The organism is Kribbella sp. NPDC050281 (assembly GCF_040655855.1).
GTDB lineage: Bacteria > Actinomycetota > Actinomycetes > Propionibacteriales > Kribbellaceae > Kribbella.
The window spans coordinates 54,982-112,652 of sequence record NZ_JBFAKS010000007.1 but is presented as its reverse complement, the minus strand read 5'-3'; the positions used below and the strand labels follow the sequence as shown (position 1 = coordinate 112,652).

At 68.9% G+C, this 57,671-nt stretch carries 49 protein-coding genes (2 of these 49 only partly in view); 29 read left to right on the top strand and 20 right to left on the bottom strand.

Annotated features, from left to right (window positions below; all coding sequences use genetic code 11):
* Positions 1–548 carry the beginning of a DEAD/DEAH box helicase gene (locus AB0I34_RS10105; RefSeq protein WP_360442501.1) on the bottom strand. 1,762 nt of this gene lie to the left of the window's left edge, so 548 of the gene's 2,310 nt are visible here — the first part of the coding sequence; its start codon is at positions 546–548; its stop codon lies off the left edge, out of view.
* Positions 549–739: 191 nt separating this feature from the next.
* Between AB0I34_RS10105 and AB0I34_RS10100 the strand changes: the two genes are divergently transcribed.
* From AB0I34_RS10100 to AB0I34_RS10065, 8 genes are all read left to right on the top strand, one after another.
* The gene (locus tag AB0I34_RS10100; protein WP_360442807.1) at positions 740–1,069 is read left to right on the top strand and encodes an STAS domain-containing protein; all 330 of its coding nucleotides are present in this window, start codon (positions 740–742) and stop codon (positions 1,067–1,069) included.
* 227 nt (positions 1,070–1,296) lie between these two features.
* Positions 1,297–3,597, top strand: a complete 2,301-nt coding sequence (locus tag AB0I34_RS10095; protein ID WP_360442498.1) for a sodium-translocating pyrophosphatase — start codon at positions 1,297–1,299, stop codon at positions 3,595–3,597.
* A 131-nt stretch (positions 3,598–3,728) separates the two neighbouring features.
* On the top strand, positions 3,729–4,973 hold the full coding sequence (locus tag AB0I34_RS10090) for a DUF4142 domain-containing protein (RefSeq protein ID WP_360442495.1): 1,245 nt from the start codon (positions 3,729–3,731) through the stop codon (positions 4,971–4,973).
* Positions 4,974–5,266: 293 nt separating this feature from the next.
* On the top strand, positions 5,267–6,259 hold the full coding sequence (locus AB0I34_RS10085) for an ABC transporter ATP-binding protein (RefSeq protein WP_360442492.1): 993 nt from the start codon (positions 5,267–5,269) through the stop codon (positions 6,257–6,259).
* Between the two features lies 1 nt (position 6,260).
* Positions 6,261–7,025: an ABC transporter permease gene (locus tag AB0I34_RS10080; RefSeq protein ID WP_360442489.1), complete on the top strand. Its 765-nt coding sequence runs from the start codon at positions 6,261–6,263 to the stop codon at positions 7,023–7,025.
* A 194-nt stretch (positions 7,026–7,219) separates the two neighbouring features.
* Positions 7,220–8,014 (top strand): DUF2785 domain-containing protein, encoded by a 795-nt coding sequence (locus AB0I34_RS10075; protein ID WP_360442486.1) that lies wholly within the window; start codon positions 7,220–7,222, stop codon positions 8,012–8,014.
* 373 nt (positions 8,015–8,387) lie between these two features.
* Complete coding sequence (locus tag AB0I34_RS10070) at positions 8,388–9,647, top strand: cytochrome P450 (RefSeq protein WP_360442483.1); 1,260 nt, start codon at positions 8,388–8,390, stop codon at positions 9,645–9,647.
* A gap of 1 nt (position 9,648) precedes the next feature.
* Complete coding sequence (locus AB0I34_RS10065) at positions 9,649–10,128, top strand: NUDIX hydrolase (protein ID WP_360442480.1); 480 nt, start codon at positions 9,649–9,651, stop codon at positions 10,126–10,128.
* Positions 10,129–10,132: 4 nt separating this feature from the next.
* Here the strand turns inward: AB0I34_RS10065 and AB0I34_RS10060 are convergent, their stop codons facing one another.
* Positions 10,133–10,972 (bottom strand): TIGR03619 family F420-dependent LLM class oxidoreductase, encoded by an 840-nt coding sequence (locus AB0I34_RS10060; protein ID WP_360442477.1) that lies wholly within the window; start codon positions 10,970–10,972, stop codon positions 10,133–10,135.
* 294 nt (positions 10,973–11,266) lie between these two features.
* Here AB0I34_RS10060 and AB0I34_RS10055 point away from each other — a divergent pair, with 294 nt between their 5' ends.
* The 3 genes from AB0I34_RS10055 to AB0I34_RS10045 all read left to right on the top strand — a co-directional run bounded on the left by AB0I34_RS10055 (position 11,267) and on the right by AB0I34_RS10045 (position 14,412).
* Positions 11,267–12,823 (top strand): GGDEF domain-containing protein, encoded by a 1,557-nt coding sequence (locus tag AB0I34_RS10055; protein ID WP_360442474.1) that lies wholly within the window; start codon positions 11,267–11,269, stop codon positions 12,821–12,823.
* Positions 12,824–12,846: 23 nt separating this feature from the next.
* Positions 12,847–13,098, top strand: coding sequence for a hypothetical protein (locus tag AB0I34_RS10050; RefSeq protein ID WP_360442471.1), 252 nt, complete (start codon positions 12,847–12,849; stop codon positions 13,096–13,098).
* A 63-nt stretch (positions 13,099–13,161) separates the two neighbouring features.
* The gene (locus tag AB0I34_RS10045; protein WP_360442468.1) at positions 13,162–14,412 is read left to right on the top strand and encodes a GGDEF domain-containing protein; all 1,251 of its coding nucleotides are present in this window, start codon (positions 13,162–13,164) and stop codon (positions 14,410–14,412) included.
* On the opposite strand, the gene AB0I34_RS10040 is transcribed toward AB0I34_RS10045, so the two are convergent.
* Both AB0I34_RS10040 and AB0I34_RS10035 read right to left on the bottom strand, forming a co-directional pair.
* Entirely contained in the window at positions 14,409–15,854 is a 1,446-nt protein-coding gene (locus AB0I34_RS10040) for a methyltransferase (protein ID WP_360442465.1), read from the bottom strand. The two genes, AB0I34_RS10045 and AB0I34_RS10040, sit on opposite strands and share 4 nt — an antisense overlap.
* A gap of 7 nt (positions 15,855–15,861) precedes the next feature.
* A complete protein-coding gene (locus tag AB0I34_RS10035) occupies positions 15,862–19,515 on the bottom strand; it encodes an NPCBM/NEW2 domain-containing protein (protein WP_360442462.1) in 3,654 nt (1,217 codons plus the stop codon).
* A gap of 208 nt (positions 19,516–19,723) precedes the next feature.
* Here AB0I34_RS10035 and AB0I34_RS10030 point away from each other — a divergent pair, with 208 nt between their 5' ends.
* The 4 genes from AB0I34_RS10030 to AB0I34_RS10015 all read left to right on the top strand — a co-directional run bounded on the left by AB0I34_RS10030 (position 19,724) and on the right by AB0I34_RS10015 (position 27,834).
* Positions 19,724–21,004: an alpha/beta hydrolase gene (locus AB0I34_RS10030; RefSeq protein WP_360442459.1), complete on the top strand. Its 1,281-nt coding sequence runs from the start codon at positions 19,724–19,726 to the stop codon at positions 21,002–21,004.
* A gap of 247 nt (positions 21,005–21,251) precedes the next feature.
* Positions 21,252–23,993, top strand: coding sequence for a type I DNA topoisomerase (gene topA, locus AB0I34_RS10025; protein ID WP_360442456.1), 2,742 nt, complete (start codon positions 21,252–21,254; stop codon positions 23,991–23,993).
* 33 nt (positions 23,994–24,026) lie between these two features.
* A complete protein-coding gene (locus AB0I34_RS10020; protein ID WP_360442453.1) occupies positions 24,027–24,458 on the top strand; it encodes a transcriptional repressor in 432 nt (143 codons plus the stop codon).
* 580 nt (positions 24,459–25,038) lie between these two features.
* Entirely contained in the window at positions 25,039–27,834 is a 2,796-nt protein-coding gene (locus AB0I34_RS10015) for a glycoside hydrolase family 2 TIM barrel-domain containing protein (protein ID WP_360442450.1), read from the top strand.
* Positions 27,835–27,871: 37 nt separating this feature from the next.
* On the opposite strand, the gene AB0I34_RS10010 is transcribed toward AB0I34_RS10015, so the two are convergent.
* Genes AB0I34_RS10010 through AB0I34_RS10000 form a run of 3 tightly spaced genes read right to left on the bottom strand, consistent with a single transcriptional unit; the run spans position 27,872 to position 30,025 of the window.
* Entirely contained in the window at positions 27,872–28,282 is a 411-nt protein-coding gene (locus AB0I34_RS10010) for a type II toxin-antitoxin system VapC family toxin (protein WP_360442447.1), read from the bottom strand.
* The gene (locus AB0I34_RS10005; protein WP_360442444.1) at positions 28,279–28,557 is read right to left on the bottom strand and encodes a type II toxin-antitoxin system prevent-host-death family antitoxin; all 279 of its coding nucleotides are present in this window, start codon (positions 28,555–28,557) and stop codon (positions 28,279–28,281) included. Before AB0I34_RS10005 ends, AB0I34_RS10010 begins: the two co-directional genes overlap by 4 nt.
* 43 nt (positions 28,558–28,600) lie before the next feature.
* Entirely contained in the window at positions 28,601–30,025 is a 1,425-nt protein-coding gene (locus AB0I34_RS10000; RefSeq protein WP_360442441.1) for a PLP-dependent aminotransferase family protein, read from the bottom strand.
* 63 nt (positions 30,026–30,088) lie between these two features.
* Here AB0I34_RS10000 and AB0I34_RS09995 point away from each other — a divergent pair, with 63 nt between their 5' ends.
* The 7 genes from AB0I34_RS09995 to AB0I34_RS09965 all read left to right on the top strand — a co-directional run bounded on the left by AB0I34_RS09995 (position 30,089) and on the right by AB0I34_RS09965 (position 38,829).
* Entirely contained in the window at positions 30,089–31,201 is a 1,113-nt protein-coding gene (locus AB0I34_RS09995; protein WP_360442438.1) for a pyridoxal phosphate-dependent aminotransferase, read from the top strand.
* A gap of 9 nt (positions 31,202–31,210) precedes the next feature.
* Positions 31,211–33,196: a dTMP kinase gene (gene tmk, locus AB0I34_RS09990; protein WP_360442435.1), complete on the top strand. Its 1,986-nt coding sequence runs from the start codon at positions 31,211–31,213 to the stop codon at positions 33,194–33,196.
* Positions 33,193–34,395, top strand: coding sequence for a DNA polymerase III subunit delta' (locus tag AB0I34_RS09985; RefSeq protein WP_360442432.1), 1,203 nt, complete (start codon positions 33,193–33,195; stop codon positions 34,393–34,395). Before tmk ends, AB0I34_RS09985 begins: the two co-directional genes overlap by 4 nt.
* 118 nt (positions 34,396–34,513) lie before the next feature.
* Entirely contained in the window at positions 34,514–35,182 is a 669-nt protein-coding gene (locus AB0I34_RS09980; RefSeq protein ID WP_360442429.1) for a DUF4190 domain-containing protein, read from the top strand.
* Positions 35,183–35,209: 27 nt separating this feature from the next.
* Positions 35,210–36,202, top strand: a complete 993-nt coding sequence (locus tag AB0I34_RS09975) for a DUF4190 domain-containing protein (RefSeq protein WP_360442426.1) — start codon at positions 35,210–35,212, stop codon at positions 36,200–36,202.
* 39 nt (positions 36,203–36,241) lie between these two features.
* Positions 36,242–37,294: a regulatory iron-sulfur-containing complex subunit RicT gene (gene ricT, locus AB0I34_RS09970; RefSeq protein ID WP_360442804.1), complete on the top strand. Its 1,053-nt coding sequence runs from the start codon at positions 36,242–36,244 to the stop codon at positions 37,292–37,294.
* Between the two features lie 8 nt (positions 37,295–37,302).
* Positions 37,303–38,829, top strand: coding sequence for an alpha/beta hydrolase (locus AB0I34_RS09965; RefSeq protein ID WP_360442423.1), 1,527 nt, complete (start codon positions 37,303–37,305; stop codon positions 38,827–38,829).
* Positions 38,830–38,831: 2 nt separating this feature from the next.
* On the opposite strand, the gene AB0I34_RS09960 is transcribed toward AB0I34_RS09965, so the two are convergent.
* Entirely contained in the window at positions 38,832–39,458 is a 627-nt protein-coding gene (locus tag AB0I34_RS09960) for a hypothetical protein (RefSeq protein WP_360442420.1), read from the bottom strand.
* A gap of 90 nt (positions 39,459–39,548) precedes the next feature.
* Here AB0I34_RS09960 and AB0I34_RS09955 point away from each other — a divergent pair, with 90 nt between their 5' ends.
* The 3 genes from AB0I34_RS09955 to AB0I34_RS09945 all read left to right on the top strand — a co-directional run bounded on the left by AB0I34_RS09955 (position 39,549) and on the right by AB0I34_RS09945 (position 42,263).
* The gene (locus AB0I34_RS09955) at positions 39,549–39,899 is read left to right on the top strand and encodes a sterol carrier family protein (RefSeq protein ID WP_360442801.1); all 351 of its coding nucleotides are present in this window, start codon (positions 39,549–39,551) and stop codon (positions 39,897–39,899) included.
* A gap of 90 nt (positions 39,900–39,989) precedes the next feature.
* Positions 39,990–41,276, top strand: a complete 1,287-nt coding sequence (locus AB0I34_RS09950) for an MFS transporter (protein WP_360442417.1) — start codon at positions 39,990–39,992, stop codon at positions 41,274–41,276.
* 228 nt (positions 41,277–41,504) lie between these two features.
* Positions 41,505–42,263 carry a hypothetical protein gene (locus AB0I34_RS09945; RefSeq protein WP_360442414.1) on the top strand — a complete coding sequence of 253 codons (759 nt, stop codon included), beginning with the start codon at positions 41,505–41,507 and terminating at the stop codon, positions 42,261–42,263.
* 13 nt (positions 42,264–42,276) lie between these two features.
* Here the strand turns inward: AB0I34_RS09945 and AB0I34_RS09940 are convergent, their stop codons facing one another.
* Entirely contained in the window at positions 42,277–43,683 is a 1,407-nt protein-coding gene (locus AB0I34_RS09940) for a PLP-dependent aminotransferase family protein (protein ID WP_360442412.1), read from the bottom strand.
* A 100-nt stretch (positions 43,684–43,783) separates the two neighbouring features.
* Here AB0I34_RS09940 and AB0I34_RS09935 point away from each other — a divergent pair, with 100 nt between their 5' ends.
* Genes AB0I34_RS09935 through AB0I34_RS09925 form a run of 3 tightly spaced genes read left to right on the top strand, consistent with a single transcriptional unit; the run spans position 43,784 to position 46,246 of the window.
* Positions 43,784–44,584, top strand: a complete 801-nt coding sequence (locus tag AB0I34_RS09935; RefSeq protein WP_360442409.1) for a methyltransferase domain-containing protein — start codon at positions 43,784–43,786, stop codon at positions 44,582–44,584.
* A complete protein-coding gene (locus AB0I34_RS09930) occupies positions 44,581–44,724 on the top strand; it encodes a hypothetical protein (protein WP_360442406.1) in 144 nt (47 codons plus the stop codon). Before AB0I34_RS09935 ends, AB0I34_RS09930 begins: the two co-directional genes overlap by 4 nt.
* Before the next feature lie 31 nt (positions 44,725–44,755).
* The gene (locus AB0I34_RS09925; RefSeq protein WP_360442404.1) at positions 44,756–46,246 is read left to right on the top strand and encodes a CYTH and CHAD domain-containing protein; all 1,491 of its coding nucleotides are present in this window, start codon (positions 44,756–44,758) and stop codon (positions 46,244–46,246) included.
* 115 nt (positions 46,247–46,361) lie between these two features.
* On the opposite strand, the gene AB0I34_RS09920 is transcribed toward AB0I34_RS09925, so the two are convergent.
* From AB0I34_RS09920 to AB0I34_RS09870, 11 genes are all read right to left on the bottom strand, one after another.
* On the bottom strand, positions 46,362–47,984 hold the full coding sequence (locus AB0I34_RS09920; protein ID WP_360442401.1) for a cation acetate symporter: 1,623 nt from the start codon (positions 47,982–47,984) through the stop codon (positions 46,362–46,364).
* Positions 47,985–48,004: 20 nt separating this feature from the next.
* A complete protein-coding gene (locus AB0I34_RS09915; protein ID WP_360442398.1) occupies positions 48,005–48,346 on the bottom strand; it encodes a DUF485 domain-containing protein in 342 nt (113 codons plus the stop codon).
* Positions 48,347–48,534: 188 nt separating this feature from the next.
* Positions 48,535–50,070, bottom strand: a complete 1,536-nt coding sequence (locus AB0I34_RS09910) for a cation acetate symporter (RefSeq protein WP_360442395.1) — start codon at positions 50,068–50,070, stop codon at positions 48,535–48,537.
* Between the two features lie 15 nt (positions 50,071–50,085).
* The gene (locus tag AB0I34_RS09905; protein ID WP_360442392.1) at positions 50,086–50,466 is read right to left on the bottom strand and encodes a hypothetical protein; all 381 of its coding nucleotides are present in this window, start codon (positions 50,464–50,466) and stop codon (positions 50,086–50,088) included.
* Between the two features lies 1 nt (position 50,467).
* Complete coding sequence (locus AB0I34_RS09900; protein ID WP_360442389.1) at positions 50,468–51,217, bottom strand: LytTR family DNA-binding domain-containing protein; 750 nt, start codon at positions 51,215–51,217, stop codon at positions 50,468–50,470.
* 73 nt (positions 51,218–51,290) lie between these two features.
* Entirely contained in the window at positions 51,291–51,482 is a 192-nt protein-coding gene (locus AB0I34_RS09895) for a hypothetical protein (protein WP_360442386.1), read from the bottom strand.
* Positions 51,483–51,583: 101 nt separating this feature from the next.
* On the bottom strand, positions 51,584–52,798 hold the full coding sequence (gene fdhA, locus AB0I34_RS09890) for a formaldehyde dehydrogenase, glutathione-independent (RefSeq protein WP_360442383.1): 1,215 nt from the start codon (positions 52,796–52,798) through the stop codon (positions 51,584–51,586).
* A 197-nt stretch (positions 52,799–52,995) separates the two neighbouring features.
* Positions 52,996–54,126: a histidine kinase gene (locus tag AB0I34_RS09885; protein WP_360442380.1), complete on the bottom strand. Its 1,131-nt coding sequence runs from the start codon at positions 54,124–54,126 to the stop codon at positions 52,996–52,998.
* 17 nt (positions 54,127–54,143) lie between these two features.
* Entirely contained in the window at positions 54,144–54,881 is a 738-nt protein-coding gene (locus tag AB0I34_RS09880; protein ID WP_360442378.1) for a metallophosphoesterase family protein, read from the bottom strand.
* Between the two features lie 55 nt (positions 54,882–54,936).
* The gene (locus AB0I34_RS09875) at positions 54,937–56,106 is read right to left on the bottom strand and encodes a hypothetical protein (protein ID WP_360442376.1); all 1,170 of its coding nucleotides are present in this window, start codon (positions 56,104–56,106) and stop codon (positions 54,937–54,939) included.
* A gap of 31 nt (positions 56,107–56,137) precedes the next feature.
* The gene (locus AB0I34_RS09870; protein ID WP_360442373.1) at positions 56,138–57,256 is read right to left on the bottom strand and encodes a hypothetical protein; all 1,119 of its coding nucleotides are present in this window, start codon (positions 57,254–57,256) and stop codon (positions 56,138–56,140) included.
* Between the two features lie 80 nt (positions 57,257–57,336).
* On the opposite strand from AB0I34_RS09870, the gene AB0I34_RS09865 reads away from it, so the two are divergent.
* On the top strand, positions 57,337–57,671 hold the 5' end (the start) of the coding sequence (locus AB0I34_RS09865; protein ID WP_360442370.1) for a serine/threonine-protein kinase. It continues 1,078 nt past the right edge of the window; only the first 335 of its 1,413 coding nucleotides appear in the window; it begins with the start codon at positions 57,337–57,339; its stop codon lies off the right edge, out of view.

Sequence of the window (57,671 nt, the reverse complement as noted above, 5' to 3'; positions counted from 1 at the left end):
AGGAAGCGGGCCCAGCGCTGATGGTTCGGCAGGACCGACCGGTGCAGCATGTCCGGATTGCTGAGCACGTACGTCGCGTGGTCGCGAGCCCAGTCGCGTTCGGAGCGTTCGGAGTCGCCGTCCAGCGTTGTTGGCCGCAGACCGGGCACCGTGTACGACGACACCGCGCGAAGCTGGTCGTGCGCCAATGCCTTGGTCGGGGACAGGTAGAGAACAGACGCCACCCGTCGATGCGGTGACGCAGCCTGGGCGATGCTCAAGGTGGCAAAGGCAGGCAGCAAATAGCCGAGCGATTTGCCCGAGGCGGTCCCGGTCGCGACCACGACATGCCGGCCCGAGTACGCCGCTTCGGCGGTCGCGACCTGATGAGTCCAAGGCGCTGTGATGCCGGCGTCCGCGAGTTGCGCGAGCACCTCGGCCGGTGCCCAGCGCGGCCAGTCACACGTCTGCCCCAGTCGCGGCGGCACGGTCTCGACATGCGTGAGCCGGTCGTCCCGGCCTGCTGCCAGACGCTTCAGTACGGCCGCCGCCTCACCACCTCCGCGCATACCGCGAGCGTAGTGCCGGCCACGGACAGCACGCGGCCGAGTGCACGGGGCGTGTGCACGCGCCGGATGCACGCCTCATTTTGCGGACGAAGATCGACTTCGGTGGGACGAGATGAAAGAGTTTTCGGCAACGGTCCTACTCACGGTCCGTACATGGTTGAATGCAGCAGTTCACGGGATCGGAGGCCGAAGTGGATCTGTCGCTGACCGCGCGCGCCGAGGGCGGGCGCACCGTCATCGAGGTGGCGGGGGAGATCGACGTCTACACCGCACCGAAGCTCCGCGAGAAGATCGCAGCGCTCGTCGACGAAGGCGACTACCACCTGGTGGTCGACCTGGAACATGTGGACTTCCTGGACTCCACCGGTCTCGGCGTCCTCGTCGGTGGACTGAAACGGGTGCGCACCCACGACGGATCCCTGTCCCTGGTCTGTACCCAGGAACGGCTGCTGAAGATCTTCCGGATCACCGGCCTGACCAAGGTGTTCGACATCCATCCGGACGTCGCCTCGGCGATCTGACGACGTGACGACGAAGTGAAAACGTGTCCCCTTCAACACGAAGAGTGAGGTACCTGCTCGCACACTCGGGTATGGCGTAGACCACCCTGTCGTCAGGTCTGGTCGGATACCCGTTAGAGTGACCCACCGCGCCAAGTCTCTTTGGTGCTGTGCCGTATTTTCCCAACCCTTCGGTTGCGGCAGACGGGGGCCGTCAAGCCCTGAGGGGTTGCCTACAAGGAGGACGGATGTCCGCGCTGCTTGCACAAGCGGTGGATCTTTCGTCGAGCAACACCACACTGGTGATCGTCGTCGGAGTGATCGCGATCCTCGCGGTCGCCATTGCGATGGTCTTCCGGGGCCAGGTGCTTGCCGCGAACGATGGCACCGAGAACATGAAGACGATCGCCGCGGCGGTCCAGGAAGGCGCATCCGCCTACCTGAACCGGCAGTTCCGAACGCTGGGCGTCTTCGCCATCGTCGCGTTCCTGCTGCTGTTCCTGCTGCCCGCGCACAGTGACGGCGACAACGAGACCACGCTGAAGATCTTCCGCTCCGTCTTCTTCCTGATCGGTGCGGGCTTCTCCGCGCTGATCGGCTACCTGGGCATGTGGCTCGCGACGCGCGCCAACGTCCGGGTCGCCGCCGCGGCCCGCGACGAAGGCCGCGACCCCGCGATGCGCGTCGCGTTCCGCACCGGTGGAACCGTCGGCATGGCGACCGTCGGCTTCGGCCTGTTCGGCGCCTCGCTGGTCGTGCTGCTGTTCAAGGGTGACGCCCCGACCGTGCTCGAGGGCTTCGGTTTCGGTGCCGCCATGCTCGCCATGTTCATGCGTGTCGGCGGCGGTATCTTCACCAAGGCCGCCGACGTCGGCGCCGACCTGGTCGGCAAGGTCGAGCAGAACATCCCCGAGGACGACCCCCGCAACGCGGCGACCATCGCCGACAACGTGGGCGACAACGTCGGTGACTGCGCCGGTATGGCGGCCGACCTGTTCGAGTCCTACGCCGTGATGCTGGTGGCCTCGCTGATCCTGGGCAAGGCCGCGTTCGGCGAGCAGGGCCTGATCTTCCCGCTGATCGTGCCGGCCATCGGCGCCCTCACCGCGGTCCTCGGTGTCTTCCTGACCCGTCCGCGCACCGGTGAGAACGGCCTGCGGACGATCAACCGGGCGTTCTACATCTCCGCGATCGTGTCCGGTGTGCTCTGCGCGGTGGCGGCGTTCGTCTACCTGCCGAGCAGCTTCAAGGACCTGACCGGCGCCACCGACGTGATCGCCGCGCACGACGGCGACCCGCGGCTGATCGCCACTGTCTCGGTGATCATCGGCATCGTGCTGGCGGCCGTCATCCTGGCCCTGACCGGTTACTACACCGGCACCGAGGACAAGCCGGTCAAGGACGTCGGCAAGACCTCGCTGACCGGTGCCGCGACCGTGATCCTGTCCGGTATCTCGGTCGGCTTCGAGTCCGCCGTCTACACCGCCGTGGTGATCGCGGCGGCCGTGTACGGCGCGTTCCTGGTCGGCGGCGCCGGTGTGGTCGGGCTGTTCGCGATCGCTCTGGCCGGTTGTGGTCTGCTCACCACCGTCGGCGTCATCGTCGCGATGGACACCTTCGGCCCGGTCTCCGACAACGCGCAGGGCATCGCCGAGATGTCCGGCGAGGTGGACGGCGAGGCGGCCCAGATCCTGACCGAGCTGGACGCCGTCGGCAACACCACCAAGGCCATCACCAAGGGCATCGCGATCGCCACCGCCGTACTGGCCGCGACCGCGCTGTTCGGCTCCTACACCGACTCGATCCGGTCCTCGCTGGGCGAGAACTACGCCAAGTTCGAGGCTGAGGCGCTGGTCTTCAACCCGGGCACCCTGGTCGGCCTGATCCTCGGTGCGGCCGTGGTGTTCATGTTCTCCGGCCTCGCGATCAACGCCGTCGGCCGCGCCGCCGGTGCGGTCGTCTACGAGGTACGTCGGCAGTTCCGCGACATCCCCGGGATCATGGACGGCACGGGCAAGCCGGAGTACGGCAAGGTCGTCGACATCTGCACCCGCGACTCGCTGCGGGAGCTGGCCACTCCGGGTCTGCTCGCGCTGCTCGCGCCGATCGCCGTCGGCTTCGGCCTCGGTGCCGCGTCGCTGGCCGGCTACCTGGCCGGTGCGATCGGTGCCGGCACCCTGATGGCGGTCTTCCTGGCCAACTCCGGTGGTGCCTGGGACAACGCCAAGAAGCTGGTCGAGGACGGAAACCACGGCGGCAAGGGCTCGCCCGCGCACGAGGCCACCGTCATCGGTGACACCGTCGGTGACCCGTTCAAGGACACCGCCGGCCCGGCCATCAACCCGCTGATCAAGGTGATGAACCTGGTCTCCCTGCTGATCGCTCCGGCGGTCGTCGGGCTGTCGGCGATCGGCGACGACACGAACAGGCCGCTGCGGATCGGTATCGCCCTGGCAGCGGTGGTCATCCTGGCGGCCGCCGTGTTCGTCTCCAAGCGCCGTGAGTCGGTCATTTCCGACACCCCGGCCGAGGTGAACGCCGCCGCCTGAACGCGGTAAACGGCAGAAACGGCCCACCGGTTTTCCGGTGGGCCGTTTCGCATGGCTGGACCAAGACCGTCCGTCCCTTTTACTGTCGTTGTAACGACGAACTGCGCTATGCCTAGCGTAGGGAGGTAGCCGTGCCTCGACGACCGGCCACGAGCTCTGCTGCCCCCCGACGGGCGACGCTCGCCCGTGTCTCGGCGCTGCTGCTTCTCGTTGTGGCGGGAGTGCTCGCCACGGCACAGCCGGCGGGCGCGACGGCGCAGCAACCGGATGCCGACTATCTCAACGCCGCCCACCAGCTCGATCTGACGATCATCCAGGCCTCCCACTCGGGGACGATCCATGGCCAGACCTCGTGCCTGAAAAGCGTCGCTGCCCAGGAGGAACGTGATCATCGCAGGCTCGCCGCGCAGCAGCTCGAGGTCGCCAATCAATTCGGCATCGGGCTGGTGACGCTGCCTACGGCGGCACAGCGTGAGCAGCTCGCCGCGCTCGCGGCCAAAGCCGGGACCTCTGGGTACGACGCCGCCTGGGTGGCGTTGCAGCGGCAGCTGCACCAGCAGTACCTGGCACTGGTCGAGGGCGAGCTGCCGAAGAGCGCCTCGCCTGCCGTCGAGTCAGTGGCCAACGGCGCCAAGCCGGTCATCGAGATGCACCTGCGGACGCTGTCGGGTCCCTGCAAGGACGAGACCGGGCCCCCGGTCGTGTCGACTGGTGAGGGCGGCCAGGTCGCCGATGCCGAGCGGACTCGGTCCCGGGCGGCGATCCTGCTGCTCGGCGTCGGCGTACTGCTCCTTCTCGTCGGCAGGCCGGTCCCGGTCCGGCGACGTCTGCTCGGAGTCGTAGCGGTCGGCGCCGCGCTGGTCATGGTGTTCGGAAGGCCAGGTGACAGCGGGCAGGTCCCGGACGCGAGTGCGTCGGCTGTGGACCGCGAGGCTGCCGTTCCGCCGGTGCGACTGAAGCTGCCAGGAGTTCTGGAGGCATCGGTGCTGCCGGTGGCGACCGCCGGCGACGGGCGGCTGCAGATGCCGGCGTCGGCGGCCGACGTGGGCTGGTGGGCGGCGGGTGCGGCGCCGGGCTCGGCCGGCGGGACGGTGCTGCTTGCCGGCCACGTGGACACGGCTCGCGGTCGCGGAGTGTTCGCCGCGCTCTCGGGGGTGCCGGTGGGCGCGAGGGTTGCGGTGACGGCCGGGGGCGGAGATGTGCACTGGTACCGCATCGTGGCGCGCCGGACCTACCGGCAGGAAGCGTTGCCCGCAGACCTGTTCCACGGTGCGGTGAAGCCCCGGCTGGCGCTGGTGACCTGCACCGGCTCGTACAACCACGCAACGCACCGCTACAGCAGCAACCTCGTGCTCTACGGTGTTCCGGTGGACTGAGCCGCCGGCCGTCCTTTTGGTAGTCACTTCCAACTACTCCCAACCGAAGTACGGCCGGTCGTCGACTTTCGGCTGATGCGGGCGGGTGGCCGAGTGGGGGATCGTCGGGGTCGTGGTCAGGGCTTTAACCGATGGTCGCCTGGCCCGGGCGGACGGCAGAATCAACCCACGGGTGGACACACCGGATCCGCCCCGGGTCCGATGTTCTGCACCGGTCCGACCTCGATACTGAACTCAATGCGAGACAACCCGCCCGACCGGGAACACTGGCGCCACCGAACGAGGAGTAGGCGATGATCGAGGCAAAGGGCCTCACCAAGCGATACGGTGCAACTGTTGCCGTTGACAACCTGTCTTTCGAGGTGAAACCCGGCAAGGTGACCGGCTTCCTCGGCCCGAACGGGGCCGGCAAGTCGACCACGATGCGGATGATCCTCGGCCTGGACACCCCGACCTCCGGCGACGTCCGGATCGACGGGCAGCGCTACCGTGACCTGCACCAGCCACTGACCAAGGTCGGCGCGCTGCTGGACGCAAAGTGGGTGCACCCCAACCGGTCGGCCCGGTCGCACCTGGCCTGGATGGCCGCGTCCAACAAGCTGCCGAAGGGCAGCGTCGACAAGGTGCTGGAGATGGTCGGCCTCACCGCGGTCGCGAACAAGCGGGCCGGCGCCTACTCGCTGGGTATGTCGCAGCGGCTCGGCATCGCCGGTGCGCTGCTCGGTGACCCGGAGGTGCTGCTGTTCGACGAGCCGGTCAACGGTCTCGACCCGGAGGGCATCGTCTGGATCCGCACCTTCATGCACCGGCTGGCCGACGAGGGCCGGACCGTGCTGGTGTCCAGCCACCTGCTGTCCGAGATGGCGCTGACCGCCGAGGAACTGATCGTCATCGGCCGCGGCCGGCTGATCGCCCAGAGCACCACCCAGGAGTTCGTCGACCGTGCCAGCGGTACGACGGTCAAGGTCCGGACTCCGCAACTCGACCAGCTGGCCGGTGTGCTGCAACAGCAGCAGATGGTCACCCGGATCGAGGACGTCGACGACCAGGGCAAGGTCCTGTTCGTCGAGGGCGATCTGACCACCGACCAGGTCGGTGAGGCAGCCGCCGCGCACGGCATCGTGCTGCACGAACTGACCCTGCAGCGCGGCTCGCTGGAGCAGGCGTTCATGCAGATGACCGGGGATTCGGTCGAATACCACGCGCACGACGAGATCGCTGCGGTGACCGCGCTGGACGCGCCGGCCGCCACCGAGGTGGCCGCGGGTCCGAAGGAGGACAACTGACATGTCGGTGATCACAGTCGAGCGGATCAAGCTCTTCTCCACCCGCTCGCCGTGGTGGTGCATGGTCATCGCGGCCTTCCTGACCGTCGGTTTCGCCGCACTCACCACCGGCTTCCTGAACGCCACGGACGAGCCGCAGGCGACGATCTTCATCACCCAGCCGGGCGCACAGCTCAGCCAGATGGTGATGATGGTGATGGCGGCCCTCGCGGTCACCACCGAGTACCGGTTCGGCACCATCCGGACCAGCTTCCAGGCGGTTCCGCAGCGCGCGGCGCTGCTGCTCGGCAAGACCGCGGTCGTGGCCTTCCTGGCCGGGATCGTCGGCCTGATCGCGTCGTTCGGTGCCTGGGGCATCGGCAGCCTGTTCGCCGGCAACGCGGACCTGGCCATCAACACCGGGGCCGAGTGGCGGCTGCTGGCCGGCCAGGGCCTGATCTTCGCGCTGTCCGCGGTGATCGCGGTGGCGGTCGGCATCCTGATCCGGCAGAGCGCCGGTGCGATCGCGATCCTGATCCTCTGGCCGTTGCTGGTGGAGAACCTGGTCACCCTGATCCCCAAGGTCGGCGACGACCTGGCCAAGTGGGCGCCGTTCGCGAACGGCAGTTCGTTCCTGAACCAGGGCCAGGACTTCGGGCTGGCCGGCGCGAACGCCGCCGGCAGCGACTTCGCCCTCGGTCCCTGGTGGGCCCTGCTGTACTTCGCCGGCTGGGCGGCGGCGCTGATGGTGATCGCTCTGTTCACGGCGAGCAAGCGCGACGCCTGATCGCGATGACGACGATCCCGGCCGTGGTTGAGGGGCCCTGGCCGGGATCGTGAAGCCCGGCCGGGCTGAGGGGTCCTGGCCGCGCTGAGGCCCGTGGAACTTGACGTTCCACGGGCCGACCCTTGTTCGGGGCGGTCGCCGTACCACTGCGTAGGGGTGGCGGGCGCGGCGGGAAAGCGTCTAGCCTGCCGCGCATGACCGATTGGGCGCAGGTGCGCGCCGATGACTTCTCCGTCCCGACCGATCGTCCGCTCACCGAGCTCGTGGCCGAGTTGTCCGCGCTGCTGCGCTCCCCGGACCCGGTGCTGCGCGACTCCCAGGCGTACTCGATCCTCGCCACCTGGATCGGCCGCGGCGTACTGTCGGCCGACCAGCTGCGCGCCCTCGGAGACGAGATGGTCGCGCGGTTCGCGGACCCCGAGACGCAGGTCCGCACGTTCGCGCCGCTGATCCTGGACTGCATCGTCACCGCGGGTGTCTTCGAGCCGCACTGGGTGCCGCCGTTCGAACGCTGGTACGTCGCCGAGGAGGACCTGCGCGGGTACGACGCCAAACTCGGCTGGCTGCACGCGATCGCGCACGGCTCCGACCTGCTGGGTGCCCTCGGGCTGCATCCGGCCGTCGAACCGGTGCAAATGCTCCGGTTGGGCATAGGCCGCATTCTGACGCCGACACAGCACGTCCTGCGGGACATGGAGGACGACCGCCTCGGCTACGCCCTGGCGACCACCCTGACCCGCTCAGACCTCACCGAGACCGATGCCACCGACTGGCTCGACCCGGCCGTCCGAATCCTCGCCAATCCGCCGAGCGAGGGCATCACGCCGGAGGTCACCAACACCATCCGCACGCTGCGGGCCCTCTACCTGCTGGTTGACCACGGCGTTCGGGTGCCGGCCTCCGGCCCGGTCACGCAGATCCCGCACCGCGACCTCGTGAAGGCGAAGATCACCGACGTCGTCCGGATGGTGACGCCGTACTACCTGTGAGCTTCTGGCGTACGGGTGTTGACTTGGTCACATCCAAACATTGTTGACGAAGGATGAGACCCGCATCCGACTTTCGGCTGAGATTTCCCTGAAGTGTCCCCGAGGTACGGCGTGCCGCGGTCCAGGGCGATGTACAGGTGGTTTCCGGTAGAAGCAGAGATCTCGTTCATGACAAGGTCTGTGCTGGTATTGCCGTGGTCCCCTCCCATGGTGGTGCCAACGCCACTATCGCAGTAGTGCCAACACCATCAGATCTGCTCCTTGGCAACGCTAGTTTTTAGGTGACGAAAGCCGTCGGGGGCAAGCGGTTCAGAGAGGGCGCGTGGAAGTCATGGTTGCGACATACCTGAAGAGATGGGTCGGCAGCCGGATCTTGAACAGAACCACCCGCAAGGGTGGTCTCGACCTGTCGAAGATGCGGATGTTCCCCAGCCAGGTCTCGATGCCGCTGCGCCGTCACGGCGTGAACCCGGTGCCGGAGCTGGCCAAGGTGCGCGAGGCCGAGCCTGTGCACAAGCTGGCGCATCTGTTCGGGCTCAACGTCTGGGTGGTGAGCGGGCACGCGGAGGCCAAGGCCGTGCTCGCCGACTCGACGAACTTCAGCAACGACATCCGGCCGCTGGTCGGCTCGGACCCGAACAAGCCGTCGGAGGGGATCGGGGGGCTCGGGTTCACCGACCCGCCGGACCACACCCGGCTGCGGAAGCTGCTGACACCGGAGTTCACCAAGCGGCGGCTGGCGCGGCTGGAGCCGGCGATCGAGAAGATCGTCCAGGACCAGCTGGACCTGATGGAGGCCAAGGGCCCGGTCGCCGACATCGTGTCGGACTTCGCCTTCAACGTGCCGTTCCTGCTGATCGCCGACCTGCTCGGTGTCGAGGAGTCCGACCGCGATCGCTTCCGGGCGCTCGGGCCGGCGCGGTTCGACCTGTCCGGTGGTGGGATCGGGGTGTTCGGTTCGGCCAGCGAGTCCCGCGACTTCCTGTTCGAGATCGTCCGCAAGCAGCGCAAGAACCCGGGTGACGGGCTGATCGGGTCGATCATCCGCGAGCAGGGTGACGACATCGACGACGTCGAGCTCGGTGGGCTCGCCGACGGCGTGTTCCTGGGTGGGTACGAGACCTCCGCGAGCATGCTCGCGCTCGGCACGCTGGTGCTGATGCGCACCCCGGAGAACTTCGAGCGGATCCGCAACGAGCCAGGTGCGGTCGACGCGATCGTCGAGGAGTTGTTGCGGTATCTGACCGTCGTCCAGGTGGCGTTCCCGCGGTTCGCGCGGCACGACCAGGAGCTGTTCGGCCAGCAGGTGAAGAAGGGCGACCTGGTCGCGGTGTCGCTGTCGGGGGCCGACCGCGACAAGGAGGTGTTCGGGCCGGACGCGGAGGAGTTCTGGCCACGTCGTGCACCGGCGGCGCACCTCGCGTTCGGCCACGGCATGCACCGCTGCGTCGGCGCCGAGCTGGCTCGGATGGAACTCCGGGCCGCGTTCTCCGCGCTGGCTCACCGCTTCCCCGACCTGTCGCTGGCCATCCCCGAGGAACAGCTCCGTTTCCGCGACTTCTCCATCGTCTACGGCGTCGAGACCCTCCCCGTCCAACTCCACGCCGCAGAGCCCGAGCAGGTAGCCGGCTGACGTGCAGTCCAGCGAGCAGTACGCCGCTGGGTTGCCGCGGAAGCGGATGGCGGCGGGGGTGTTGTTCCGGGGTGAGGACGACCGAGTTCTGCTGGTGGAGCCGTCGTACAAGCCGAACTGGGAGCTGCCCGGGGGTGTGGTCGAGGCGAACGAGGCGCCGTGGGTCGCGGCGGCCCGGGAGCTGAGGGAGGAGCTCGGGGCGGAGCGGCCGATCGGGCGGTTGCTGGCGGTCGACCACGTGCACGCGTACGACGGCCGTCTCGAAGGCATGATCTTCGTCTTCGACGGCGGTGTCGTGACGGAGGCCGACCTGGCCGCGTTCACGTTCCCCGACGGGGAGATCCTGTCCGTGGGTCTCTACTCCCTGACCGACGTACGCGCGCGCGTCAAGCCGCTGTTGGCCGATCGCCTCACCGCCGCTCTCGACGCCGTCCACGAGGGCACAACGGCCCTCTGCGAACACGGCGTACGCGTCGCCTGAGTCCTCAGCTCGGGGTCAGGGCGAAGCGTTCGGCGAAGGCGGAGAGCTGGTCGCGTTGCTCGGATGGGTCCGGGCTCGACGTGCCGACCACCAGACGGGTGACTCCCTGGGCGGCGTACGCCTCGAGGGAGGCAGGGGTCAGCTCGATCGAACCCCAGCGGGTGTAGTCGAGCCTACGGTCGCCTGCCGTGGTCTGAGCCAGGTCCCACTGGGCCGCGCGTTCGTCGCCCATCAGCGCGCCGCCGGCGAAGTACCCGTCACCACGCAGTCCCGCCCGCCGGGCCGCGGCGCGGCTCGACCCGCCGACGTGGATCGGTAGCCGGGACAGGGGTTTCGGAAAGCTGTAGACGTTCTTGAACTCGAAGAACTCACCGGAGTAGCTGGCTCCGTCCGCCTCGTCGGACCAGAGCAGCCGCAGTACGTCGATCGCCTCGTCGGCGCGGCGACCGCGGGTGCTGAAGTCCACACCCGCCGCGACTGCCTCACTCGGCAGAACACCGACGCCCACGGTGAGCAGTCGCATCCGTCCCTTCGAGAGCACGTCGATCGTCGCCAGCCGCTTCGCCAGCATCACCGGCTGGTAGTACGGCAGCAGCAACACTCCGGTCCCCAGCAGGATCCGCTCGGTCGCCGCGGCGACCCATGTGAGTAGGTCGAGCGGAGCGCCGTACGGCAGTGTCATCGGCAGCTCGGCACCGCCGAACGTGTCACCGGCGGTCAGCGCCACCCGCTCGGGCACGTAGATCCCTTCGAATCCACACCCCTCCGCGTGCTGCGCGAACGCCGCCAGGTGGTCCGGATCCACCCCGAACATGGGCGTGCTGTAGCTGACCGCGAACTTCATCCCGTTCCCTTCCGCCTTGGGGGCAGCACCCTAGAACATTGCCCCCAAGGTCAAGGCAACTTACTCGCCCCTCACCCCTCGTGATGCTCGAACCATCCGCAGAGTTACGACCCCTCTGGTTTTGGTGAACTTTGGGGTCCGGAATGGCGGTCGGTAGTTTTGGGATGGCACTAGGTGGTCGTTGGCCGGATCGGGTCGTGACAGAGGTGGGGGTGGGTGGTCACAATGGGCGGTCCGGCCCGAGGTGCGGGTGAGGATCAGGGGAGGCCGCCGGCGGGTATGGGGAGTGGCGAGATGGCGACGGGCGACGTACTGACCGCCCGGATCGCCGCCGCGATGACATCGGCTCAGTCCGGTGGGCATGCGAGCGCGGCTGCCGAGATCGAGCTGATCCGGGCCGAGCTGGGCGGCGTGCCGAGCTACCAGCTTGCCGCGGCGGAGTACGTGCGTGGTGTCTCGGCGCACCATGCGAGCGACGCCGACGAGGCGCTCAAGGCCGTTGACGCGTGTGTCGCGGTCGCGAAGGCAATCGACGAACCGGGCTGGGAAGCGAACGCACTGCCGATCCGCATCATCAACCTCGCCCGCAGCGGCCGAGGCGGTGACACGGTCAACGACCTCGTCGCCGCCGAGCACGCGCTGAGCCGCACGAAGGATCCCGGCCTGACCGCCTGGGCACACACCGGCCTCGGCTACGCGTACGACGTACTGCGCCTGTTCGAGCTGTGCATCCCGCACTACGAACAAGCGGCCCGCGCGGACGCGGACGTGTTCGAACTGGCCGAGTCGGAGGCGATCGACCGGCTGAATCTCGCCGAGACCTATCTCCGCTGGGCGCATGAGCTCGAGCGCCTGGGCGATCCGTCGTACGTCGGAGAGATCCGCGAGCGGCTCGCATCGGCGGCGTACTGGGCGCGTGAAGGTGAGCGGGTGATCGTCGACGACGAGAGCCAGGAGTTCTGGCGGTTGAGTGCGCGGCTGTGGCTGGCCGGCGCGGCGACCGACCACGATCCGGACTCGGCGGTCGCCGAACTGACGGAGTGCCGCGACGAGATCAGCAAGCTGGGTGAGACCGAGCGGCTCGCGATCGCCGGCGCGTATCTGGCCAGGGCTCTGCACGCGCAGGGCAAGTCCGAAGAGGCAAAGGCGGCGGCCGATCGGGCCGCGGATGACCTGATTCCCTTGGCGGATCCGGCCACCCACGTGCTGGTTCTGCAGACCCGGTCGGAGATCGCGGCCGCGACCGGTGAGCCGGGAGCCGTTGCAGGGTTGGAGTATGCGCGCTCGGTGGCCCGCGGTTGGTGGAAGGAGCGGCAGCGCGCGCTGACCGCCGTACGGCATGCGCTTGCCGCGCACGACCTTTCGGCGCGGCACGACGCCGAGTGGCACGCGGCGCGGCAGGATCCCCTGACCGGCGTGGGGAATCGGCGCGCGCTCGACGAGCGGTTGACCGCGGCGCGTGATTCGGAGCGGGCCGTGACCGTGCTCGCCATCGATGTGGACAACCTGAAGGTGGTCAACGACACCTTCGGGCACGCCTGCGGGGACGAATTGCTGCAGGTTGTGGCAGACCTGCTGGTAGAACAGGCGCGAGCAACCGATGCCGTGGTTCGATCGGGTGGCGACGAGTTCGTCGTGGTGCTCGATCAGCCGGACGCCAAGGGCGGTGCGCTGCTGGCACTGCGAATCCGGACCGCGATCAGGGCGATCGCGGCGGCGACGGACAAGCCGTGGCTGCGGCGGCTCGGTTTGAGCATCGGGTACGCCGCGACGGCGGAAGGTGTTGCTGTGGACCAGCTGATCGCGACGGCGGATCGGCGGCTGTACGGCGACAAACGTCGTCAGCGGTGAGGCAGGCACTCAGGGGAGGTTTCTTGCGCGAGACGTCGGGGGTGACGGCGCGGATCGCGGCGGCGATGACACGGGCCCAGTCGGGGAATCCGGCCGAGGCGGCGACCGAGATCAACCGGTTGCTGGACGAACTCGGGCCGGAGCCCACGCACGAGCGCGCCGCGGCCGAGTACGTGCGGGCCGTCGCCGCGCACCACGGCACCGACGCGATGGAGGCCCTGGACGCGGTCGAGGCCTGTATCCGGGTCGCGCGGGCGATCGACGAGCCGGGCTAGGAGGCGAACGCGATCGCGATCCGGATCGTCACGCTGATCCGGACCGGCGAGGGTGGCGACTCGGTGGCGGACCTGGTCGCGGCGGAGAACGCGCTGTCCCGCACCCGCGACCTCGGCCTGGCCGGCTGGGCGCACACCGGCCTCGGCTACGCCTACGACCTGCTTCGCCTGTACGAGCTGTGCATCCCGCACTTCGAACTCGCCGCCGAGGGCGACCACGACCCGCTGGGGCTGGCCGAGGCTCCGGCGATCAACCGGCTCAACCTGGCCGAGTCCAACCTCCGCTGGGCGCACGAGCTCGAGCGGCTCGGCGACACGTCGTACGGCGAGGAGATCGCCGAACGCCGCCGGGAGGCGCGCCGGTGGGCCGGTGAGGCGATCCAGGTGATCGTCCGCGCCGACCTGCTCGGGTACTGGCCGATCGCCGGGCGGATGTGGCTGGCCGCCGGCAACGACGACAGCGAGGCGGCCGAGGCCACGGTGATCCTGAAGGACTGCCGGGACCAACTGGCGAAGCTGGGCGACCCGGAGCTGGCCGCCATCGCGGGTGCCTATCTGGCCAAGGCGTACGCCGCCATGGGTCAACTCGACGATGCGATGGAGGCCGCGGACCGGGCCGGCACGGATCTTCCACCGACCTCGGATCCGCCGGTGGAGGCGTTGATCCGGCACACCGCCGTACAGATCGTTGCCGAGTCAGGCGACGCGGGAGCCGTGACAGGCCTGCAGTACGCACGGGCGATCACCAGGGGCTGGTGGGCGGAGCGGCTGCGCGGTCTGTACGCCGTACGGACCGCACTGGCCAACCACGAGCTGTCGATCAGGCACGACGCGGAGTGGCGTGCGGCGCGCGAGGATCCGCTGACCGGTGTGGGCAATCGGCGGGCGCTGGACGAACGGATGTCGGTGGCCCACGACGCGGCGCGGTCGGTCGCGGTGATCGCCATCGACGTCGACAACCTGAAGGTCATCAACGACAGCTACGGGCACGCATGCGGCGACGCCGTACTGCGCCGGGTCGGCCAGCTCCTCACCGAGCAGTGCCGGGCCGAGGACGTGGTCGCACGGGCCGGCGGCGACGAGTTCGTGGTGGTGCTGGACAACCCGGACGAGCGCGGCGCGCGGGAGCTGGTGGAGCGGATCAAGTCCACGGCCGAGAGGGTCGCGGCGAGTGCGATCGAACCGTGGTTCACGATGCTGCGGCTGAGCATCGGCCAGGCCAGCAGCACCGACGGCATCGCGGTCGCCGAACTGCTGACCGAGGCGGACCGGCGGATGTACGCCGAGAAACGCCGCCGCCGGGGACAGGCCTAGTAGTCCAGGAACCCTTCGACGACCAGGCGACGGATCTGCGGCAGGTAGTCCTGCAGAACTTCGACCGCCGGACGGTCCAACAGGTCGGCCAGGGCAGCGAGGATCTGCCCGGCGCTCAGGTCGCCATCACACGCACCGACGAAGCCGGCCATCACGGTGTCGACCTGCTCCGCCCGCCGCATCCCTCGCTGGCGCCGCAGCACGATGGCCGCCGGATCCTCCGCGCCTGGTCGTCCGGTCGTCTCCTGGATCACGTCGTCCGCGACGACCAGATGCAGCCCGGTCAGGTCGGCCGGGATTCCCTCCGCCCGCTCGAACCGCCGCAGTACGTGCGGACCGATCGGCTGCTCGATCTCGTACGGCCACTCCTCGGCGTCGAGCGTCCCTGCCACGTTGTGCAAGGTGATCCAGCCCATGCCGATCGCTTCCACCGCCTGCGCGTCCAGCCAGCGCATCCAGGCGTCGTACTGAGCGGTGTACGACGGCGTGCCGGGGACACCGGCGTCGCGGAGCCAGAGTTCGACGTACTCGGAGGGGTCGAGCCGCTCGCGCTGCACCGCCCAGGCGGACCGATCGCCTGTCCACGCAGCGATCCGGTCACGCCAGTCCTCGCCGCGGACGTACGTCCAGTTGGCGAGCAGCTGGCACCAGCCGCCGTCGGTCAGGTGGTTCGGCGCCTGCCGCACCAGGTGCTCGACGAGCGTGTCGCCGGCGAATCCGGTCTCGCGGTACGTCAGCTGATCGTCGCCCGGCGGTGAGATCACGTACGGCGGGTTGCTCACGATCAGGTCGAAGCGCTCGCCCCGGACCGGTTCGAACAGACTGCCTTCGCGGACATCGACCTCGATCCGGTTCAACGCGGCCGTCCACCGGGCCAGCCGGAGCGCGCGCGGGTTCACGTCGGTCGCGACGAGCTGGTTGACCCGGTTGGACAGATGCAGTGACTGGATCCCGCTGCCGGTGCCGATGTCGAGAGCCCGTTCGGCCTTGATCGGCACGGTCAGGTTGACCAGGCTGAGGCTGGCTGACGAGATCCCGAGAGCGTAGTCGCTGCGCATCGGCTCACGACGCCCGTCCAGGCCGGGCGTCAGGTCCGCGATCACCCACCACTGCCGGTCGTCCTCGGCGTACGGCCTGATGTCGAGGAGGGCCCGGGCAGAGCCGTCGTCGATCGCGATGATGCCGAGAGCAACCAAATCGATGCCCGGAAAAGCCTGCAGGACAAGAGATTCCGGTACGTCGCGCTGCAGCAGGAACAATCTGATGATCGTGTCCAGGGCGTCGCCGGACGAGGTGCGCCGGCCCGCGAGAGTGGTCTCGTTGCGGGCCAGCGCACCGTTCGCCTGAGGACCCAGCCGGGCGGCCACTCCGTCGACCGTGTACCCGGCTTGTGTGAACGCCTCATGCAGTGCGTCCACGTCGGTCCCCGTCAGTTCGTTCATCCAGCCATTATGGGTTGCAGCTCAGCTTGGCCTCCGCCCAGTCGGCGTGATCGCTGGTGACGCCGTCGCCGCCGTCGGTGACTTGCAGCGTGAGCGTCTGGCCGCCGGTCACGTCCACCGAGACGTTCGCGGTCGGCGACGTGCCGGTGAGCAGGTCCGAGGTGTACTTCGCGGTCCCGTCGACGAGGACCTTGAAGCTGACCTTGCCGCGGTCCTCCATCTCGTCGTCGACCCCGGCCTTGGCGGTGAAGGTCGTGCAGTTACCGCCCATCCGGACACTCACCGACGACGCCGCGTGAGTGCCGAGCCCTTTCGCGTACTGCACGCCGTCGAGGGTGATCGGACCGCCGTCGCCGGCGCCGTCCTCGCCATTGCTGTGGTCCCGTTCGACCGGACCCCAGCCGTTCGTCGAGTCGAGGAACTCCAGGTCGCTCACCCACTGCTCACCGGTCGGTGCCGGAGGCAGCGGTTTGTCGGCGATCGTGGCGGCGAAGAACCCGAGCCCGCCGCCGGGCAGCTTGATCGCCTTCACCGTCTTGCCAGGATCGAGCGGCACGGCGGTGTAGAAGACCCGGTAGTCCGTGGTGGTGTTGGCGAGACCCGCCTGGGTGTAGCGACCCTTCACCGACACCGCCAGCTTGGCGCCACCGGTGGCTGGGTCCTGACAGCACCAGTTCGGGAGCTGGAACGTGCCTAGGGACTCCGTCCCGTCGGTGTAGATGATCGTCACCGCGCCGCGGGCGTTGAGACTCGCGCCTGCGCCCAGGAGGGCGAGATGCGAACCGGTGCCGGAGACAAGGATCGGAGCGGGCTGGTTCTTCACCAGGTTGGGCGTGCCGGGTGCTCCGGTCGGCCAGGTGAACTCGGCATCCTGGACGGTCACCGTCGCGCCAGGTGTGTAGCCGGCGGCCGCGAGTGCCTCGCCGTTGTAGCTGTTGCCGGATCCGTCGAAGTTGCCTTGGGCGTAGGTCGTCGCGTCGCTGATGCCGACAACATTCGCTGCCTGGGACAACGATGCATAAGGCAACTGAGCTGTCGCGACCGCAGTGTTCGCGTAGCTCTCGCCCTGCGCAACATACGACGCGGCCAGCTCCAGCGTGAAGCTCGCCGGTTTCACATCGGCGCCTGGAGTGACCTGCAGCTTGGTCGTGACGGTCTGTCCGGGCTGGACGGTGTCGAACACCTTCTGCCCGGCGACGGTCCAACCAGCCGGCGGCTGGAGCGCCAGGTTCACGTCGCGCATGGTGGTCGGGCTGCCGTTGCGGAATGTCGCAGTCACCTCGGTGGCCTGGCCCGGAGCGTTCCACAACGACGGCGTGGTGAGCTCTGGCGTGCCGAAGGTGTTCGCCACATCGGGACCACCGACGGAAGACGTCCCGCTGAGTCGGACCACCGCGGTGCGTGCGGTGGAGATCGGTGCGGTCTGTACCCGGACCACTCCGTTCTCGTAGGTCCAACTGGCCTTGCGGCCGTCCACGGTGACCTCGCGCGGTGCGGTGCCGGTGTGGACCGTCAGCTCATACGGACGGGTTACGGGCTTGCCTGCGTACGTCCCGACACTCGTGCCGATCTTCACTGTCACGTCGCCGCGGGACTGCTGCGGCGCGTCGACCGTGAAGGTCTGGGTGGCGGAGTTCTGCGAACGAGTGACGCGATCGTCCTCATAGAGGCTGAACGACGACTTCCCCTGCGGGTAGATATCGAGAGTGAGGCGATCGCCGAAACCCTGCTCGGCGGCGGAGTTGATGCCCTGTTTCCACATCGGTACGACGGCGCCCGCCTTCACGAACAGCGGCAAGGTGTCGAGCGCGGCGTGGTAGCCGTTGATGGTCGTCGGACCCTGGTAGACCCGGCCGGTCCAGTAGTCGATCCACTGGCCCTTCGGCAGGTAGATGCCGCTCTTCACCTCGTCCGCACCCCACATCGGCGCGACCAGGAAGTCCTGACCGGCGAGGAACTCGTACTTCGTGGTGTCGTCCCACGTCTTCGGGTCGTTCGGGTACTCCAGCACCAGCGACCGGTTCAGTGGTGCGCCGGTCCGGTGCGCCTCGGCGGCGTACGTGTAGAAGTACGGCAGCAGGCGCTCGCGGAGCTTGAGGTACTTGCGGTTGATCGAGGTGTACGGCTCGCCGTACGCCCACGGCTGCTTGATCGCCGGGGTGGCCCAGCCGGACATGGTCATGAACGCCGGGTTGAACACCTTCCACTGCATGTCGCGCACATACGAAGTGGCCGAGCCGCCGAAGATGCCGTCCACGTCGCCGGCGCTGTAGGCGATGCCGGAGTTGCCGGAGCCGGTGATGGCGGGGATCTGCCACTTGATGGCGTCCAGCGAACCGCTGTGGTCACCGGTCCACTGCACCGCGCACCGCTGCGCACCGGCCCAGCCCTCCACCATCCAGGCGAAGCCGCGGGCGTTGCTGTACTGCTCGATGCCGTCATGTGCTGTGTCGCAGGCGCTCAGCGCGTAGCGGTAGCCCGGACCGACCCAGGCGACGTCGAGCTTGCGCACCCGCACTCCGGCCTCGCCGACCTCGTCCGGCTGCCGGTCCAGCGACGACTGCGTCCACAGACCCATCTGGATGTCGCGGTCGCGCAGCGCATCACCGGTCTGCTTGAGCGCGGGGATCTCCCGCTTGCCCCACCAGGTGCCGTCGACCTGCTCGGAGTCGGTGTTGTCGGAGTAGCCGCAGCCGTAGTCGTCGTTGACCAGCATCCAGCCACCGGGCATGTCCTCGTCCTTGAACCGCTGCGCGACCTTGACCGCATCCAGCGTGGTCACCTTGTCCGGGTGCACCTTCCAGTCGTTGCTGGGATCGGGGTCCGTCCCGTAGTGACCGCGGTTGTAGCAGTCCGAGTCGCCGTACTCGAGTCCGTAGATCGGCGGCATGAACGCGCGGCCGGTGAGCTCGGTGTAGCGGTCCAGTGAGGTCTTGAGGTCGCCGATGAAGTAGTACGCGTCGAACCGCTTCTCGTCGTGCTTGGTGACGACGGGATCGGTGAAGCTGTAGCTACCGGGGCTGAAGGTGTTCCGCAGTACGCCGTACCCCGCCGTACTCATGTAGTACGGCGACGCGTTCGGGTTGCCGCCGTCCTCCCAGTTGAAGTCGCGGGAGATGGTGATGGTCTGGTCGCGGTGCGAGAAGCGGCCGTTCTGCATACCGCCGCCGAAGAACTGCTCGCTCGGTCCGCGGCCCAGCGACTGGGTGGTGGACGTGTCGTTCCAGGACAGCGGAGCCGTCTCGGCCCAGACCAGTTGGCCGTTGCCGCGGTAGACGCTGAACTTGAGTGGATGCTTCTGCGCGCGGACCTCGACCTTGCCGCTCGTGAGCGAGTAGTACGAGCCGCGGTCCCGCCAGGACGTGTGCGGCGTGCCGTAATCGGTCTTGGTGACGATCGTCGACGCGGGCTCGCTCGGGTCGGTGGGCGGCGTACCGGCCGGATCGGTGAAGTTCCCGTCGGGCGCCAGCCAGAGCCGGAACACGTCGTCCTTCAGGAAGACGACCCGGACCTTCGCGGCACCGGCCGTCAGTGTGTACGTCGCCTGGTCGGCGGTGAAGCCGGTGACGTCACCGAGCGCGGTGCTGTCGGCCCGCGCTGGAGCGGCCGTGTGCACAAGAGCGCCGGCGATGAGAGCCAAGGCGACTAATGAACGTTTCATGCGGGCGGAGATGTTCACGACTGCCTCACTTCACGCATCTATGAACAAGAGTGCGCTTATTGAAGCTCACCCGTCGGCGGTTGTCATCAGCTCGCCGTCATGAAGTTGAGACGAGGTCGCTATCACGGGGTGAAATGTGGCCGTGACGATGAGTCGCATGGCGAACAGGCGTCCCATCCGCACCACCAGTCACACAGTCACCAGGTCTGTGACACGACGCGGTGTGTTGACGGCCACGCTGGCCGCAGGCTTGGCGATGGCCGCTCCCGGCGTCGCCCGAGCCGTTCGGTTCGACCCGGAGCAAGATGACCCCGACTTCCACCCGGTGACCTTCGAGCTACCGGCGCCGACCGGGCGCAAGGCGCTCGGGACGACGGCCGTCCATCTGATCGACCAGACCCGGCCGGACCCGAGCATGCCGAGCGGCCGGCGGGAGCTGATGATCAGCATCTGGTACCCGGCCTCCGTGGTCGGCTCCGCGCCGTTCGCGAAGTACATGCCGGCCCGGACCGCCAAGGAGGTGGACAACACCTGGACCGGTGAGTACGGCCTCGCGCTGCCATCCGGCTCGTTCGACTTCGCCGGTACCGAGACGCACTCCCGCATCGACGCGCCGATGCAGCCGATGCGGCATCCCGTCGTACTGTTCTCTCCCGGCTACCAGTACAGCCGTTTCGTGAACACCGCACAGGTCGAGGAGCTGGCCAGCCGCGGGTACGTCGTGGTGACGATGGACCACAGTCACGAGACTCCGGTCGAGTTCCCGGGCGGGCGGTTCCTGCCCGGTGTGCCGGCGTCCCAGTTGCCGGATCCGGTCCTCACCCGGAAGGCGGTCGAGACCCGCACGGCCGACGCGCGGTTCGTGCTGGACCAGCTGGAGCTGATCGCCGCCGGGCAGAATCCCGGTGCCGAGGGCAACGACCTCCCGCCGGGGACGGCGGCCGGGCTCGACCTGCGCCGGGTCGGCATGTTCGGGTTCTCGCTCGGCGGCTACGCGACCGCGAACACGCTGCTCGAGGACCGCCGGATCTCAGCCGGCCTGGATCTGGACGGTACCTTGCAGGACGACCCCGCGCAGGGGCAGCTCGGCGAGGTCGCGCGCAAGGGTCTGGACCAGCCGTTCCTGCTGTTCGGATCGGACACCACCCAGCGGACCGATCCGGACCAGGAGAACTACGACAAGTCCTGGGCCGGCTTCTGGGAGGCCCAGCGCGGCTGGAAGCTGAATCTCAGGCTGGCCGGCGCCAAGCAGAAGGCGTTCACCGACTACCAGTTCGTCTTCGACCAGTTGTTCCGTTCGATCTACGGCGACGACCCGATCATCACCTCGGTGATGACGGCCCTCGTCGGCACAGCCGACCCCGCGCGCAGCGTGCTCGCGCAGCGCGAATACCTCGTGGCGTTCTTCGACCAGACCCTGCGCCGGCGGCCCGGGCTGCTGCTGAGCGGCGACTCCCCGAAATACCCGGAGATCCGTTTCGCCCGCTGAGACGGCGTACCCTCGGGACAGCATCGGGGGTCGGAGGTGGCCGCGCCGCGACGCGCGACGACTGTGGGTGGTTCGCCACTTTCTGAAACCCTGGGAGGCGGACCGGGGGTGGCAGCGGTTACCGTGCGTTGAGAAATGTGTTGCCGTCGGCCGTACCCTGTCCTCGGACGGGGTCGGTCTGTGCCCGGGGGAACAGACGTCCGGTCATGGACGTTGCCGCAGGACGAGAGCGAGAGCAAGGAGCGCAGTGGCAGGGGCAGCAGGGACGAAGACATCGGCGGGCAGCCGCCTGGTGATCGTCGAGTCGCCGAAGAAGGCGCGGATGATCGCCGGCTTCCTGGGGTCCGGATACGTGGTGGAGTCCAGCTTCGGCCACATCCGCGACCTGCCGAGCGGGGCGGACGAGATCCCGGCGAAGTACAAGGGCCTGCCCTGGGCGCGGCTCGGCGTCAATGTCGAGGACCACTTCGACCCGCTGTACGTCGTACCGGCGGACAAGCGGGCCCAGATTCGCAAGCTGAAGGACCTGCTCAAGGGCGCCGACGAACTCTTCCTGGCCACCGATGAGGACCGCGAGGGCGAGGCGATCGCCTGGCACCTGCTGGAGGAGCTGAAGCCGCGGGTCCCGGTGAAGCGGATGGTCTTCCACGAGATCACGCCGAAGGCGATCCAGGACGCGGTCGGCAACGCCCGCGACATCGACGAGGCGCTGGTCGACGCGCAGGAGGCGCGCCGGATCCTCGACCGGCTGTACGGCTACGAGGTCTCGCCGGTGCTGTGGAAGAAGGTCATGCCGAAGCTGTCGGCGGGCCGCGTGCAGTCCGTCGCGATCCGGATGGTGGTCGACCGGGAGCGGGAGCGGATCGCGTTCCGCAGCGCGTCGTACTGGGACCTGGACGCCACTCTCGACGCGGGCGAGGGTCGCTCGCCCCGGCAGTTCCCGACCCGGCTGATCTCGGTGGACAGCCGACGGGTCGCCCAGGGGCGCGACTTCAGCTCGATCGGTGAGCTGAAGAGCCAGAACACGGTCCACCTGAACGAGGCGACCGCGACCGCGCTGGCCGGCGCGCTGCGCGACTCGCAGTTCTCCGTCCGGTCGATCGAGTCCAAGCCGTACACCCGCAAGCCGTACGCGCCGTTCCGGACCACCACGCTGCAGCAGGAGGCCGGCCGCAAGCTCGGCATGTCCGCCTCGCAGACCATGCAGATCGCCCAGCGGCTCTACGAGAACGGCAACATCACCTATATGCGTACGGACAGCGTCACGCTGTCCGACACCGCGATCACGGCGGCCCGGGCCCAGGTCCGGGAGCTGTACGGCGCGTCGTATCTGCCGGACAAGCCGCGCGTCTACACCTCCAAGGTGAAGAACGCGCAGGAGGCGCACGAGGCGATCCGGCCGGCCGGTGAGGTCTTCCAGACCCCGGCGCAGACCGGTCTGTCCGGTGCGGAGTACCGGCTGTACGAGCTGATCTGGATGCGCACCATCGCGTCCCAGATGAAGGACGCCGAGGGCCGCAGCGTCTCGATCCGGATCGACGCGACCGCGTCGAGCGGGGAGAAGTGCGAATTCACCTCGTCCGGCCGGGTGATCACCTTCCACGGCTTCCTGAAGGCGTACGTCGAGGGCGCGGACGACCCGTCCGCCGGGACGGACGACCAGGAGACCCGGCTGCCTGACGTGACCGAGGGCGACGTACTGCCCGCGGTCGAGGTGCTCGCCTCCGGGCATGAGACCAAGCCGCCGGCCCGCTACACCGAGGCCACGCTGATCCGGGAGATGGAAGAGCGCGAGATCGGCCGCCCGTCGACGTACGCGACCATCCTCGGCACGAACGTGGCCCGCGGGTACATCTACAAGAAGGGCCAGGCGCTGGTGCCGGCCTGGCTGGCGTTCGCGGTCGTGCGGCTGCTGGAGGAGCACTTCACCCGGCTGGTCGACTACACGTTCACCGCGTCGATGGAGGACATCCTCGACGAGGTCGCGGCGGGCAACCTGCAGCGCGAGGGCGTGCTCGGCCGGTTCTACTTCGGTCACGACGATGTCGAGGGCCTGCAGTCGATGGTCAGCGACCTGGGCGACATCGACGCCCGGGAGATGTCGACGTTCCCGGTCGGCGGCGACGACTCCGGGATCGTGCTCCGGGTCGGTCGCTACGGGCCGTACGTCGAGGACAAGGACGAGCGGCGCGCCAACGTGCCGGAGGACCTGCCGCCGGACGAGCTGACCGTGGACAAGGCCCAGGAGCTGCTCAGCCAGCCGTCGGGAGTCGAGCACGAGCTGGGGAACGCGCCGGACACCGGGCTGAAGGTGGTGGCGAAGGCCGGGCGGTTCGGGCCGTACGTGACCGAGGTGCTGCCCGAGGACGCGCCGAAGAGCGCCAAGCCGCGGACCGGTTCGCTGCTGAAGTCGATGACGCTGGAGAGCATCGACCTCGGCGACGCGATGAAGCTGCTGTCGCTGCCGCGGGTGGTCGGCAAGGATCCGGACAGCGGCGACGAGATCACCGCGCAGAACGGGCGCTACGGGCCGTACCTGAAGAAGGGCACGGACTCGCGGTCGCTGTCGTCCGAGGAGCAGATGTTCGACATCACCCTCGAGGAAGCTCTGCGTATTTATGCCGAGCCGAAGCAACGTGGCCGTCGGGCCGCGGCGCCGCCGCTGAAGGAGCTGGGCGAGGACCCGGAGTCCGGCAAGCCGGTGGTGGTCAAGGAGGGCCGCTTCGGTCCGTACGTGACCGACGGCGAGACGAACGCGACCCTGCGCAAGGACGACTCGGTCGAGACGATCTCGCTGCTGCGCGCGGCCGAGCTGCTCGCCGACAAGCGGGCGCGTGGACCGGTGAAGAAGACGGCCCGGAAGTCGCCGGCGAAGAAGACCGCGGCGAAGAAGACGGCGGCGAAGAAGACCGCGGCCAAGAAGACGACCACCAAGAAGGCCGCCGCGAAGAAGACGGCGACCAAGAAGACGGCGGCGAAGAAGTCCTAGTGTCGCTGACGGGAGACTGGTGAGGAGGCCGATGTGACGAGTGCTGTCGAGGTCACCGCGCAGCGGCTGCGGGATCGTGGCGAGCGGGTCACACCGGCGCGGCTGGCGGTCGTCGAGGTGCTCGCCGGCACGGAGGAGCACCTCAGCGCCGAGCAGATCGGCGAGCGGGCGGAGGAGCTGCGTCCGGGGATCCACCGCGCCACCGTCTACCGGGCGCTGGACGCGCTCGGTGAGTTCGGTCTCGTCACACACGTCCACCTCGGCCGCGCGGGGACGACGTACCACCTGGCCGGGGATCTCGCGCCTCGTCACCTGCACCTGCGCTGCTCCGAGTGCGGCACCGTGTACGACGCGCCCGGCGATATCCTCGAGGCCGCCCGGAAGAAGGTCCAGCGCGAGCTCGGCTTCCAGCTGGCCCCCGAGCAGGTAGCCCTCGTCGGCGTCTGCGTGGACTGCCAGACCTGACCCAACCCGCGCCCGCGCCCCGCCTCCCCGAGGCCCCTGGCCCAGCCCCGCGTCCTCGACCCCGCGCCCCGGCCCCGCGTCTCATGGGTTGACCCATCAGAGCGTGGGTTGACCCACTGCCTGCGGCTGGCCGCCCCCCTGTCTCATGGGTCAGCCCACTGCCTGCGGCTGGCCAACCCCATGTCTCATGGGTTAGCCCATCCGAGCGTGGGTTGACCCACTGCCTGCGGCTGGCCAACCCCCTGTCTCATGGGTTAGCCCATCCGAGCGTGGGTTGACCCACTGCCTGCGGCTGGCCAACCCCCTGTCTCATGGGTTAGCCCACCAGATCCCGGATGCGGCTCGCCGACTTCCCGTTTGATGGGTCCGCCCATCAGAGCGGGGGTTGACCCACGGCATGCGGCTGGCTAACCCATCGTCTGAGGGGTCAACCCACGAGACGGGGGACGGGTTGGGGCGGGAGGGGTCAACCCACGAGACGGGGGACGGGTTGGGGCGGGAGGGGTGGGGTGGGGTGGGGTTGTCCATATCTGTTCATCGGTGTGGATTCGTGAACAAGGTTGGCTTAGGGTCGGTGGCTGTGACGGATGACCTGAGCTATGTCGAGGACTTTGCCCCCGGTGCGGGCGTACTTCCCCCGCGGGCCTGGCTGGACGACGACGCGGAGCGGATCCCGCTCAGCGGGGACTGGAGCTTCCGGCTGTCCCCGAGCGTGGCCGACGCCCCCGACGACCTGAAGGACCCGGACACCACCGGGTGGGACACCATCGCGGTCCCGGGGCATTGGCAGCTCAGCGGGTACGGCGCCCCGGCGTACACGAACGTGGTCTATCCGTTCCCGCTCGAGCCGCCGTACGTGCCGACGGACAACCCGACCGGTGACTATGTCCGGACCGTGACGATCCCGGCGGACTGGTCCGGTGCGCGGGTCGTGCTGCGGTTCGAGGGCGTCGACTCGCGGTTCGCCGTCCATGTCAACGGCTCGATGGTCGGCTGGTCCTCGGGTTCGCGGCTGCCGTCGGAGTTCGATCTGACGGAGTTGGTTGCTCCGGGCAAGGAAGCGCGGATCGCCGTCCGTGTGCACCAGTGGTCGGCCGGCAGCTATGTCGAGGACCAGGACATGTGGTGGCTGTCCGGGATCTTCCGCGAGGTCAATCTGCTCGCGCTCAAGCCGTCCGCTCCGACCGACGTCTTCGTCAAGGCCGCCTACGACCATCTCGACGGCGCGGGCACGCTGCTGGTGGAGTCCGACGTACCGGGCACGGTGAGTGTGCCTTCGTTGGGGCTGGAGCTGGCGACCGGGGAGCATGTCCGGATCGAGAAGGTCGAGCCGTGGAGCGCCGAGGTGCCGCGGTTGTACGACGGTGTGCTGCGGACTGAGGGTGGTGAGGTACGGCTGCGGATCGGGTTCCGTACGGTCGCGATCGTCGACGGCGTACTCGAGGTCAACGGCAACCGGGTGCTGTTCAACGGCGTCAACCGGCACGAGTTCCACCCCGATCGCGGTCGCGCGCTGACCGAGCAGGACATGCTGGACGACGTACTGCTGATGAAGCGCGCCGGGATCAACGCGGTCCGGACCAGCCACTACCCGCCGCACCCGCACTTCCTGTCGCTGTGCGACACCTACGGCCTGTACGTGATCGACGAGTGCGATCTGGAGACGCACGGGTTCGGGTACGAGCCGGAGCCGCCGAAGCTGCCGAACCCGGTGATGGACCCGCGGTTCCGCGACGACCTGGTGGCGCGGATGTCACGCACAGTGCACCGGGACAAGAACCATCCGTCGATCATCATCTGGTCGCTCGGGAACGAGTGCGGGATGGGCGAGAACCTGCGCGCGATGTACGACCTGGCGAAGGAGATCGACCCGTCGCGGCCGGTGCACTACGAGCGCGACACCGAGGCGGAGTTCGTCGACATCTACTCGCGGATGTACACCTCGCCGGAGGGGTGTGCGGAGATCGGGGCGGACACCTCGTTGTACCGGAATCTGCCGTTCATCCTGTGCGAGTACGGCCACGCGATGGGCAACGGGCCGGGTGGGTTGCTCGACTACCGCGAGGTGTTCGACAAGTACCCGCGCTGCCAGGGCGGCTTCATCTGGGAGTGGATCGATCACGGCATCCGGACCACGATCGACGGGCGCGAGGTCTACGCGTACGGCGGTGACTTCGGCGAGACGATCCACGACGGGAACTTCGTCTGCGACGGGCTGCTGTTCCCGGACCGGACGCCGTCGCCGGGCATGCTCGAGTACACGAAGGTGATCGAGCCGCTGCGCATCGTTGCTGATGGCAACGGTGGGGTGTCGGTGACGAGCCGGTACGAGGTGCTGGACACGAGCCACCTGACGTTCCGGATGGTGCTGGAGGTCGCGGGTGAGCGGGTCGGCGAAGGCACGCTGCCGGTGCCGGTGCTCGCGCCCGGTGAGACCGCCACGGTCGTGCTGCCGCCGGGCGTGCACAAGCGGGTCGACGGGGGTGAGTCCGAGATCTGGGTGACCGTCACGGCTGAGCTCACCGAGGCCACTTCCTGGGCGGAGGCCGGTCACCGGATCGCCTGGGGTCAGCTCCGGATGGACGAGCCGGCCGGAGAGCCGGCCCGCCCAGCGGGGGTGCCGGCTACCACTGTGGTGGCTGGCGTCGGTGGGATCTCCTTTGGGGATGTGCGGAACGCTCGGCTGGATGTTTGGCGGGCGCCGATCGACAACGACGCGAACCCAGGGGTTGCGGACGCGTGGCGTGAGCAGGGGCTGCATCGGGTGCAGCACCGCATCGTGTCGCAGGGCGAACGCGATGGTGCCTGGGAGGTCGTCACCCGGACCGCGCCGCCTCAGCTGCAGTGGGGTCTCGTCAGCACCTGGCGCTGGACCACTCTCGACGGTGCGGTCGTTCTCGAGCTGAACGTCGTACCTGAAGGTCAGTTCCCGGAAGTGCTGCCGCGGCTCGGCATCACGTTCGAGCTGCCGAAGGTGGAGCGGGTCGAGTGGTTCGGCACCGGCCCGAACGAGGCGTACGTCGACACCCGCGAGGCCGCCGCGGTCGGCAGGTACTCGGCCACGGTCGCCGAACTGCAGACGCCGTACGTCCGTCCCCAGGAGAACGGCCACCGCATCGACACCCGCTGGGCCACCCTCGACGGCCTCCGGATCGAAGCGCTCGGCCCCCTCTTCGGCCTCACCGTCCGCGACTGGACCACCCAGGCCCTCGAGACCGCCGAACACACAGCAGACCTGACCCCCGGCGACACCACATACGTAACCCTCGACATCGCCCAAACCGGCGTAGGCACAGCCGCCTGCGGCCCAGCCCTCCCAGACCGAGACAAACTCGAAACCGCCCCAGCCACCCTCTCCCTCCGCTTCACCCGCTGACAGGTTCGCTGCCTTGCCTCCGGGTAAGGCAGCAACCTCAGTCGGCTCCAGGAGCAGCTGTCGCCAGGCCGACGGCGTTTGCGGCGGACAACAGGCGCTTGTCATAGGTCACGAACGCTGTGAGCTCGATGCCTTCGATGACAAGGGTCTCGGCGCTGGCCAGGTGGATCGCGTCAAGGGTTCGTAGCATCGGGTCCAGGTAGGCCGCGGCCGTAGCGAGGACAGTGTCGTCGAGCGGAACACGGTCGATCCGTGCGAGGACAGTCGGGACGGCTTTCAGGCGGCCGGGATCTGCCCGGCGCAACGCCCGCGGAACCTCAGTGAGCACCAGTGAGGATGCGACCAGTTCCTTGTTGTCCGGCTGCGCCGCCAGCCAGGTCTCGAGTGCGCCGGTTTCTGCTTCCCGTCGGATCAGCTTCACGATCGCGGCCGAGTCGAGGTAGATCACAGACGCTCCTCGCGGAGGTCCGAGATGATGTCGGTGGAGTCGATCGAGAGGTCCGGTTCGCCTGCCGGTGGCGGAGGTAGCGGTCCCGGGTCGCTGGCGGGGATCAACCGGCCGCGGCGAATCAGGTCGGCGCGGATGCTGGAGTTGTCGTCAATGGGGACCAGGCGGGCCGCCGGGCGCCCGCTGATCGTGATCTCCAGGGACTCACCGTTGGCCACCCGCGCCAGTACGGCGCTGGTGTGCTGATTGAGCTCACGCACCGGAATGCTGTCCATGACCCCAGTGTAGAACATCATGTTCTACGTCGGCCAGAACCCTTCAGATCGCGATGGCCGGCCGGGGGTGGACTCGGTCGGTCGGCGGGTTGTAGGACTTCCAGGCTGTGGTGAGGCGGTGTGCTGCTTCGGTGAGGTCGGTGGGGCGGGCTCGGAAGTGGAGGCGGAGGTAGGGGTCGGCGGCGCCGGTTACGTCCAGGCCGGCGCCGGGGAGGATGGCCAGGCCGTGGCGGAGGGCGGATTGGGCGAAGGAGTTGCCGTCGCCGTGGGGGAGGCGTGCCCAGAGGGTTTGGCCGCCGCGGACGGGTGGGACGTGCCAGGTCGGGACGTGTTCGGCCAGGAGGGCGTGCAGGTGGTCGTGGCGGGTCTTCAGCTCCTGCGCCAGGCCTAGGTCGTCGAGCTGCGTGACCAGGTGTGCGGCGGCCAGCTGGGTGGGGACGTTGCCGCCCAGGTCGTGGACGGCGCGGACGCGGGCCAGGCGGGTGATGAGCGGAGCAGGTGCGCGGACCCAGCCGATGCGTAGCCCGCCCCAGATGCTCTTGCTCAGTGAGCCGACCGAGATCACCGCATCGCTGTACGCCGCCAGCGGCTTCAACCGCGGCTCACCAGGGAAGCCGAGATCCGCCGGCACCTCGTCCTCGATCAGAGGTACGTCCGCCGCCGCAGCCGCCCGCGCCAACCGCTGCCGGGCCAGCGGGGACAGCACGGACCCCGTCGGGTTGTGGTACGTCGGGATCACATACGCCAGCGCCGGACGCCGTTCCCGCACCGCCGCCTCGAAGCCCTCCAGACCAACCGGCAGCCCACGCAGCACCGCCGCCCCCTCCCGGAACGCCTCCAGCGCACCCGGGTACGTCGGAGCCTCGACCAGGACCTGATCCCCAGGAGACAGCAGCGTGTGCGCCAGCAACGAGAGCGCCTGCTGACCACCGTTCGACACCAGGATCTGCTCCGGCACCGTCGGTACGCCGTACTCCGCATAACGCCGAGCGATCGCCTCCCGCAGGACCGGTACGCCGTACGGGTAGTAGCCGATGTCGCCGCTGATCTTCCCGAGTTCCGGCACGATCCGCGCGTACGCCTCCGCAACCTGCGGCGGCGGATCCTCCGGCGCGGCACAGATCGCGAGCAGTACGCCGTCGCCGTGCGACTCCAGCGAGTCCAGGAAGATCGGGTCCACCGGCGCGTCCTCGACGGCGGCCCCAGACGGGACTCCAGCCACCCGCGTCCCACTGCCCTGGCGCCGAGTGATCCGCCCTTCGGAGCGCAGCAGCTCGTAGGCGGCCACCACCGTCGTACGCCCGACGGCCAGCGCTCCAGCCAGCGCCCGGTCCGGCGGCAGCAGTGCGCCCGCAGGCAGCTCACCGTCGTCGATCAGCCGGCGCATCCTGGCCGCGAGCAGCACGTACAGCGGGCCGCGGCCCGACGACCAGCGTCCCAAACGCTCACTCAGCTCGATTGGTCTCATCTGCAAACCAATTGTGCCGGATTGGCTCTGGGGTCGCCAGGGCCGGTCCCGGACCATGGCGGCATGGCCACCTTCCCGCGCAACGACATCGTGTCCCTGACCGACGAAGAGTCCCGCCATGAGCTCGGCGAGAGCTACGGACCCGACCTCCGGCTCTCGGACCTGCTCACCCCCGAGCTGGGCGACCTGGAGCTGAGCTACGGCACCGCCGCCGGCGACCTCCGGCTCCGGACCGCGATCGCCGACGCGCACGGCGTACGTCCCGATCAGGTGGTCGTCACGGTCGGCGGGATGCACGCGATCTTCCTGCTCGCCTATCTGCTCGCTGATCACGGTGGCGAGGTCGTCACGACCGCACCGCTGTTCCCGCTGACCCGCAACGCCTACGAATCCGTGGGTGCCGACGTCCGCGTGATCCCACTGACCTTCGACGACGGCTACCGGCTGACCGCTGACGCAGTCCGCGAACGCCTTACCCCACAGACGAAACTCGTCAGCCTGACGACACCGCAGAACCCGTCCGGGGTCGCCGTACCGCTGGAGACCCTGCGCGAGATCGTCGCCGCCATGAGCGAGATCTGCCCCGACGCGTATCTGATCGTCGACGAGACCTACCGCACCGCGACGTACGGCGATGATCCGGTGGCGGAGACCGCGATCCACCTCGGCGCGAAGGTGGTGACGGTCGCGTCGCTGTCGAAGTGCCACGGCGCGGCCGGATTGCGGATCGGGTGGATCGTCAGCACCGACGCGGATCTGGTCGATCAGCTGGTGACCTCGAAGTTCAACACGGTGGTGTCCGCGTCCCCGGTGACCGAGGCGTTGGCCGTCCGTGTGTTCGAGCTCGAGGACGAGATCCTCGCCGTACGACGCCCGTGGCTGGCCGAAGGAGTCGCAAGCACGGAGGAGTGGGTGCGGGCGCACAGCGACCTGATCGAGTGGGTCCGGCCGGACGCCGGCGCGTTGTGCACGGTCCGGATCAAGCCACAGGTCGACCTCGATCGATTTCGGGCCGCAGCCGCTGAGCTGAGTGTGCGGCTCGCCGAAGGCGGCTGGTTCGGCGACGAGCCGCGGGTGTTCCGCCTGGGCTTCGGATTCCCGCCGCCAGTGGAGCTGAAGGCCGCCCTCGACGCCTTGGCGACGGCACTGCACCGGGCTGTCGATGCTGACGACTAGGCTTTGGGTGTGCCGGAGGTATATGACCCGCTGACCGATCCCGCACCGGCGCATGACGTGCGCGCGGTGTTGCGGATCCGGGCGTTCCGGCGGCTGTGGATCGCCTTCGGGCTGTCCAGCCTCGGTGACTGGATCGGCCTGCTGGCGCTGACCGCGATGGCGAAGGCGTTCGCCGGTGACGACTACCAGGCGGCGAACTTCGCGATCGGCGGCGTGCTGTTCCTGCGCGTGCTGCCCGCACTGGTGATGGGACCGGTGGCCGGCTGGATCGCGGACCGGCTGGACCGGCGCTGGACGATGATCATCGGCGATCTGGTCCGGGCCGCGTTCTTCGTCAGCATCCCGATCGTCGGCACGCTCACCTGGGTGCTGGTGGCAACGGTGCTGATCGAGATCGTGAGTCTGATCTGGGGCCCGGCCAAGGACGCCAGCGTGCCCAACCTGGTGCCCCGGCACCGGCTCGAGGCGGCCAATCAGATCAGCCTGATCACGACGTACGGGACCGCTCTTCCGGCCGCCGTCATCTTCACCGCGATCACCCTCGTCTTCCGCTGGTCGGGCGACTTCGCCATCGACCTGGCCGTGTACGTGAACGCCGCGACCTTTGTCATCTCGGCCCTCGCGATCGTCTCGGTCTCGGAGATCGGTCGCGCGGTGCACGAGCACGAGGACCACCCAACGCTGTGGCGGACCATGGTCGAGGGCTGGTCCTACGTCACCGGTACGCCGGTGGTCCGCGGGCTGGTGGTCGGCATCTCCGGGGCGTTCGCCGCCGGTGCGGTCGTCATCGGCCTCGGCCGCACGTACGTCGAGGACCTCGGCGCCGGCGACCCCGGGTACGGCGTGCTCTTCGGTGCCGTCTTCGGCGGCCTCGCCCTCGGCATGGGGTTCGGGCCGCGGCTGTTCTCCGGTCTGTCCCGGCGCCGGCTGTTCGCGGCCGGGCTGGTCGGGTCCGGGATCTGCCTGACCGGATTGGCTTTGATCCAGCAGATCGAGATCGCCACCATGATCGCGATCCTGCTCGGGTTCTGCGCCGGTGCGTCCTGGGTCTCCGGCTACACGCTGCTCGGTCTCGAGGTGCCGGACGCGGTTCGCGGTCGCACCTTCGCCTTCGTGCAATCCGCCGTACGCACGGTGCTGGCGGTGACGCTGGCGATCGCGCCGTTCGCCGCCGGTGCGATCGGCCGGCACACGTATTCGATCGGCGGCAAATCGGTCACCTACAACGGTGCCTCGATGACCATGCTGATCGCCGCGATCGTCGCCGGGGTGATCGGCCTGATCGCGTGGCGGCAGATGGACGACCGCCCGGGTGTCCCGTTCTGGCGTGACCTCCGGCGCAGCTTCGGCAAGACCCCCGGCGTCTACCCGACGACCGGCCTGTTCATCGCGCTCGAGGGCGGTGAGGGCGCCGGGAAGTCGACCCAGTCCGCGCTGCTGGTGAAGTGGCTGAAGGAGCACGGCCAGCAGGTCCTGCTCACCCGCGAGCCCGGCGCGACGGACCTCGGCAAGACATTGCGGCAGATCGTGCTGGACCCGGCCACTGGCGACATCTCGCACCGGGCCGAGGCGCTCATCTACGCCGCCGACAAGGCCGAGCACGTGGACTCGGTGATCAAGCCCGCGCTCAAGGCCGGCGCGGTCGTCATCACCGACCGGTACGTCGACTCCGCTCTGGCCTACCAGGGATCCGGGCGCGATCTGGACCTGTCCGACGTGGAGCGGGTCAACCGCTGGGCGACCGACGACCTGCGGCCGAACCTGACCATCCTGCTCGACCTGCCGCCGCGGAGCGGGCTCGGCCGGTTCGCCGAACGGGACCGGATCGAGGCCCAGTCGCACGACTTCCACGAGCGGGTCCGCAACGCGTTCCTCGAGCTCGCGGCCGCGGAGCCGCAGCACTACCTCATCCTCGACGCCACCCAGGACCGCGAGGACATCGCCCAGCAGATCAGAGCCAGACTCCAGCCGATGCTCCCGAAGGTGGACCTATGAGTGTGTGGGACGACCTCGTCGGGCAGGAGCCGGCGATCGCCGTACTCAGGAAGGCTGTGGCCGGGGCCGAGGCCGGCATGCGCGGAGAGACCGGCGCGGCGGTGGCCGGGATGACGCATGCCTGGCTGATCACCGGGCCGCCCGGATCCGGCCGATCGAACGCCGGGCGTGCGTTCGCGGCCGCCCTGCAGTGTGCGAACCAGGGCTGTGGTGAGTGCAACCAGTGCCGTACGGCGCTCAGCGGTGCGCACCCCGATGTGTCGCTGATCCGCACCGAGCTGCTGTCGATCCGGGTCAGCGAGATCCGCGAACTCGTCCGCCGGGCCGCGATGAGTCCGACCCAGGGCCGCTGGCAGGTGATGGTGGTCGAGGACGCGGACCGGCTGACCGAGCAGGCCGCGGACGCGTTGCTGAAGAGCATCGAGGAGCCCGCGCCGCGGACGGTCTGGGTGCTGTGCGCACCGACCGTGGAGGACGTCGTACCGACGATCCGGTCGCGATGCCGGCTGCTGGTGCTGCGGACGCCTCCGGTGGCCGCGGTGGCGGACATGCTGACGACCAAGCTCGGGGTGGATGCGGAGCTCGCCGGGTTCGCGGCGCGGGCCGCGCAGGGGCACATCGGCCGGGCCCGGGCGTTGGCGCGGGACGAGCAGGTGCGGGAGCGCCGTACGAAGGTGCTCGAGGTCCCGTTCGCGCTGCGGGACATCGGAGCCTGCCTGAAATCGGCGCAGCAACTGGTCGACGCAGCCAAGGAAGAGTCCAAGGCGAGCGCCGAGAGGGTCGACGAGAAGGAGCGGACCGAGCTCGAGCAGGCGCTCGGCGTCGGCACGAAGGGCGCTCGGCCACGCGAGGCGGGCGCCGCGATCAAGGAGCTCGAGGAGCAGCAGAAGGCTCGCGCGAAGCGCTGGGAACGCGACGTGCTGGACCGGTCACTGGTCGACCTGATCGCGCTCTACCGGGACGTGCTGGTGGTGCAGACCCAGGCCGGCGCCGAGCTGATCAACGCCGAACTCAGTCGCCCGATCGAGCAGCTGGCAGGCCGGACCACACCGGAGCAGACGCTGCGACGGATCGATGCCCTGTCGGGCTGCCGGGAGGCGATCGTGACGAACGTCGCTCCGCTGATGGCGCTGGAAGCGGTCATGATCGCGCTGTTCGAGGGCTCGGCCAGCCCGTTCGTGAGACTGGCGTCCGACTAGCGGGCAGTCGTGGCGTCCGGTTAGCGGGCGGCCGATGTAACACCGAGACCGGCGAGTCCGATGACTGGGTGTCCGGGCAAAACAGAACGCTCGGCGGTTTTTGCCTGAACGGACCAACATGACCCAGCCGCCCTCTCCGATCCAGCCTGTGCGGCCGTCGCTACCGTCAGCAGAGTCCTGGCTGGAGGGCGTCCCGACGCCGGCGCAGCAACGGCAGGACAGATACGCCGTCGCGGCCTTTGTGACCAGCCTGCCCGGCCTGGTGCCGGTGGCGCTGGTCCTGGCCGTGATCGCGCTGCGCCGGATCAAACGAACCGGCGCCCGCGGCAAGGGCCTCGCGTACGGCGCGCTGGCGATCACGCTCTGCTGGGTGATCGCTACCAGCGTCGCGGTCGGCCTCAACCTGTACGGCGAACGGAAGGCGGGCATCGGCCGCACGGTAGGCATCGCGGAGGTGCGCGTGGAGCAGTGCTTCGACGCGGACCTGGAGGCGGAGGCCCTGCGGCTGGTGCGGATCCAGGACTGTGCGATCGCGCACACCGGCGAGGCGTACGCCAAGGTTCGGGCGAACCTGGCCGGCCTGTCCGCGGAGGAGACCCAGACGGTCGCGACGCAGCAGTGCGCGACGGCGTTCAAGACGTTCATCGGGAAGCCGTACGAGCAGTCCGAGCTGGACATGTACTACGTGGTGCTGGAGGATCGCGCTGTTGCTGACGGCAACGTCCTGTGCCTGGTCGGGATGCCGGGGACCCGGTTGACCGGTAGCATGCGCGGGTCGCAGCGGTAGCTGTCGCGGCGGATTGCTGGGGGAAGCGTGAGCCAACCACCGTACGGTCCGGAGCCGGACCGGCCACAGGACACGCCGAGGTCGTTCCCGACCTATGGCCGTGCCGGACGACCGCCTGCCCAGCAGCCAGGCCCCGCCCAGCCGCCGGGTGCTCAGCAGCCGGGCGCCGGGCCTTGGGTGGCGCCGGGGCAACCGCAGTCACTGCCCGGGCAACCGGCGTACGGTCAGCAGCCTTACGGTCAGCAGCCCTATGGGCAGCCGGCGCCGTATGGTCAACCACAGCAGGGGTATGGGCAACCGCCGTACGGACCGCCTGGGTATGGGCAGCCGGGGTATGGGCAGTTTCCGCCGGCCTACGGGTACGGGTATCCGGGGGCGGCGACGAACACCACCAACTCGCTCGCGACCGCGGCTCTGGTGACCGGTCTGGGCAGCATCGTGTTCTCGATCGCGGCTCCGGTGGCGGTCGGGCTCGGCATCGCGGCCCTCGTGCAGATCAAGAAGCGCCGGCAGAGCGGTACCGGGCTGGCGATCACCGGCATCGTCGTCGGCGGCCTGATCACGATCTTCTGGGTGGGCTTGATCGTGGTGATGATCGCGGTCGGTTCGGACCGTGACGACGACTACTACGGTGCGCCCCAGCCCACCTCGTCGTACCCGAGCACGACCACCTACGTGGACGATCTGGCCGTCGGCGAGTGCTTCGACAACGGGAACGCCGAGGGCGAGGCCATCCGCCAGCCCTGCTCGGAGGCGCACGACGGCGAGATCTTCGGCAACCTCCAGCTTGTGGACGGTCCGTACCCCGGCGAGGACGAGGTGGACCTGGAGGCGGAGAGCACCTGCTCGGCGGCGTTCACGACGTACGTCGGCAAGAGCACGGCCACCTCCGAGCTCGAAGTGTCGTACTGGGCGCCGGACGAGTACCAATGGAACAACCACGACCGCCTCGCCGTCTGCGCCGCCTACGGCCCCGGAGGCGACACCCTCATCGGCACCGTCAAAGGCAGCAAGCGCTGAGCATCTGCGGCCCTGGCCAGTACTCTGGCTGGCGTGGGCATGGTGATGGCAGTGTCGTTCGAGCGCTACGGGCGGCTGTACTACCTGGACCCCGGCCCGCATCGTCCGCGCGTCGGGGACAAGGTCTTGGTGCCGACCGACGACGGTCCGGAGGTGGCTGAGTGCGTCTGGGCGCCGCAGTACGTGACGGAGGAGATCGGCGGGCTGCCGCTGTGTGACGGCATTGCCACCGCCGATGACCTGGACCGGGACGAGGCGAACCGGGTGCGCCGGGCCGATGCGCGGGTGATCGCGAAGCGGCTGATTCGCCAGCACGGACTGCCGATGAAGGTGGTCGGCATCGACTTCGTCGACCGGCGGCCGGATGTGGACCAGTTGGTCATCGTGTACTTCTCCGCGCCGCACCGGGTCGACTTCCGCGAGCTCGTACGGGATCTGGCCCGCGGGCTCCGGGCCCGGATCGAGCTGCGTCAGGTCGGTGCCCGCGACGAGGCCCGGCTGCAGGGCGGGATCGGGCCGTGCGGGCGGGACCTGTGCTGTGCGACGTTCCTGAAGGACTTCGAGCCGGTCAGTGTGCGGATGGCGAAGGACCAGGACCTGCCGCTGAACCCGCTGAAGATCTCTGGCGCCTGCGGGCGGCTGATGTGCTGCCTGAAGTACGAGCACCCGCTCTACCAGGAGTTCAACGCGAAGGCGCCGTCCGTCGGTACGCCGGTGGAGACCCCCGCGGGTGATGGAGTGGTGGTCGGACACAACGTGCCGAGCGACACCGTGGTCGTCCGGCTGGCCGCATCAGGCCGGCGCTGTGCGTGCAGCCGCGCGGACGTGTGTTCACCCCGTCAGCAGTACGAAGCCTCCAGTACGACGACGCCCGACGCGCCACTGCCCGAGGACCTCGTGGACGTCGTACCGGACGAGGCGGAAGCCGCGCCGACGACTGTGCCGACCCCCACGCCGGAGACCATGGCAGAGCACTCAGCCGCGGAGGATCCCGCGGCCGCGGTGGAGGAGACCACGGAGCAGCGGCGCCGCCGCAAGCCCCGGCGCCGCCGGCGCCTGCACCACGAGGACGAGGGAGACGCCCCGCAGTGAAATTCCGCATGACTACCGTGTTGTTGGCAGCCGTTGCGGTACTGGCGAGTGGATGTGGGGTGGCGAGCCGGGCCCAGGATGGGGAGAGCGGCGGGACGGCCGGCTCGAGTCCCGGCCAGCCGAAGGGGCCGGCCGGGCCGATCCCGGCGGGACTCGAGAAGTTCTACCAGCAGCAGCCGGACTGGCAGCGCTGCGGTTCCAACCAGCAGTGCGCGACCATCACCGTGCCGCTCGACTACTCGAAGCCGGCCGGTCAGACGATCGAGCTGCGGGCGCGGAAGGTGCTCGCCCGGGATCGTGGCGGGAAGATCGGGACGCTGTTCATCAACCCCGGCGGGCCGGGTGGGTCGGGGCAGGAGTTCGCCGCCTCGGCCGGGTTCGTGCTCGGGCAGCCGTTGCTGCGGAAGTTCGACGTGATCGGCTGGGATCCGCGCGGCGTGGGCGAGTCGACCCCGGTCAAGTGCCTGGACACCGAGCAGCTGGACAAGTTCATCGCGGCCGACGGCAGCCCGGACGACGACGCCGAGATCAACGAGCTGAACAACGAGGCGAAGACCCTCGCGAACGGCTGTGAGCAGCGCTCCGGCGAGCTGTTGCCGCACGTGTCGACCAAGGATGCCGCCCGCGACATCGACGTACTGCGGGGCATCGTCGGCGATCCCCAGCTGTACTACCTCGGCATGTCGTACGGCACCTACCTGGGCGCGACGTACGCCGAACTGTTCCCGAAGAACGTCGGCCGGCTCGTGCTCGACGGCGCGGTCGACCCGTCGAAGACGTCGGAGCAGAACAACATCGCCCAGGCGAAGGGCTTCGACACCGCGCTGGACGCGTTCGCCGAGGACTGCGCGCAGCGGTCCTGCCGGCTCGGCAGCACCAAGGCGGAAGTGCTCGCGAAGGTCGACAAGCTGATCAACGACAGCGACGCGAATCCGTTGCCGGGTGACGGGAAACGCCAGGTCACGCAGGCCCTGGTGGTGCTCGGGGTGATCTACCCGCTGTACCTGAAGGACTTCTGGCCGCGCCTCGAGGATGCGGTCCTGGACGGCCTTGACGGCAAGGGCGCGCGCCTGCTGGCTCTCGCCGACGAGTACACCGGGCGCACGCCGTCCGGGTACGAGAACAACCAGAACGAGGTCATTTACGCTGTCAACTGCCTGGACCGACCGGACATCACCTCGGTCGCGCAGGCCAAGGCCGAGGAGCCGGAGTACCAGGCCGCGTCACCCCGGTTCGGGTCGTTCCTGTTGTGGGGCTCGGTGGCGTGCGCGAACTGGCCGGTGAAGCCCGAGGACAAGCCGCATCCGATCAAGGCGGCCGGGGCCAAGCCGATCGTGGTCGTCGGCACGACCCGCGACCCGGCCACGCCGTACGCGTGGGCCGTCGGCCTGGCGCACCAGCTGGAAAGCGGTGTCCTGATCACTCGGGACGGTGACGGCCACACCGGCTACAAGGCTGGGAACGAGTGCGTCGACAACGCGGTGGAGACCTACCTGCTGCAGGGCACGGCGCCGACCGCCGACATCAAGTGCTGACGTCAGTTCGGGCGGTTGTCGCCGCTTGAGGGCGGCAGCTGGAGGGTCTGGGTGGCGCGCTCGAGTACGGCGCGTAGGGCAGCCTCGTCCTGCGGGCGGCCGCCGACGGTGATCTCGATCGCGGAGCTCTCGCCGCCGTCGGTGGAGACGAAGCGCGACAGCCCCATCCGCGGGCCGCGGTTCTGGTCGACGTAGGTGTAGATCAGCGTGCCGTCGGCGCGGCTGATCACGTCGAGGTCCTGCTCGTCGATGCTCTTCGCGCGGTTGTCCACCAGCTTGTCCGGCGACGAGTCGCTGCCGCGCGTGTCGAACCGGATCTGCCAGACACCGGCCGGATCCATGAAACGCGGGCGGGTGCCGGCCTGGCTGCTCTTCCAGCCGGCCGGGACCTCGGCCGAGACCAGCGCCTTCTCGGTGCCGAACGTCTGCTCGGTGTAGCGCAGGGAGTCGGCCTGCAGCCCGTCGGAACGGGTCGTGGTGCCAGGGGTGGGCTGGCTGTTCACGATCTCGGCGGGCTTGTCGCCTGCCAGTGGGTTCCCGTTGATCGCCAGCACGCTGCCGAACACGGCAACGCCGACGGTCATTCCCGCCAGCGTCATCAGCAGCGCCTGGTGCCTGGGCGTGAGCATCCCGACCTCGCTTCCCGATTCTCGAGCCTGATTATCGTGCACACAGGGGGCGACCCCACAAATCGGCGCGTACGCTGGCACGTCGTGAACATGCTCGGCCCCCCACAGGATCAGGCTTTTCAGCAAGCACTCCAACGGTACGTCGCCGGTACGGCGGAGCGCACCGACCTGAAGCTGCTCACCAAGCAACTGCTGAAACGCCTGGTCGCGAAAGCCCCCGGTCACGCGGTCGAGGTCCGCGTCCCGCCGTACGGCGCGGTGCAGTGCATCGAAGGCCCTCGGCACACCCGTGGCACCCCCGGCGCGGTGGTCGAGCTCCCGCCGGAGCTCTGGATCGACCTCGCCCTCGGCCGCACCACCTGGATCGAGGCCCGCGCCACCGGCAAGCTCCGGGCCAGCGGTGAACGCACCGACCTGACGGCGTACCTCCCGCTGGCCTGAAGCGCGATCGACGCCAACGGCAACCAGTCGGGTCCCGAGGGATGGATAAAGCTTTTCGCCGCAGCCGCGGTCCGATGTCACTATGTGCCGGTGGCGTCAAGTGTCCGTGAGCGACTGGGCCGGCTGCGCGTCGATCTGACGCCCTGGCGGGGCTCTCGCGATTTCCGCATCCTGGTGGTCTCGGGCTCGGTCTTCTTCCTCGGCGGCATGGTCGGGTACGTCGCCCTGCCCTACCAGCTGTACCAGATCACCGGCTCCAACTTCGCTGTCGGTGCGATGGGTCTGGTGACGATCGCGCCCCTCGTCGTCTTCGGCCTGTACGGCGGCGCGCTCGCGGACCACGTGGATCGCCGCAAGCTGCTGATCGGTACCGGGGTCGCACAGGTCCTCATCTGCGCGACCCTGCTCGGCAACACCCTCCTCGCCAGCCCGCGAGTGTGGCTCATCTACGTCTGTGGTGCCCTGAATGCGATCGCCTCGTCGCTGCAGCGCCCCAGCCGCGAAGCACTGCTCCCGCGGGTGGTCAAGCACGCTGAGATCCCGGCCGCTGTCGCGCTGAGCTCTTTGACCATGCAGATCGGGCAGCTCGCCGGGCCGGCGCTGGGCGGCGTACTGGTCGGGTCGGTCGGCGTGACCTGGGCGTTCGCGGTCGAGCTCACCGGGTTGATCGTCGCCACCGGGCTCTACCTCCGCCTGCGTTCGTACAAGACGAGTGAGCACAGCACGCCGCCGAGTCTGGGCGCGATCGGCGGCGGGATCGTCTACGCGTTCCGCCGCAAGGACCTGCTCGCCACCTACCTGGTCGACATGGTCGGCATGTTCCTGGCGATGCCGATCGTGCTGTTCCCGGCGTTCGCCACCGAGATCCTGCAGCAGCCGAAACTGCTCGGTCTCCTGTACAGCGCTGAAGCGATCGGGGCGATGGTCGCCAGCCTCACCAGCGGCTGGGCGAAGCACGTCCACCATCAGGGCCGGGCCGTCGTCCTCGCGACCATGACCTGGGGTGCCGCGGTCGGTGTCGCGGGCCTGGCACCGAACATCTGGTTCGCGATCGCCTTCTTCGCCGTCGCGGGCGCCGCGGACATGGTGTCGGTGCTGTTCCGGTCGGTGATCTGGAACCAGACCATCCCGGACGAGATGCGAGGTCGGCTGGCCGGGATCGAGATGCTCGGCTACTCGCTCGGCCCGCTCGGTGGCCAGGCGCGCTCCGGCCTCGTCGCCGACCTCGCCGGTGTTCGGACCGCGATCGTCAGCGGCGGCATCCTCTGTGTCGCCGGCGTGATCGGAACCGCGGTCTGGCTGCGCGAGTTCTGGCAGTACGACTCCCGCACCGACGAACACGCGGTCCGCGAAAGGGAGCTGCGCACAGCCGGTTAGAGTCGGGCCATCATGCGTATCCGCCGTGTTGTGATCGCCGGGCTGACCGCGGCCGCCCTTGCGGGTTGCGGCGGACCGGGTCAGGAGACGGCGCCGAACGTGCCGCCGCTGGTCTCGGTCAGCACGACACCCACCGAGACGCCCTCGGAGACGCCCTCGGCGACCCCGAGTGATCCGGCCACATCCAAGGTTGCGGACACGCTGTGCGTGCGAATGGATCAAACGCTCGTGCAATCGACGCTGGCGGTCCCGGTGGTACAGATCCAGCCCAAGGCGATCCCGGCCGAGTTCGGCCTGCCGACGTACGACGTCTGCCAGCTCGGCCTGAGTACCAGCCCGAGCGGCCCGGTCCTGCGGGTCGGGATTTCGGTGCTCCCGGCAACAAAGGCGACGCTGACCGCGACGCAGCGCGCGTACGCCGCGACGAAGCGGCAGCCGGCCAAGCCGGCGGCCGTGGGTGAGGGCGGGTTCGGGACCAGCACCTTCGTGGTGTTCCTGCTCGACGGACGGCTGTACAAGGTCAGCGGTCCGTCAGCGACGCTGGCGAAGTACGTCCTCCTCGGCCAGGACGTGGCCCGGCAGGCGCCGGGACTGCCTGAGGCGCCGCCGCTGATCACCCGCCCGGACTGCGAGCGCGGTACGTCGGCCGCGGAGAAGGTGCTCGGCGCGCCCGCGATGATCCGGCGCGACGGCGAAACCACCCTCGGCGATCTCGTCTGCGGCTGGGTGAACCCGACCAGCGTGATCTCGACGTCAGTACGGCGTACTCCGAAGGCGGAGGCCCTGATGGCGCCGATCCGCAAGGCCACGACCTCACAGTCGCTCCCGCTCGGCGACGAGGGGTACGTCGACACCGCCACCGGCCGCACCACCATCCGGGTCGGCGACGACAAACTGGTCGACCTGGTCCCGCTCCCGGCCCGGGCGGTCGACCCCGACCTGATGACGAAGTTCGCCCTCGCCATGTCCCCGCTCTACACCCGCTGAGCGGTCGTGTCGTCTAGCTTGCTATGACCTCGGCGATGGTGCTGATGGCCTCGGTGATTTCGGTGGGGGTGCGGGCGGCGTAGCCGAGGACGAGGCCGGGGGCGTGGGGGAGTTGGCAGTGCCAGGAGAGTGGGTGGGTCTTGATGCCCTTCTGGAGTGCCCGGGCGGCCAGGTCGACGTCGTTCAAGGTGTCGTCGAAGGTGATGGTGAGGTGCAGGCCGGCCGCGGCGCCGTGGACCGTGGCGGTGGGCAAATAGTTGCTGATGGCATCGACCATCGCGTCGCGGCGGGTCCGGTGGCGACGGCGGAGGAAGCGGAGCTGGCGTTCGAGCTCGCCGGACTCCATCAGCTGCGCGAGCGTGAGCTGCGGGAGCGCGGCGTTGCCGAGGTCGGCCAGGCGCTTCATGCCGATCAGCGCGTCCTTGTACTGCGGTGGCGGCAGCATCCACCCGATCCGCAGCGACGGCGCGAGCAGTTTCGACACGCTGCCCGCGTAGATCACCTGATCGGCCAGCATCGCGCGCAGCGCCGGAACCGGCGGCCGGTCGTACCGGTGCTCGGCGTCGTAGTCGTCCTCGATGATCAGCCCACCCTCAGCCGCCCACTGGATCAGCTCCCGCCGTCGCTCCCCTTCCAGTACGACGCCCGTCGGGAAATGATGCGCCGGAGTCGCCATCACCGCTCGGGCGCCCGACTCGCGTAGCAGGTCGACCTGCAGTCCGCCGGCGTCCACCGGGATCGGGGGCGTACGCATGCCCCAGTTCTGCAGATGCTGCCGGGATCCGAGCGACCCCGGATCCTCCACCGCGATCTCGTGGATCCCGCGGTCCTTCAGCACCTGCGCAACCAGCCCGATCGCCTGCGAGACCCCGGCGACGACGATCAGGTCATCCGGATCCGCCGCGATCCCCCGGTTGCGGGCCAGCCAGTTCGCGACCGCCCGACGGAGCGCGGGTGTACCGGACGGATCGCCGTACCCGAACTCGGACGACTCGAGGTCGTTGAGCACCGCCCGCTCGGCCCGCAGCCAGGCAGCCCGCGGAAAGGCCGCGAGATCAGGTACCCCGGGGGTGAGGTCGATCCGAGCCGGAGCCGCCCGCAAACTGTCGAACACATCCAGGCCGGGCTCCGGTACGACGGTTGGTGGCGTGATCCGGCCCGCTGCAACGCCCGGCTCGGCGACGACCGGAACCGCGACGACCACAGTGCCGGCGCGGCCGCGGCCGGCGACGTGGCCGTCCTCGGTCAGGCGCTGGTAGGCCTCAGTCACCACACCTCGGGAGAGGCGGAGTTCGGTGGCGAGGAGGCGCGTGGAGGGGAGTCGGCTGCCGATCGGGAGGCGGCCGTCGGAGATCGCGGCGCGGAGGCTCTCGGTGAGCCAGTCCGACAACCCGCCGGGCGGCGCGTCGGCAGGGTTCAACTGCAAGAAGTCCGTACCGGCGTTGACCAGTCCTTTGGACCTACCACTTTGGCTCGGATTGGACCTGTTCACTGGACCATTGTGGCGGCACGTTGGAGGTATGGGAACTGACTACGTGCACGGCTACACCCCGGCCGAGACCCGCCGGCTCACCGACCAGGCGCAGACGCTCGCCGACCTCCTGCACAGCGGTACGACGTACCCGTCCGGGAGCAAGGTCCTCGAAGCCGGCTGCGGCGTCGGCGCGCAGACCGTCCAGCTGGTCACCCGGAGCCCGGGCATCGACCTCGTCTCGGTCGACATCTCCGAAGAGTCACTCGCCCGGGCCAAGGCCCGCGTCGCCGCCGTCGCCCCCGAGGTGAGCGTCGACTTCCGCCACGCCGACCTCCGGGACCTTCCGGAGGAGGAGTTCGACCACGTCTTCGTGTGCTTCGTCCTCGAACACCTCGCGGACCCGCACGCCGCCCTGGTCGCCCTGCGCCGCCTGATCAAACCCGGCGGCACGATCACCGCGATCGAGGGCGACCACCAGTCGGCGTTCTTCCACCCTCGCAGTACGGCGGCACAAGCGGTCATCGACTGCCTCGTCGACCTGCAGGCCGAGGCCGGCGGCGATTCGCTCATCGGCCGGCGGCTGCAGCCGCTCCTCAGGGACGCCGGGTACGCCGACGTCCGGGCGCACCCGTGCACGGTGTACGCCGACGAGACCCTGCCGCACCTGGTCGACGGCTTCACCCGGAAGACCTTCATCGCGATGGTCGAGTCGGTCCGGGAGCGGGCCCTCGCCACCGGGATGCGCACGCCGGCCGAGTGGGGGCAGGGCATCCGCGACCTGGAGAAGTCCGCGGAGTCCGGCGGGACCTTCCACTACACGTTCTTCAAGGCGGTGGGCGGGACATGATCGCTCTGCTGATTCTCGTCGTACTGATCTGCTGGGGACTCAACCGCAACAACCGGCGGCAGCTTCGGACCACCTCACCCAACGGCGTACCCGACCGGGATCTGGAGCGACTGGTCGCCGACCTGCGCGTGCTCGGCTGACCAATTCATGAACGCCTGGTAAACAAGAGGTATGGCGCCGACTGAACAGCTCGAGATCGAGACCAAGTACGACGTCGACGACGGCGTGGGTCTGCCCGCGCTGCACGAGCTGCCCGGAGTCGCGAGCGTGGCGCAGCCCGTGGAGCTGGACCTCGAGGCGGTGTACTACGACACCGAGGCGCTGGACCTCGCCGCGAACAAGGTGACGCTGAGACGGCGGACCGGCGGCGAGGACGACGGCTGGCACATCAAGTTCCCGAAGGCCTCGGGCGAACGGCTGGAGATCCACCACCCGCTCGGACGGTCGGTGCGCAACGTCCCGATCGCGCTGGTCCGCACCGTGCGGGTGCACGTCCGGGACCACAAGCTGATCCCTGTCGTCACGCTGCAGACGCACCGGGTCGTGCACAAGCTGCTGGACGCCGACGGCAACGTCCTCGCGGAGCTGGCCGACGACCATGTCACCGCGACGGTCGAGGGCGCCGAGCCGGAGAGCTGGCGGGAGTGGGAGGTCGAGCTCGTCTCCGGCGAGCGTGAGCTCCTGGAGGCCGTCGACCCCGTACTGCGGTCGGCCGGAGCCGAGCCCGCAGCGGGACCGAGCAAACTCGCACGGGCGCTCGGCGACCGTGTTCCAATTGCGACCGGCTGGGAGCTGCCGAAGAAGCCGCGGACCTCGGACATCTTCCGTGCGTACGCCGGTGACCAGGTGCAGGCGATCCGGGACCGCGATCCGCAGGTACGCCGTGATGTCCCGGACTCGATCCACAAGTTCCGGGTGGCGACGCGACGGCTGCGGTCCGCGCTGGCGACGTACCGGCCGGTGGTGGACCGCGAGGTGGGTGATGAGATCCGGGCCGAGCTGAAGTGGCTGGCCGGGGAGCTTGGCGTCGCCCGGGACGCCGAGGTGCAGCGTGAGCACTTCGCCGCGGAAGTGGCGGAGCAGCCCGTCGAGCTGGTGATGGGCCGGGTCGGCGGCCGGATCGACGATCATCTGCGCGGGGTGTACAAGGAGGGCCGGGCGGGAGCCCTGGCCGCACTGGAGAGCGAGCGGTACTTCCAGTTGCTGGACACGCTCGACGAGCTGATCGCGAAGCCGCCGCTGACCGGCGACGACCGGAAGGCGGCCAAGCAGATCGGCGACCTGCTGCACCACGACTGGAAGCGGATGCGGAAGGCGGTCCGCCGCGCCCAGGACGCGGAGAGCTCGGCCGAGCAGGACCACGAGCTGCACGAGGTCCGCAAGGCAGCCAAGCGGCTGCGGTACGCCGCGGAGTCCGCCGTACCCGTGCTCGGCGACGAAGCGTCGGACCTGGCAGTTCGGAGCGAAGAGGTCCAGGAGATCCTCGGCGAGCACCAGGACAGCGTCGTCTCCCGGGAGCTGCTCCGTCAGCTCGCGATCCAGGTCCACCTCGACGGCGGCAACGCCTTCACCTTCGGCCGCCTGCACGCCGCCGAAGAACTCCGCGGCACCCGCTCCCGCGACACCTTCTTCACCCTCTGGCCCACCCTCAAGCTGTCCTGACAACGCGAGACGGACCCGGCCAGGGGTACCGGGTCCGTCTCGAGGGGCGGTGGTGGGGCTGCCAGGCAGGGTCGCGTACGGTCCGCAGAGCCTGCCTGACAGGTCTGGAATCACCTCAGTGCTGGACCGCCTTCTCGGCGCCCGCGCCGGTGAGGGAGCGGACCTCCATCTCGGCGAACTTGTCGGTGTCGACCGGCTCCTTGCTGGTGACCGTGCCGAGCCAGCCGAGCAGGAAGGCCAGCGGGATCGAGACGATGCCGGGGTTGTCCAGCGGGAACCAGTGGAAGTCGATGCTGGTGTCGGTGATCATCGACAGGCTCTGGCCGGTCTTCGCGTCGACCTTGCCGGAGACGACCGGGCTGAACGCGATCAGGATGATCGCCGAGCCCAGGCCGCCGTAGATGCTCCAGAGTGCGCCGCGGGTGTTGAACCGGCGCCAGAACAGCGAGTACAGGATCGTCGGCAAGTTCGCGCTGGCCGCGACCGCGAACGCCAGCGCCACCAGGAAGGCGATGTTCTGGCCGTTGGCGAAGATGCCGCCGATGATCGCGACGATGCCGATCACGACCGCGGTGTACCGGGCCACCCGGACCTCACCGTCGCCGCTGATCTGGCCCTTCTTGATGATCGAGCCGTAGATGTCGTGGGCGAACGACGTACTCGCGGTGATCGTCAGGCCGGCCACGACCGCCAGAATCGTGGCGAAGGCGACCGCGGAGATCACGCCGAGGAGCAGCTCACCGCCGAGCTCGAACGCCAGCAGTGGTGCCGCCGAGTTCGCCTTGCCGGGCGCGGCCTTGATCGCGTCCGGGCCGACGATCGCGGCAGCGCCGTACCCGAGCACCAGGGTGAACAGGTAGAAGATGCCGATGATCCAGATCGCCCAACTGACACTGCGCCGGGCCTCCTTGGAGTTCGGCACCGTGTAGAACCGCATCAATACGTGCGGCAGGCCGGCGGTGCCGAGCACCAGTGCCAGTGCCAGTGAGATGAAGTCCAGCTTGCTGATCCCCGTTGCGCCGTACTGCAGACCCGGGTTGAGCAGCTTCTCGCCGGCTGCCGGGCTGTTGTCTACGGCCGCACCGAGCAGGCTGGACAGATTGAAGGAGTACTTCGCCAGCACCCACAGCGTCATGACGCCCGCGCCGATCACCAGCAGGACGGCCTTGATGATCTGCACCCAGGTGGTGCCCTTCATGCCGCCGACCAGGACGTAGGTGATCATGATCGCGCCGACCACCGCGATGACGATGCTCTGGCCGGTGCGCCCGGAGACACCGAGCAGCAGGGCGACCAGACCGCCGGCGCCGGCCATCTGCGCCAGCAGGTAGAAGAAGCAGACGCCGAGCGTCGAGATCGCGGCCGCCATCCGGACCGGCCGCTGCTTGAGCCGGAAGGACAGTACGTCGGCCATCGTGAACCGACCGGTGTTCCGGAGCAGCTCGGCGACCAGCAGCAGGGCCACCAGCCACGCCACGAGGAAGCCGATCGAGTACAGGAAGCCGTCGTACCCGTTCAGGGCGATCGCACCCGCGATGCCGAGGAACGACGCCGCGGACAGGTAGTCGCCGGCGATCGCGATGCCGTTCTGCGGGCCCGTGAAGGACCGGCCGCCGGCGTAGAAGTCGGCCGCGGTCCGGTTGTTCCTCGACGCCCGCAGCACGATCGCGAGGGTGGCCAGCACGAACAGCCCGAAGATGATGATGTTGACGGTCGGGTTGCCGATTTCGGTTGCCATGGGCAACAGCGCCTGCGCGGTCACGACGTCTCGCCCTCGATCTGGTGGCGCATCCGCTCGGCGTCCGGGTCGATCCGCCGGTCGGCCCAGCGGACGTAGATCATCGTGATCGCGAACGTCGACACGAACTGACCGAGGCCGAACAACAGGGCCACGTTGATGTTGCCGCCCACCTTGTGCGACATGAACCCGGGTGCGTAGGCGGCGAGCAGGACATAGAGGAAGTACCAGACCAGGAACAGTCCGGTCATGGGGAACACGAAGCGCCGGAACCGGCGACGCAGTTCGGAGAAGTCCGGCGAGAGCTGGACGTCCCGGTACGTCGTCAGGTCCGGGTCACCCGCGGATCGCGTATCGGACATCGCGGGACCTCCAGACGGTGATCAGGCCGGGCGGATGGGCCAGGCAGGGGCTGCTGCTGGTCCGTACTGTGGCCGCGGTCACTGTCGCCCGACAGCTCCCACACGCATCGAGCGCTCAGCGGACCACACCAGTCGCCCGGTGGATCACTCCGCTGCGGCGAGCGGTAGGAATCCCACGACGAGCGGTCTCAGTGAGACGGCAGTCCGCGGTCGACGTCGACGGCTTCGGGGGTGTGGAGGCGGACCATGCTGCGGGCGGCGCCGGCGGGGATCTTGTCGGGGGTCAGCTTCGACACCACGATCACGGTGATGAACGCGAGCGGCATCGTCCACGCGGCCGGCTGACCGACCAGTGCCTTCGGCCAGCCGCCGTCGGGTCCGCCGATCACGTTGATCAACGCGGCGGCACTCGCGGCGACTCCACCGACGACCAGCCCGGCCGCGGCACCGGTTGTGGTCATCCGTCGCCACCAGATCCCCAGCACCAGCAGCGGACAGAACGTCGACGCGGCGACTGCGAACGCAAGGCCCACGGTGTCGGCCAGACTCAGCGAGCCGGTGACCAGAAACGCCAAGTAGGGAACGGTCATCGAGAGTACCGCGGCGATCCGGAAGCTGTTCACGGCCACGTAGTCGCCGCCCGTCCACCGATGCAGGCGGCTCCGGAACAGGTCCTGGTCGATGACTCCGGCGATCGCGACCGTCAATCCCGACGACGTCGAAAGGAACGCGGCGAATGCCCCGGCCGCGACCAGTGCACCGAGCAGATCTCCTGCTGTGCCAGGGAGAATCCGGTTCGGCAGCTCGAGTACGACGGTGTCCGCGCCGGCACTCACCAGGTCGGGCGCGAACGTCCGGCCGAGTACGGCGTACATCGGTGGGAACAGGTAGAAGAGTCCGAGCAGTGCGAGGACGACGACCGTCGTACGGCGGGCCGCCCGGCCGTCCGGGTTCGTGTAGAAGCGAACGAGGACGTGGGGCAGGCCCATCGTTCCGAAACAAAGGGCTAGGAGCAACGAATACGTCGCGTACAGCGGGTGGTCCCGGCCGCCCGCGCGGGACAGCGGTTCGGACCATTCGGCGGCCGCGCCGTGCAGCGACTGCAGTACGCCGGCTGAGTGGTCGCCGGAGCGCCAGGCGATCAGGATGACGAAGATTGGTGTGGCCAACGCAGTGAGTTTCAGCCAGTACTGGAAGGCCTGGACGAAGGTGATCGAGCGCATGCCACCGGCGGCGACGTTGAAGACCACGATCACCGCGACGACCGCAGCGCCGACGTCGGGCGGCGCGCCCGTGACGGTCTGCACGGTCAGCCCGGCGCCGTGCAACTGGGGCAGCAGGTACAGCGTGCCGATGCCGACGACCAGACCCGAGCAGATCCGGCGGACCACAGCCGATTCGAACCGGGTCTCGGCGAAGTCGGGCAACGTGTAGGCGCCGCTTCGCCGCAGTGGTGCCGCCACCAGGACCAGCAGCATCAGATAGCCGACGGTGTAGCCGACCGAGAACCAGAGCATGTCCGCGCCGTTGACCAGCACGAGACCGGCAACACCGAGGAACGACGCGGCCGACAGGTACTCACCGCTGATCGCGGACGCGTTCCAGCGTGGCGTGACCGCACGGCTGGCAACGTAGAAGTCGCTGGTGGTCCGGGAGATCCGCAGCCCGAACAGGCCGATCCCGATCGTTGCCAAGACCACCAATCCGATGGCAGTCAGACTCATCGCCGATGACATGAGCTATTGCCGTCCGACGAACTCGGTGAACTCGGCTTCGATCCGTTCGGCGTTGCGGACGTACACGCGGGCGGCGATGTACACGACCGGGTAGACCACGATGCCGAGGATGACCCAGGGCAGCGGCAGGCCGAGGACCGACAGCGTGCGGGTCGCGGGGACGAGAGCGAACAGCAGCGGGATGCCGCCGAGGATGACTACGGCGCCGGCGATCACCGCGAGGGTGAGCCGGAGCTGGGACTGGATCAGCGAGTGCATGTAGATCTCGCCGAGCCGGGTCTGCTCGTCGATCTCACGGGTCCCGGTCGGGATGACAGGTCGCCGGGTGGCGGTTCTGCGCGGGCTGGTGACCCGAACCCGTCTCGGACTGTCCGGCGTACTCATGTCAGCCGCGCAGGGAGGTCGAGCGGACCAGGAGGTCGCGGAGTTCGCGGGTGTGGCGGCGGCTGACCGGGAGCCAGTCGTCGCCGACCCGGACCGCGCACCGGCCGCCGTCGACGCGCATCTCGTCCACATGTGCGAGGGCGACCAGCGTGCTGCGGTGGATGCGGGTGAACCCGGCGTCGCCCCAGCGTTCCTCCAGCGTGCTCAGCGGGATCCGGACCAGGTGCGAGTTCTGGCCGGTGTGCAGCCGGGCGTAGTCGCCCTGCGCCTCGACGTACCGGACCGTCGAGCGCTGGACGAACCGGGTCACACCGGCGAGCTCGACCGGGATCACCTCGTCGTCTGTCTCCTCGGCCGACTGCAGCGCGGAAGGCGCACCCGCGGTGACGACCCGGCGGACCGCCTCGGCCAGGCGCTCGGCCCGGACCGGTTTCATCACGTAGTCGGTGGCCTCGAGCTCGAAGGCCTCCACCGCGTGTTCGTCGTACGCCGTGACGAAGACGATCTGCGGGCGTGGCGGGCGGAACTTGGAGATGACGCTGGCCAGGTCGATGCCGTCCAGCCCGGGCATCTTGATGTCGCAGAACACCACGTCCAGGTCGGCCGCCTGCAGGATCTTCAGCGCGTCCGGCCCGTTCGACGCGGTCCGGATCTCCCCGATCCGGTCGTCCCGCTGGAGCAGATACACGAGTTCAGCCAGCGCGGGCTCCTCGTCGTCCGCGACCAGCACGCGCAGGGGAGTCTCGGCCATGGCATCACAGTAGTGCCAGGGCATCCGGAATTGGAGCCGTCAGCTGGGCCACCGCGGCCGACAGTTGGCCTGCTCAGGACAGCATGTGGGGCGCGTGGTCGGGCTGGTGTTCCCAGCGGAGGCGGCTCGAGCCGAAGCCGGCCGCGTGGACGCCGTCGTGGCCGCTCGGCCGCCGGCAGTAGTAGTGCGGCGAATACAGATCGCGGCACGAGTCCTGGTACGCCGTGTAGGCGAACTCGAGGTCCAGTCGCTCGTCACTGCTCATGAAAGTCGCTCTCGTCGAACCTGGCCTTCACTTCGCAGTATGACTCGGCCGGGGCCGACGACGGGAGCCGGACCCTGCGCCCGGCTCCCGTCGATCCCTCCTTACTTGATCAGCCCGTGGGGATCGAGCACGTACTTTCGTGCCGCGCCCTTGTCGAAATCGGCGTACCCCTGCGGTGCCTGGTCCAGCGGGATGACCGTGGCGTTCACGTTCTTCGCGATCTGCGTACGGTCGTGCAGGATCGCCTGCATGAGCTGGCGGTTGTACCGCATGACCGGACACTGGCCGGTCGTGAACGCCAACGATTTCGCCCAGCCGAGACCCAGGCGGATCGACAGCGAGCCGGTCTTCGCGGCCTCGTCGCTCGCACCGGGATCACCGGTGACGTAGAGGCCGGGGATACCGACCGCGCCACCGGCGGCGGTCACGTCCATCACCGTGTTCAGCACGGTGGCCGGGACCTCGGACCGGGCGTCGCTGCCGTGACCATGGGCCTCGAACCCGACGGCGTCGATCGCGCTGTCGACCTCCGGTACGCCGAGGATCCGCTCGATCTGGTCCTTCGGATCGCCCTCGGACACATCGATCGTCTCGCAGCCGAAACTGCGGGCCTGCTCCAGCCGTTCCTTCTGCAGGTCGGCGACGATGACGACGGCCGCGCCTAGCAGGAACGCCGAGGTGGCCGCGGCCAGGCCGACCGGCCCCGCCCCGGCGACATAGACAGTCGAACCAGTCCCGACACCCGCCGTGACTGCGCCGTGGTAGCCGGTCGGGAAGATGTCCGACAGCATGGCCAGGTCGCGGATCTTCTCGAGGGCCCGGTCCTTGTCGGGGAACTTCAGTAGGTTCCAGTCGGCGTACGGCACCAGCGCGTACTCCGCCTGGCCGCCGACCCAGCCGCCCATGTCGACGTACCCGTACGCGGACCCGGGTCGATCCGGGTTCACGTTCAGGCAGACGCCGGTCTTGCCCTCCTTACAGTTGACGCACCGCCCGCAGGCGATGTTGAACGGGACGGACACCAGGTCGCCGACCTTGATGAACTCGACGTCACGGCCGACCTCGGCCACCTCACCGGTGATCTCATGGCCGAGAGCGAGTCCCGACGGTGCCGTGGTCCGGCCGCGAACCATGTGCTGGTCGCTGCCGCAGATGTTGCTGGCCACCACCTTGAGGATCGCCCCGTGCGGAATCTGCCGCCCCACGTTCGCGGGGTTGACCCCTGGACCGTCCTTGAGCTCCAGACTCGGGTAGTCGATCGTCTCGACCGCCACGTCGCCTGGCCCCTTGTAAATCACTGCCCTGTTACCTGGCACGAGTAGTGCTCCCTTCCATCCGGGCTCGACCAGCCCATCGGCACTCTTCGTGGGCTGTGATCGCTTCGTGCGCGATCCAGCCGTCGCCTGCCCCGTCCAGGCGAATCCACTCCGTGTAGACGCTTGCGCAGAACGCGCATTCCCAACGCCGTAAGGGGATTGCAATCGACGCTAGTCCGCGCCCCTACTACCGTCAACTACGGCGTGGCGTGTACTCCTGAGGAGTATTTGGGGACTCGGAAGGTGACCCTGGTGCCGGCGTCGACCGCGGTTTCGACGACCAGGCCGTACGCGTCGCCGTACACCTGCCGGAGCCGGGCGTCGACGTTGCCGAGGCCGACCGAGTCGCTGCCGGACTCGCCGGACAGCGCGGCCCGGATCACCTCCGGGTCGCTGCCGGAGCCGTCGTCCTCGACGCTGATCTCGGCCTCGTTGATCCGGTCCCGGGCCCGGATCGTGATGTGCCCGACACCGGTAGTGCCCTCCAAGCCATGGCGTACGGCGTTCTCCACCAGCGGCTGGACGACCAGGAACGGGATGACCACTGGCAGTACCTCAGGCGCGATCTGCAGCGACACCTTGAGCCGGTCGCCGAACCGCGCCTGCTCCAGCACCAGATAGCGCTCCACGTTGCGCAACTCGTCGGCCAGCGTGGTGAACTCGCCGCCGCGCCGGAGTGCGTAGCGGGAGAAGTCCGCGAACTCCAGCAGCAACTCCCGCGCCCGGCCCGGGTCGGTCCGGACGAACGACGCGATCGCGGCCAGCGCGTTATAGATGAAGTGCGGGCTGATCTGCGCCCGCAGTGCGCGCAGCTCCGCCTCGATCGCGCGGGTGCGTTCCTTGTTGAGCTCGGCCAGCTCGACCTGGCCGGACACCCAGCGGGCGACCTCTTCGGTGGCCCGGACCAGCGCTGCCGACGAGCGGATGCTGTAGGCGACCAGTACGGCGACCACTCGCTCCTCGGTGACGATCGGCGCGACCACCGCAGTACGGATCGGGCATTGCGGGTCGCTGCAGGCCACGTCATGCGCTCCGAGCACCGCCGTACGTCCGGAGCGGAGCGTGGGAGCCGCGAGAGCCTTCGCATCGCCGCGGTGGTTGCTCTCGTACGGTCCACCGACTCCGTCCCACGCCAGTACGCCGGAGGAGTCACAGATCGCGATGGCCGCCGTACCGAGGAGGTCTCTGAGGTGGCGGCTTGCCTTCCCGGCCGCTGCGGGCGTCAGACCCTCGCGCAGGTGGGGAGAGGCCAGCGAGGCGGTATGCAGGGTCGCATACGTCGCCTTGTCAGCCGGAGTCCCGAAATGCTTCCGCCGCCGTGCGAACACGTGTCGACGGTAGCCGGTCAACCCTCCGCACGGGGTCTGAACGCGTCCAGGGCCTCGGTGTCGGAGTAGTTGGTCAGCAGGTACTCCTCCACCCACTCCTGCCGGCCGGGGTACGTCGACTCCTTGGTGATGCGCTCCGCGGCCTTGACGGCGTCGAGGGGTGCGCGGCGGAGCTGTACGCCGTCCGGGGTCAGCAACGCCCAGCTCGGGCCAGGAGCGCCGTACGGCATGTCGACGCTGCCGGCGTTGATCACCAGCCGCCGGTCCACCTGCCTGGCGAACGGCATGTGGGTGTGGCCACACACAACCGTCCGGACGTCCTCAGGCAGCCCAGTGAAGACCTCGGCCCACCGGGAGATCGGGCTGTCGACCAGCACCATCTCCTCGTCGTCCCGTGGCGTCGCGTGGCAGAACAGCGCGTCCCCGATGGTCACACTGGTCGGCAAGGGCGCCAGCAACTCCACCTGGTCCGGCCGCAACTGCTCTGCTGCCCACGGACTCACCGCATCCGGCGGTTCGCCCGTGAACGCGGCCCGGGCCATCTCCACCAGCTCGCGGTCGGCGTTCCCCCGCACCCACACCACCCGGTCGCCCAGCGACGTCAGCAGGTCCAGAGTCTCGACCGGCTGCGGCCCGCTGGCGATGTCCCCGGCCAGCACGATCGCATCGGCCGACCGTACGTCGTCCTCCGCCAGCACCGCCTCCAGAGCAGGCAACACCCCGTGCACATCAGCCAGCACCGCTATACGTTCCATGCCGCCAGTCTGCCGCCAAACCCCTTACCCCACAGGGATATCTGCTCTCGGCAGATCAGCTGCCGATCCGCAGATTGCCCTTGGCCAGCGGAGTTGCCTGCTCACACGCGCCGGTGACGGTCGAGCAACGGATGATCGAGGCCGCGCTGTCCGGGCCGTCGTCGGCGAGCAGGAGGAGGTGCTGGTCGTCCTCGGCGACCGACTGTCGGAACGTCCCGGCCCACTCGTGCAGCAACGCGCCGGTCTTCGCATCCAGAGCTGATGCGATGCCATCGGCGTACCCGTCTCGGTAGAAGGGTGCTCCGATCGCGGTGCGGCCGTCGCGGGTGAAGCCCACGACCTGGTACTCGCAGGTGCGCCAGAGTCGCGTGCCACCCTCCACGGTGACGACGTTGGTGCAGCTGCTGTAGTCGGTGATGTTGATCAGTGAGGCGGCCACCGAGCCGTCGGCGGACAGCGCGGTCGGCTTCGGGATCGACTTGACCACAGTGGCCTTCGACGCCCCCGGGACCCATTCGTACAGGTTCCAGGCGAGGGCGCCCTCGGCGGTCTCGGCCCGGAAGTAGACCTTGCCGTTGACGTAGCCGAGCGGGAACGCGTCCCAGACGTCCGGCACCGTGATCTGCTGGACCGATTGCTGCTCCGCGTAGACCACGGCACCCGGAAGTGCCGCGCTCTGCTCGGACCGGCGGGTCGCGACGTACGCGGCGGCCAGGCCGTCCTCGGTGGTCACGATCCCGGTGACGTCAGGGGTGGTCCGTAGGACCTTCCCGCTGCTGTCGATCGTCAGCATCTCCGTGTCGGTGCCCTTGCTGACGACGGCCAGCACGGACTGGTTCAGGCGGGCGACATCCCCGATGTCGCCCGTACCCGGGATCTTCACCTCCTGGCCGGGGCCGCCTTGGACGGTGCGGCCGGACAGGTAGGTGACCTGCGGGCCGCGTCCCTTCGGCAGCTTGGCCAGGTTGACCTTCGACTTGACCGGACCGCTCTTGGTCGGCGTCGGTTTGGGAGTGCTGATCGGCGTGCCCGATGGAGTGACCGACGGCGTGGCGGTGGGCGTCGAGGTCGGCTTGTCCGTGGGAGACGGGGAACCGCTGAGTGGGGCTGCGTCGGCTTCCGCGACCTGTGGGCCCTGTCGGTAGGCGAGGGCTGCGCCGATGGCGACCGCGGCGACCGCGATCGACGCGACCAGGGCCACGAGGCGGCCGTTCTTGTTCCGCATCACGGCGCTCCTAACACGATGGACCCTGCTCTCATGATCCGAGCAACAGGGGTTCCGGGGACAAGGGTGTGGCCAGCTCGCACTGGCCGGTGCTGATCGTGCAGCGCACCACAGCGGAGCGGGACTGTGGTTCCTGCTGGTCGTGCCACTGCAGGAGGACGTGGTCGTCGTCCTCCGCGACCGCGGCGCGCAGGGACGGCGCGGTCCATTGCCGGAGCAGCCTGCCGGTCTTCCCATCCAGGACCGCGGCGCGCTTCTCGCCGTACGGCTCACCAGTGCCGGGCGGCAGGCCGACGACGTACGCGTTGCCCGGGCTGAACCGGTCGAGCCGGTACTCGCAGGTTCGCCAGCGTTGCAGCTGGCCGGCGACGTCCATGACGGCCGTGCACTGGCCGCTGTCGGTGAAGACGGTCATCCCGGCCGCCAGACTGCCGTCGGCCGTCATCGAGACGGGTGACGTGACCTTGGCCAGCTTGCGGACCGTCATCTTCTCGGTGTCCCAGCGGTACAGGTCCCAGGAGTCACCCGGCTTCGTGCCGCCGTGGAAGTACACGGCATGACCGACCACCGCCAGGACTGCGACATCGGTGAGCTTCGGTTGCCGCAGTACGTCGGCCGGCCCGGTGGTGTGCTCCTGGAAGTACAACGTGCCGCCGGACTGGTGGTCGGAGAACCGGCCACCCGAGGCGAAGGCGACATACTTGCCGTCGGCACTGGTCACCAGGGAGTCGACGCTCCGGATCTCGTTCACGACCTTGCCGGTGTAGTCCTGCACCATCAGGAAGCTGCTGGTGGCGGTCGCGACCTGCACGGTCATGGTGGTGTCCCACAGCCGCGCCACGGCGATGATCTCGTTCGTACCGGGCACGCGGACAGGACTGCCGACTCCACCCAGGACCGTGCGGCCGCGGACGTACGTCAGCTGCGGACTCCTGCCAGCCGGCAGGTTCGTCGCGTCGATCATCCCGTTGGTGGCGCTCTTCGCTGCGACGGGGGCGGTCTTCGCAGCGGCGGATGCGGACAAGGGAGCGGCAAGGGCGCCGGTCTGGTCCTGTGGTCCGCGCATGGTGGCCAGCAGCCCGCCGCCCACGACAGCAACCACCGCGATCGCGGCCGGCACCGCCACCAGCGACCGATTCCAGCTCGGCACCCGTCCCGTATCCATCCCCGTTGTGACGCGTCAAGACGTCCATTTGTTCGCTCCGCCGAGCGATCGAGCATAATGCGTGCATGGACCAGCCAGCGCGGATCGGCCGGTACGCCCTGGTCCGCCGGGTCGGTGCCGGTGGTTTCGCGACGGTTTGGCTGGCCCGGGACGAGCAACTGGACGCCGAGGTGGCGGTCAAGATCCTGTCCGACCTGTGGGTCGACGACGAGGACGTCCGCCGACGGTTCCTGGCCGAGGGACGCTTTCTGCGCAAGGTCGACTCGCGGTACGTCGTCGGGGTGCACGACATCGGTGAGGCCGAGGACGGACGCCCGTACATGGTCCTCACCTACGCCGACGGCGGGACGCTCGCGGACCGGATCAAGGCCGGTTCGCTCGAGCTCGGCGAAGCGGTCCG

Excerpts from the sequence above, each read along its gene's own strand:
- AB0I34_RS10095 (WP_360442498.1), top strand. The coding sequence starts at position 1,297 with ATGTCCGCGCTGCTTGCACAAGCGGTGGATCTTTCGTCGAGCAACACC.
- AB0I34_RS10085 (WP_360442492.1), top strand. The coding sequence starts at position 5,267 with ATGATCGAGGCAAAGGGCCTCACCAAGCGATACGGTGCAACTGTTGCC.
- AB0I34_RS10080 (WP_360442489.1), top strand. The coding sequence starts at position 6,261 with ATGTCGGTGATCACAGTCGAGCGGATCAAGCTCTTCTCCACCCGCTCG.
- AB0I34_RS10075 (WP_360442486.1), top strand. The coding sequence starts at position 7,220 with ATGACCGATTGGGCGCAGGTGCGCGCCGATGACTTCTCCGTCCCGACC.
- AB0I34_RS10060 (WP_360442477.1), bottom strand. The coding sequence starts at position 10,972 with ATGAAGTTCGCGGTCAGCTACAGCACGCCCATGTTCGGGGTGGATCCG.
- AB0I34_RS10055 (WP_360442474.1), top strand. The coding sequence starts at position 11,267 with ATGGCGACGGGCGACGTACTGACCGCCCGGATCGCCGCCGCGATGACA.
- AB0I34_RS10040 (WP_360442465.1), bottom strand. The coding sequence starts at position 15,854 with ATGAACGAACTGACGGGGACCGACGTGGACGCACTGCATGAGGCGTTC.
- AB0I34_RS10035 (WP_360442462.1), bottom strand. The coding sequence starts at position 19,515 with ATGAAACGTTCATTAGTCGCCTTGGCTCTCATCGCCGGCGCTCTTGTG.
- AB0I34_RS10005 (WP_360442444.1), bottom strand. The coding sequence starts at position 28,557 with ATGGACAGCATTCCGGTGCGTGAGCTCAATCAGCACACCAGCGCCGTA.
- AB0I34_RS10000 (WP_360442441.1), bottom strand. The coding sequence starts at position 30,025 with ATGAGACCAATCGAGCTGAGTGAGCGTTTGGGACGCTGGTCGTCGGGC.
- AB0I34_RS09995 (WP_360442438.1), top strand. The coding sequence starts at position 30,089 with ATGGCCACCTTCCCGCGCAACGACATCGTGTCCCTGACCGACGAAGAG.
- AB0I34_RS09985 (WP_360442432.1), top strand. The coding sequence starts at position 33,193 with ATGAGTGTGTGGGACGACCTCGTCGGGCAGGAGCCGGCGATCGCCGTA.
- AB0I34_RS09980 (WP_360442429.1), top strand. The coding sequence starts at position 34,514 with ATGACCCAGCCGCCCTCTCCGATCCAGCCTGTGCGGCCGTCGCTACCG.
- ricT (WP_360442804.1), top strand. The coding sequence starts at position 36,242 with ATGGTGATGGCAGTGTCGTTCGAGCGCTACGGGCGGCTGTACTACCTG.
- AB0I34_RS09965 (WP_360442423.1), top strand. The coding sequence starts at position 37,303 with ATGACTACCGTGTTGTTGGCAGCCGTTGCGGTACTGGCGAGTGGATGT.
- AB0I34_RS09960 (WP_360442420.1), bottom strand. The coding sequence starts at position 39,458 with ATGCTCACGCCCAGGCACCAGGCGCTGCTGATGACGCTGGCGGGAATG.
- AB0I34_RS09955 (WP_360442801.1), top strand. The coding sequence starts at position 39,549 with ATGCTCGGCCCCCCACAGGATCAGGCTTTTCAGCAAGCACTCCAACGG.
- AB0I34_RS09935 (WP_360442409.1), top strand. The coding sequence starts at position 43,784 with ATGGGAACTGACTACGTGCACGGCTACACCCCGGCCGAGACCCGCCGG.
- AB0I34_RS09930 (WP_360442406.1), top strand. The coding sequence starts at position 44,581 with ATGATCGCTCTGCTGATTCTCGTCGTACTGATCTGCTGGGGACTCAAC.
- AB0I34_RS09925 (WP_360442404.1), top strand. The coding sequence starts at position 44,756 with ATGGCGCCGACTGAACAGCTCGAGATCGAGACCAAGTACGACGTCGAC.
- AB0I34_RS09920 (WP_360442401.1), bottom strand. The coding sequence starts at position 47,984 with ATGGCAACCGAAATCGGCAACCCGACCGTCAACATCATCATCTTCGGG.
- AB0I34_RS09915 (WP_360442398.1), bottom strand. The coding sequence starts at position 48,346 with ATGTCCGATACGCGATCCGCGGGTGACCCGGACCTGACGACGTACCGG.
- AB0I34_RS09910 (WP_360442395.1), bottom strand. The coding sequence starts at position 50,070 with ATGAGTCTGACTGCCATCGGATTGGTGGTCTTGGCAACGATCGGGATC.
- AB0I34_RS09905 (WP_360442392.1), bottom strand. The coding sequence starts at position 50,466 with ATGAGTACGCCGGACAGTCCGAGACGGGTTCGGGTCACCAGCCCGCGC.
- AB0I34_RS09900 (WP_360442389.1), bottom strand. The coding sequence starts at position 51,217 with ATGGCCGAGACTCCCCTGCGCGTGCTGGTCGCGGACGACGAGGAGCCC.
- AB0I34_RS09895 (WP_360442386.1), bottom strand. The coding sequence starts at position 51,482 with ATGAGCAGTGACGAGCGACTGGACCTCGAGTTCGCCTACACGGCGTAC.
- AB0I34_RS09880 (WP_360442378.1), bottom strand. The coding sequence starts at position 54,881 with ATGGAACGTATAGCGGTGCTGGCTGATGTGCACGGGGTGTTGCCTGCT.
- AB0I34_RS09875 (WP_360442376.1), bottom strand. The coding sequence starts at position 56,106 with ATGCGGAACAAGAACGGCCGCCTCGTGGCCCTGGTCGCGTCGATCGCG.